The sequence below is a fragment of the Streptomyces sp. NPDC030798 genome (assembly GCF_055572275.1).
Window position 1 is genome coordinate 369,575 of sequence record NZ_JBVIDR010000005.1, and the last position, 57,071, is coordinate 426,645.

52 protein-coding genes and 1 tRNA gene (1 of these 53 cut by a window edge) are annotated in these 57,071 nt (G+C 70.7%); 39 read left to right on the forward strand and 14 right to left on the reverse strand.

Features of this window, described 5'->3' with window-relative positions:
* Window positions 1–252: 252 nt before the first annotated feature.
* Together ACZ404_RS14705 and ACZ404_RS14710 are read left to right on the forward strand one after the other, a co-directional pair.
* Entirely contained in the window at window positions 253–423 is a 171-nt protein-coding gene (locus tag ACZ404_RS14705; RefSeq protein WP_468439848.1) for a helix-turn-helix transcriptional regulator, read from the forward strand.
* Entirely contained in the window at window positions 420–1,877 is a 1,458-nt protein-coding gene (locus tag ACZ404_RS14710; RefSeq protein WP_468439625.1) for a tyrosine-type recombinase/integrase, read from the forward strand. The genes ACZ404_RS14705 and ACZ404_RS14710 overlap by 4 nt, the downstream gene beginning before the upstream one ends.
* A gap of 163 nt (window positions 1,878–2,040) precedes the next feature.
* Here ACZ404_RS14710 and ACZ404_RS14715 read toward each other — a convergent pair whose 3' ends face one another.
* Both ACZ404_RS14715 and ACZ404_RS14720 read right to left on the reverse strand, forming a co-directional pair.
* Window positions 2,041–2,676 (reverse strand): hypothetical protein, encoded by a 636-nt coding sequence (locus ACZ404_RS14715; protein ID WP_468439627.1) that lies wholly within the window; start codon window positions 2,674–2,676, stop codon window positions 2,041–2,043.
* 232 nt (window positions 2,677–2,908) lie between these two features.
* Window positions 2,909–2,980 (reverse strand) — tRNA-Arg (locus tag ACZ404_RS14720).
* Window positions 2,981–3,271: 291 nt separating this feature from the next.
* Here ACZ404_RS14720 and ACZ404_RS14725 point away from each other — a divergent pair.
* The 26 genes from ACZ404_RS14725 (at window position 3,272) to ACZ404_RS14850 (ending at window position 31,478) form a co-directional block, all read left to right on the forward strand.
* On the forward strand, window positions 3,272–3,859 hold the full coding sequence (locus ACZ404_RS14725) for a response regulator (RefSeq protein WP_468439629.1): 588 nt from the start codon (window positions 3,272–3,274) through the stop codon (window positions 3,857–3,859).
* A gap of 306 nt (window positions 3,860–4,165) precedes the next feature.
* Complete coding sequence (gene nrtL / locus ACZ404_RS14730) at window positions 4,166–5,143, forward strand: ArgS-related anticodon-binding protein NrtL (RefSeq protein ID WP_468439631.1); 978 nt, start codon at window positions 4,166–4,168, stop codon at window positions 5,141–5,143.
* A 54-nt stretch (window positions 5,144–5,197) separates the two neighbouring features.
* Entirely contained in the window at window positions 5,198–6,589 is a 1,392-nt protein-coding gene (lysA, locus tag ACZ404_RS14735; RefSeq protein WP_468439633.1) for a diaminopimelate decarboxylase, read from the forward strand.
* Between the two features lie 170 nt (window positions 6,590–6,759).
* Window positions 6,760–8,049, forward strand: coding sequence for a homoserine dehydrogenase (locus ACZ404_RS14740; RefSeq protein ID WP_468439850.1), 1,290 nt, complete (start codon window positions 6,760–6,762; stop codon window positions 8,047–8,049).
* A 6-nt stretch (window positions 8,050–8,055) separates the two neighbouring features.
* Window positions 8,056–9,114 (forward strand): threonine synthase, encoded by a 1,059-nt coding sequence (gene thrC / locus ACZ404_RS14745; protein WP_468439635.1) that lies wholly within the window; start codon window positions 8,056–8,058, stop codon window positions 9,112–9,114.
* Between the two features lie 310 nt (window positions 9,115–9,424).
* Window positions 9,425–10,342 (forward strand): homoserine kinase, encoded by a 918-nt coding sequence (thrB, locus tag ACZ404_RS14750; RefSeq protein WP_468439638.1) that lies wholly within the window; start codon window positions 9,425–9,427, stop codon window positions 10,340–10,342.
* Between the two features lie 398 nt (window positions 10,343–10,740).
* Window positions 10,741–12,729 carry a transcription termination factor Rho gene (gene rho, locus ACZ404_RS14755; RefSeq protein WP_468439640.1) on the forward strand — a complete coding sequence of 663 codons (1,989 nt, stop codon included), beginning with the start codon at window positions 10,741–10,743 and terminating at the stop codon, window positions 12,727–12,729.
* 116 nt (window positions 12,730–12,845) lie between these two features.
* The gene (locus tag ACZ404_RS14760; RefSeq protein ID WP_468439642.1) at window positions 12,846–14,729 is read left to right on the forward strand and encodes a trypsin-like serine protease; all 1,884 of its coding nucleotides are present in this window, start codon (window positions 12,846–12,848) and stop codon (window positions 14,727–14,729) included.
* A 196-nt stretch (window positions 14,730–14,925) separates the two neighbouring features.
* Window positions 14,926–16,056, forward strand: coding sequence for an LCP family protein (locus tag ACZ404_RS14765; protein ID WP_468439644.1), 1,131 nt, complete (start codon window positions 14,926–14,928; stop codon window positions 16,054–16,056).
* A 182-nt stretch (window positions 16,057–16,238) separates the two neighbouring features.
* Window positions 16,239–16,463 (forward strand): 50S ribosomal protein L31, encoded by a 225-nt coding sequence (rpmE, locus tag ACZ404_RS14770; RefSeq protein WP_014675000.1) that lies wholly within the window; start codon window positions 16,239–16,241, stop codon window positions 16,461–16,463.
* A 105-nt stretch (window positions 16,464–16,568) separates the two neighbouring features.
* On the forward strand, window positions 16,569–17,636 hold the full coding sequence (gene prfA / locus ACZ404_RS14775; protein ID WP_468439646.1) for a peptide chain release factor 1: 1,068 nt from the start codon (window positions 16,569–16,571) through the stop codon (window positions 17,634–17,636).
* A 55-nt stretch (window positions 17,637–17,691) separates the two neighbouring features.
* Window positions 17,692–18,537, forward strand: coding sequence for a peptide chain release factor N(5)-glutamine methyltransferase (gene prmC / locus ACZ404_RS14780; RefSeq protein WP_468439648.1), 846 nt, complete (start codon window positions 17,692–17,694; stop codon window positions 18,535–18,537).
* A gap of 58 nt (window positions 18,538–18,595) precedes the next feature.
* Window positions 18,596–19,243, forward strand: a complete 648-nt coding sequence (locus ACZ404_RS14785; protein WP_468439650.1) for an L-threonylcarbamoyladenylate synthase — start codon at window positions 18,596–18,598, stop codon at window positions 19,241–19,243.
* Window positions 19,240–19,917 carry an arsenate reductase/protein-tyrosine-phosphatase family protein gene (locus ACZ404_RS14790; RefSeq protein ID WP_468439652.1) on the forward strand — a complete coding sequence of 226 codons (678 nt, stop codon included), beginning with the start codon at window positions 19,240–19,242 and terminating at the stop codon, window positions 19,915–19,917. The genes ACZ404_RS14785 and ACZ404_RS14790 overlap by 4 nt, the downstream gene beginning before the upstream one ends.
* Window positions 19,918–20,042: 125 nt before the next feature.
* Window positions 20,043–21,281: a serine hydroxymethyltransferase gene (locus ACZ404_RS14795; RefSeq protein ID WP_468439654.1), complete on the forward strand. Its 1,239-nt coding sequence runs from the start codon at window positions 20,043–20,045 to the stop codon at window positions 21,279–21,281.
* A 162-nt stretch (window positions 21,282–21,443) separates the two neighbouring features.
* Window positions 21,444–22,790, forward strand: a complete 1,347-nt coding sequence (locus ACZ404_RS14800; RefSeq protein ID WP_468439656.1) for an MraY family glycosyltransferase — start codon at window positions 21,444–21,446, stop codon at window positions 22,788–22,790.
* Window positions 22,791–23,070: 280 nt separating this feature from the next.
* Complete coding sequence (locus ACZ404_RS14805; RefSeq protein WP_468439658.1) at window positions 23,071–23,508, forward strand: hypothetical protein; 438 nt, start codon at window positions 23,071–23,073, stop codon at window positions 23,506–23,508.
* A gap of 225 nt (window positions 23,509–23,733) precedes the next feature.
* Entirely contained in the window at window positions 23,734–24,552 is an 819-nt protein-coding gene (atpB, locus tag ACZ404_RS14810) for a F0F1 ATP synthase subunit A (RefSeq protein ID WP_468439660.1), read from the forward strand.
* 80 nt (window positions 24,553–24,632) lie between these two features.
* Window positions 24,633–24,872, forward strand: coding sequence for an ATP synthase F0 subunit C (atpE, locus tag ACZ404_RS14815; protein WP_018571456.1), 240 nt, complete (start codon window positions 24,633–24,635; stop codon window positions 24,870–24,872).
* 47 nt (window positions 24,873–24,919) lie between these two features.
* Window positions 24,920–25,468, forward strand: coding sequence for a F0F1 ATP synthase subunit B (locus ACZ404_RS14820; protein ID WP_468439852.1), 549 nt, complete (start codon window positions 24,920–24,922; stop codon window positions 25,466–25,468).
* Window positions 25,465–26,280 (forward strand): F0F1 ATP synthase subunit delta, encoded by an 816-nt coding sequence (locus ACZ404_RS14825; RefSeq protein WP_468439662.1) that lies wholly within the window; start codon window positions 25,465–25,467, stop codon window positions 26,278–26,280. Before ACZ404_RS14820 ends, ACZ404_RS14825 begins: the two co-directional genes overlap by 4 nt.
* A gap of 127 nt (window positions 26,281–26,407) precedes the next feature.
* Window positions 26,408–28,000: a F0F1 ATP synthase subunit alpha gene (gene atpA, locus ACZ404_RS14830; RefSeq protein WP_468439664.1), complete on the forward strand. Its 1,593-nt coding sequence runs from the start codon at window positions 26,408–26,410 to the stop codon at window positions 27,998–28,000.
* A gap of 21 nt (window positions 28,001–28,021) precedes the next feature.
* The gene (locus tag ACZ404_RS14835) at window positions 28,022–28,939 is read left to right on the forward strand and encodes a F0F1 ATP synthase subunit gamma (protein ID WP_468439666.1); all 918 of its coding nucleotides are present in this window, start codon (window positions 28,022–28,024) and stop codon (window positions 28,937–28,939) included.
* Entirely contained in the window at window positions 28,939–30,375 is a 1,437-nt protein-coding gene (gene atpD / locus ACZ404_RS14840) for a F0F1 ATP synthase subunit beta (RefSeq protein WP_468439668.1), read from the forward strand. The genes ACZ404_RS14835 and atpD overlap by 1 nt, the downstream gene beginning before the upstream one ends.
* 113 nt (window positions 30,376–30,488) lie before the next feature.
* Window positions 30,489–30,866 (forward strand): F0F1 ATP synthase subunit epsilon, encoded by a 378-nt coding sequence (locus tag ACZ404_RS14845; RefSeq protein ID WP_468439670.1) that lies wholly within the window; start codon window positions 30,489–30,491, stop codon window positions 30,864–30,866.
* Window positions 30,867–31,031: 165 nt separating this feature from the next.
* On the forward strand, window positions 31,032–31,478 hold the full coding sequence (locus ACZ404_RS14850) for a DUF2550 domain-containing protein (protein ID WP_468439672.1): 447 nt from the start codon (window positions 31,032–31,034) through the stop codon (window positions 31,476–31,478).
* Between the two features lie 92 nt (window positions 31,479–31,570).
* Here the strand turns inward: ACZ404_RS14850 and ACZ404_RS14855 are convergent, their stop codons facing one another.
* Window positions 31,571–33,394, reverse strand: coding sequence for a glycosyl hydrolase family 18 protein (locus ACZ404_RS14855; protein WP_468439674.1), 1,824 nt, complete (start codon window positions 33,392–33,394; stop codon window positions 31,571–31,573).
* Between the two features lie 355 nt (window positions 33,395–33,749).
* On the opposite strand from ACZ404_RS14855, the gene ACZ404_RS14860 reads away from it, so the two are divergent.
* The 4 genes from ACZ404_RS14860 to ACZ404_RS14875 are packed head-to-tail and all read left to right on the forward strand — an operon-like array spanning window position 33,750 to window position 36,641.
* Window positions 33,750–34,457 carry a response regulator transcription factor gene (locus tag ACZ404_RS14860; RefSeq protein ID WP_468439676.1) on the forward strand — a complete coding sequence of 236 codons (708 nt, stop codon included), beginning with the start codon at window positions 33,750–33,752 and terminating at the stop codon, window positions 34,455–34,457.
* On the forward strand, window positions 34,454–35,917 hold the full coding sequence (locus ACZ404_RS14865) for an ATP-binding protein (RefSeq protein ID WP_468439678.1): 1,464 nt from the start codon (window positions 34,454–34,456) through the stop codon (window positions 35,915–35,917). The genes ACZ404_RS14860 and ACZ404_RS14865 overlap by 4 nt, the downstream gene beginning before the upstream one ends.
* 56 nt (window positions 35,918–35,973) lie before the next feature.
* On the forward strand, window positions 35,974–36,438 hold the full coding sequence (locus tag ACZ404_RS14870; RefSeq protein ID WP_468439680.1) for a hypothetical protein: 465 nt from the start codon (window positions 35,974–35,976) through the stop codon (window positions 36,436–36,438).
* Entirely contained in the window at window positions 36,438–36,641 is a 204-nt protein-coding gene (locus tag ACZ404_RS14875; RefSeq protein ID WP_468439682.1) for a hypothetical protein, read from the forward strand. The genes ACZ404_RS14870 and ACZ404_RS14875 overlap by 1 nt, the downstream gene beginning before the upstream one ends.
* 26 nt (window positions 36,642–36,667) lie before the next feature.
* Here ACZ404_RS14875 and ACZ404_RS14880 read toward each other — a convergent pair whose 3' ends face one another.
* Window positions 36,668–37,240, reverse strand: a complete 573-nt coding sequence (locus tag ACZ404_RS14880; RefSeq protein WP_468439684.1) for a cob(I)yrinic acid a,c-diamide adenosyltransferase — start codon at window positions 37,238–37,240, stop codon at window positions 36,668–36,670.
* 457 nt (window positions 37,241–37,697) lie between these two features.
* Here ACZ404_RS14880 and ACZ404_RS14885 point away from each other — a divergent pair, with 457 nt between their 5' ends.
* The 3 genes from ACZ404_RS14885 to ACZ404_RS14895 all read left to right on the forward strand — a co-directional run bounded on the left by ACZ404_RS14885 (window position 37,698) and on the right by ACZ404_RS14895 (window position 41,830).
* A complete protein-coding gene (locus ACZ404_RS14885; protein ID WP_468439686.1) occupies window positions 37,698–38,546 on the forward strand; it encodes a 3-hydroxyacyl-CoA dehydrogenase family protein in 849 nt (282 codons plus the stop codon).
* Window positions 38,547–38,751: 205 nt separating this feature from the next.
* Entirely contained in the window at window positions 38,752–39,075 is a 324-nt protein-coding gene (locus ACZ404_RS14890) for an STAS domain-containing protein (RefSeq protein WP_031171888.1), read from the forward strand.
* Window positions 39,076–39,346: 271 nt separating this feature from the next.
* Window positions 39,347–41,830: an ATP-binding protein gene (locus ACZ404_RS14895; RefSeq protein WP_468439688.1), complete on the forward strand. Its 2,484-nt coding sequence runs from the start codon at window positions 39,347–39,349 to the stop codon at window positions 41,828–41,830.
* Window positions 41,831–42,043: 213 nt separating this feature from the next.
* Here ACZ404_RS14895 and nucS read toward each other — a convergent pair whose 3' ends face one another.
* Window positions 42,044–42,715 carry an endonuclease NucS gene (gene nucS, locus ACZ404_RS14900; protein ID WP_468439690.1) on the reverse strand — a complete coding sequence of 224 codons (672 nt, stop codon included), beginning with the start codon at window positions 42,713–42,715 and terminating at the stop codon, window positions 42,044–42,046.
* A 298-nt stretch (window positions 42,716–43,013) separates the two neighbouring features.
* On the opposite strand from nucS, the gene ACZ404_RS14905 reads away from it, so the two are divergent.
* Window positions 43,014–43,406, forward strand: coding sequence for an SCO5389 family protein (locus ACZ404_RS14905; protein WP_468439692.1), 393 nt, complete (start codon window positions 43,014–43,016; stop codon window positions 43,404–43,406).
* Between the two features lie 126 nt (window positions 43,407–43,532).
* On the opposite strand, the gene ACZ404_RS14910 is transcribed toward ACZ404_RS14905, so the two are convergent.
* Window positions 43,533–44,561, reverse strand: coding sequence for an LLM class flavin-dependent oxidoreductase (locus ACZ404_RS14910; protein ID WP_468439694.1), 1,029 nt, complete (start codon window positions 44,559–44,561; stop codon window positions 43,533–43,535).
* 220 nt (window positions 44,562–44,781) lie between these two features.
* On the opposite strand from ACZ404_RS14910, the gene ACZ404_RS14915 reads away from it, so the two are divergent.
* Window positions 44,782–45,114 carry an ATP/GTP-binding protein gene (locus tag ACZ404_RS14915; RefSeq protein ID WP_468439696.1) on the forward strand — a complete coding sequence of 111 codons (333 nt, stop codon included), beginning with the start codon at window positions 44,782–44,784 and terminating at the stop codon, window positions 45,112–45,114.
* A gap of 22 nt (window positions 45,115–45,136) precedes the next feature.
* Here ACZ404_RS14915 and ACZ404_RS14920 read toward each other — a convergent pair whose 3' ends face one another.
* From ACZ404_RS14920 to mce, 5 genes are all read right to left on the reverse strand, one after another.
* Complete coding sequence (locus tag ACZ404_RS14920) at window positions 45,137–46,003, reverse strand: ABC transporter permease (RefSeq protein ID WP_468439698.1); 867 nt, start codon at window positions 46,001–46,003, stop codon at window positions 45,137–45,139.
* On the reverse strand, window positions 46,000–47,268 hold the full coding sequence (locus ACZ404_RS14925) for an ABC transporter ATP-binding protein (protein ID WP_468439700.1): 1,269 nt from the start codon (window positions 47,266–47,268) through the stop codon (window positions 46,000–46,002). Before ACZ404_RS14925 ends, ACZ404_RS14920 begins: the two co-directional genes overlap by 4 nt.
* A gap of 251 nt (window positions 47,269–47,519) precedes the next feature.
* Window positions 47,520–48,455 (reverse strand): cellulose-binding protein, encoded by a 936-nt coding sequence (locus ACZ404_RS14930; protein ID WP_468439702.1) that lies wholly within the window; start codon window positions 48,453–48,455, stop codon window positions 47,520–47,522.
* A gap of 184 nt (window positions 48,456–48,639) precedes the next feature.
* The gene (gene scy / locus ACZ404_RS14935) at window positions 48,640–52,488 is read right to left on the reverse strand and encodes a polarized growth protein Scy (RefSeq protein ID WP_468439704.1); all 3,849 of its coding nucleotides are present in this window, start codon (window positions 52,486–52,488) and stop codon (window positions 48,640–48,642) included.
* Between the two features lie 206 nt (window positions 52,489–52,694).
* On the reverse strand, window positions 52,695–53,135 hold the full coding sequence (mce, locus tag ACZ404_RS14940) for a methylmalonyl-CoA epimerase (RefSeq protein ID WP_468439706.1): 441 nt from the start codon (window positions 53,133–53,135) through the stop codon (window positions 52,695–52,697).
* A 150-nt stretch (window positions 53,136–53,285) separates the two neighbouring features.
* On the opposite strand from mce, the gene ACZ404_RS14945 reads away from it, so the two are divergent.
* Together ACZ404_RS14945 and meaB are read left to right on the forward strand one after the other, a co-directional pair.
* Window positions 53,286–54,485: an acetyl-CoA C-acetyltransferase gene (locus ACZ404_RS14945; RefSeq protein WP_468439708.1), complete on the forward strand. Its 1,200-nt coding sequence runs from the start codon at window positions 53,286–53,288 to the stop codon at window positions 54,483–54,485.
* 31 nt (window positions 54,486–54,516) lie between these two features.
* Window positions 54,517–55,473 (forward strand): methylmalonyl Co-A mutase-associated GTPase MeaB, encoded by a 957-nt coding sequence (gene meaB, locus ACZ404_RS14950; protein WP_468439854.1) that lies wholly within the window; start codon window positions 54,517–54,519, stop codon window positions 55,471–55,473.
* A gap of 123 nt (window positions 55,474–55,596) precedes the next feature.
* Here meaB and ACZ404_RS14955 read toward each other — a convergent pair whose 3' ends face one another.
* From ACZ404_RS14955 to ACZ404_RS14965, 3 genes are all read right to left on the reverse strand, one after another.
* The gene (locus tag ACZ404_RS14955) at window positions 55,597–56,073 is read right to left on the reverse strand and encodes a MarR family winged helix-turn-helix transcriptional regulator (RefSeq protein ID WP_468439710.1); all 477 of its coding nucleotides are present in this window, start codon (window positions 56,071–56,073) and stop codon (window positions 55,597–55,599) included.
* Between the two features lie 92 nt (window positions 56,074–56,165).
* Entirely contained in the window at window positions 56,166–56,972 is an 807-nt protein-coding gene (locus ACZ404_RS14960; RefSeq protein WP_468439712.1) for an AIM24 family protein, read from the reverse strand.
* Window positions 56,969–57,071 carry the 3' end of an AIM24 family protein gene (locus ACZ404_RS14965; RefSeq protein WP_468439714.1) on the reverse strand. It continues 548 nt past the right edge of the window, so 103 of the gene's 651 nt are visible here — the last part of the coding sequence; its start codon lies beyond the right edge, outside the window; the stop codon is at window positions 56,969–56,971. The genes ACZ404_RS14960 and ACZ404_RS14965 overlap by 4 nt, the downstream gene beginning before the upstream one ends.

The window sequence follows — 57,071 nt, forward strand, 5'->3', positions numbered from 1 at the left end:
CACCCCCCCCCCCCCCCCCCCCCCCCCCCCCCCCCCCCCCCCCCCCCCCCCCTCCTTCCCCCCCCCCCCCCCCCCACCCCCCCCCCCCCCCCCCCTCCCTCCCCCCCCCCCCACGACTCAGAGCAATGTGACTCCAACTCAGACAGCCCTTCGCACGGCCGGCGCCCATCGGCCTACATCGAAGGGCGCCGGCCGGACTCCACCTCTTTCCCCTTGACCCTGCAAGGAGGAGTCGTGGCACCCCGCGACGAAATGTTGACCATTCCCGAAGTGATCGAAGAGATCGGTGTACCGCGAGCGACGTTCTATCGCTGGCGCTCCTGCAAGAAGGGTCCGAAGGCTCTGAAGCTCCCGAATGGCGCTGTGCGCATCCGTCGGTCCGAGCTGAATCGCTGGCTCGCGTCGCTGGAGGAAAGCGCGTGACGAATGACACCGCCTCCGGGGCCGACTCGGTCCCGGAGGGTTTCTCTTTCGACGTGCGCCTTTGGAATGTGAGCAAGGCGCAGAGCAAGACCCGGCCGCACCAACTTCGCTGGAAGGTGGGTGGAAAGGTCAGCAGTGCCACGTTCGCCACCCTCCCCCTCGCGCAGGGCCGACGCTCTGAACTCTGGCAGGCGATGCGGAGAGGAGAAGCCTTTCGTATCCATGACGGGCTGCCTGAGTCGGAAGTCCGGCGGGCGGAAGCTGCGGCGCTCGCGGCTGCTGAGGAAAAGACAGATCCCACCTGGTGGGAGTTCTCGCGAGAATTCATGAAGCGGCGTTGGCGCACTGCTGCGGCGAAGACGCGCGAAGGATTCGCGGACAGCCTTGCGTCGGCCACACTCGGCATGATGGGGGAGAGCGCTGACGCGCCCGATCTTCGCACCGCGCGGTTGGCCGTGAGATGCGCCATCGTGCCCGCTCACGCGGACGAGGAGCCACCGCCAGAGCTGGAGAAGACCTGCGCTTGGTTGGCGGAGAACTCCCTCCCGATGTCCTCTCTGAGGAAGCCCAGTGTTGCAGAAGACGTCCACTACCGACTTGCCTACAAACTGGACGGCAAGTTGGCCGCAAAGGAGACGTATAAGCGTCGTCGGCGCTGCTTCAACGCGGCCATGGCGTACGCGATCCAGAGCGGATACCTAGACGGAAACCCGATCGCTGGTTTGGAGAGGCCCGCGACTGCGCGACGTGGGGCGATCGACCCGCGCATCCTCATGAACCCGACGCAGGCACGTGACTTCCTCACTGCCGTGTCCTATGTGGGATCAGTCCATCGGAACCGCGGCAGACGCCTGGTTGCCTTCTTCGGCTGCATTCTGTACGCCGCTATGCGTCCGGCCGAAGTAGTGGGCCTGCGAATGAAGGACTGTCATTTGCCGGAGACCGGGTGGGGAGTGCTCACCCTCCGTGAAACGCGTCCCGTGTCGGGCAAGAAATGGACTGATACGGGGGAGAGGCACGACAGGCGCGGACTGAAGATGCGGGACCCTGAGGCAGACCGTCCGGTCCCCGTTCCGCCTGAGCTGGTGGCCATGCTCCGGGCGCACTTGAAGGAGTTCGGCACGGCACCGGACGGTCGGGTCTTCCACAACGAGCGGGGCGGTCTCGTGGGCTCGACGTCCTACTACAGGGTCTGGGTGGAGGCGCGGCCGTATGCCTTCCCGCCGTCCAAGGCCGATTCGCCTTTGGCGGAGAAGCCGTATGCCGGTCGGGCCTTCTGTATCACCCAATGGCTCAAGGCGGGTCTCGCGATCGCCGAGGTGGCGCGTCGGGCCGGCACGTCTCCGGAGGTGATCGACCGGCACTACGCGGGCCTGATCGACAACAGTGAGGAGGACGACAACAAGAAGATCGAGAAAGCGATGGGGTGGGAAAGAGGCGGCGCCGAGGCTTAGCGAGAGCCTTCCTTTTGGATCCATGGCTTCTCCAGCTTGCTACGGCGAAGAAACTGGTTATTTCGCCGACGAGCTGCGCATCTAGTCGCCGATTTGCCGCGCGCAGCGGCAGCCCGGCCAGCCCTCGGCCGCGTCGCCCTACGGGTGAGTCGTCCGCTGGCCGCTACTCGCCATTTCCGTCTTTTTCCTCCCCGTCTTCGGGGATTTCTTCTACCTCGATCCCACCGCTGGTCAGTTCGTGCAGTCTGCTAAGAGCCACGGTGAGCGTCGTCAATGTGTCCTCGGCCATACGCTCTGCGAGCTCGCTGTAATAGCGCATCGCGCGTGCCTCGGCCGCTGCCGACTTGCGTAGCCTGTCCGCCTCAGCACGCTGCGCCTCCGCCTTGGCGCGCTTGGCGTTCTCCTCGGCGCGCAAGCGCTCCTCTTTGGCTTGGAGACGCCGAATCCTGGATGGCGTCGTAGCCACCCTCTCAGTACCCTTCAGCGCTGCAGCGAGCACGGCGAGTGCGGACCCGGCTTGCGCCCACGAGTTGTCTTTCAACAATTCGAGCAACAGGGAGCCGCCCTCAAGCCGTTTCACCAGCGGGCGGGGAACGCTGGACATGTCGTCGAGCGATTCGAGCAACCTCAGTTGATGCGGGTAATCGGCTGCCGTCGGCATGCGGATGAGGGTCGCCAGCTTGACGCAGTCCTCGTAAACGCCATCGAGTAGGACGAAGAACCGGCTTAGCTCTTGCAGGTCGTCTGGTGTGCGCGGAACGGTCAGACGGATGGCGCCGACCTCGCCGAAGTCATCCATGGATCACCAGCCCTTCGACTGGAACCTATCGCCCGCATATCCGCTTCGCAGTGCCAGCCGTATCGGACTGCGACGTTCGGGGGAGGGAGCGCTCTAGCGCAGGTCTATCGCAGGTCTATCGCGAACAGCGCGAAGCGATGACTAAGAGCGGGACCCAGTGAGACTGGATCCCGCTCTTTGCTGTCGGCTCCCGCCCTGGTCAGACCGCGTTTCTGGGTATCTGACCGGCGAGTGCCCCCGGCAGGATTCGAACCTGCGCACACGGCTCCGGAGGCCGTTGCTCTATCCCCTGAGCTACGGGGGCGTGTCGGCGGGGAGCTGCTCGCTCCCGGCGACGAGTAGAACACTAGCAGGTCCTGCGGGGTGATCAGGAACGGGTTTCCCGGGGTGGGGCGGCGGGTGGCCGGGCCGGCGTGCAGCGTCGGTGTCCTGGCCGGTCCAGGGTCGGTGGCCTGCCCGGCGTCCAGGGTCGGTGGCCTCGCCCCTGTCGAGTCGGTGGCCTCGTCCCTGTCGAAGGGGCCCTGGTGTCGGGGCGTGCAAGCGGCCGCCGGGAGCCGAGTGTGGCCCCGCCGGGTCGTGTCGTCCCCCGGACGGGGTGGAAGTGGGGAAAACCCGGACGCGGTGGCCGGTGCCGACCTACTCTCGAGTTGTGCCAGGCGCGTCGGGCCGGGTGCTTGTTGTGGACGACAACAAGGTCATCCGGCAGCTGATCAGGGTCAACCTCGAGCTTGAGGGGCTTGAGGTCGTGACCGCGGCCGATGGTGCCGAGTGTCTGGATGTGGTGCATCAGGTGCGGCCCGATGTCGTGACCCTCGACGTCGTCATGCCCCGGCTCGATGGACTGCGCACCGTTGCCCGGCTTCGTGCCGATCCCCGTACCCATGATCTTCCCGTCGCGATCATCAGCGCTTGTACGCAGAACGAGGTGGAGACCGGGCTCGACGTGGGTGTCGACGCCTTTCTCGCCAAGCCCTTCGAGCCCGCCGAGCTCGTTCGGCTCGTCAAGCAGCTCCTCGGTCGGCGGCCCGAGGGCAACAGCAACGGCACGACTGGGGGAGAACGAGCGCGAGAAGGGGAAGAGGGGGGCGGTGGTGGCAACGGGAGTGATGGGGACAGTGAGGGTGACGGGGGAAGCGATGGAGTCGCCGACGAGGTGTCCGACGGTGTCCCCTCCGGTACCTGAGGCGGCCTCCGGGGCCTGACGGTACTGCGTCGGGTGCCCTGACATCCGGTGGGCGACCGAGTCCCCTCCGATGCGTGGCGGAAGTGAGCCCGGGACGTGCGTCCGGGTGCCCAACAATCTCCTCCCACCCCACAGAAATTCCTCCCGCGCCAACCCCCACTCGGCGAAGTTCCTCCGGTGCCGATCACGTCTGCCCGGAGCCCCAACGCCCGCCCCCCGCCGCCCACCCACCCGGACCAGGTCCACCCCGTCCCACAACGCAAAACCCCCCGCACCCCCACCCCCCACCTCCCCTACCCTTGTCCCGTGACCCCCGTCGAGCTCTCGCGCACCGTTCTGTACGCGGTGCGGCGTGCTGTTGACGAGGGGGAGCTGAGGGTGACCGTGCCTGAGCGGGTGGTGGTGACCGAGCCGGGGCCCGGGGGGTGTGGGCACTACGCCACGAGCATCGCGCTGCAGCTCGCGCGGCCGGCCGGGGAGTCCGCCCGGCGGGTGGCCGAAATTCTGCGGCCGCATCTCATCACGACCGAGGGTATTGAGGACGTCGTCGTCACCGGGCCGGGGTTCTTGAACATCTGCCTCGCCGATGACGGGGAGGATCTCGCCAGCGCCCTCGTGACGGAGATACGCGGCGCCGGCCCCCGGTACGGGCACGGTCAGGCCCTCGCCGGGCAGGTGGTCGTGTTGCGGGTGCCCTACGAGGCGCGGGCCGAAGCCGTCGCCGATGCCGTCGTACGAATCATCGGGACTCAGGGCGGACGGGGTGAGGTCGAGCACGGGGAGCCGATCACGTTGCGGCCCGTGCCCGCGCCGGAGGATCCCGCGCCGCTCGGGGCCGATGCCGCCCAGTGGGCCCTGCTGTACCCCGCCGCGCACGACCGGCCGCGGATCACCGCCGACCATCTGGTGCAGCGGGAGAGCAATCCGCTGTTCCGGGTGCGCTACGCCCATGCCCGCGTCCGGTCCCTCGGCCGCAACGCCGTGCGTCTGGGGTTCGAGGCCGAACCCGGGCCCGTGGCCGGGGAGCAGCGACTGGTGAGCGCCCTCGCCGACCACCCCCGTGTCCTCACCGCCGCCGCGACCCGTCGCGCCCCGGACCGGCTCGCCCGGCATCTCGTCACCGTCGCCGATGCCGTCCTGCCCTTCGTGCCCGGCGTGCTGCCGCACGGCGAGGAGAAACCCTCGGCCGCCCACCGCGCCCGGCTCGCCCTCGCCGAAGCCGCCGGGACGGTGCTGGCCGGCGGCCTGTCCCTGCTCGGCATCGACGCACCCGAACACCTCTGAGGGCCCGAGAGCAGATGCGCCCCGGAGAGAGACAGAGAGTCTGAGAGCCACGTCATGAGCCGTTCCGCCCATCCCGCCGGGCCCCGTCACGCCGACGTCCTTCCCGAGGGCCACTACTCGGCGCCGCCCACCGACCTCAACCTCCTGGACCAGAAGGTCTGGGCGCAGACCGTCGGCCGCAACGACGACGGGGTCGTCACCGTCGGCGGCATCGACGTCAAGCAGCTCGCCGAGGAGTACGGCACCCCCGCCTACATCCTCGACGAGGCCGACTTCCGGGCCCGGGCCCGCGCCTGGCGTGCCGCCTTCGGTGCCGACGCCGACGTGTTCTACGCCGGGAAGGCGTTCCTGTCCCGGGCCGTCGTGCGGTGGCTGGCCGAGGAGGGGCTGAATCTCGACGTGTGCTCCGGGGGCGAGCTGGCCACCGCCCTGTCCGCCGGGATGCCCGCCGAGCGCATCGCCTTCCACGGGAACAACAAGTCCGTCGACGAGATCACTCGGGCCGTCGAGGCCGGGGTCGGGCGGATCGTGCTCGACTCCTTCCAGGAGATCGTGCGGGTCGCGCACATCGCGCAGTCGCTGGGCACTCGGCAGAAGGTGCAGATCCGGATCACCGTCGGCGTCGAGGCGCACACGCACGAGTTCATCGCCACCGCTCACGAGGACCAGAAGTTCGGGATTCCGCTCGCCGGCGGGCAGGCCGCCGAGGCCGTGCGGCGGGCGCTGATGCTCGACGGCCTGGAGCTGATCGGCATCCACTCGCACATCGGGTCGCAGATCTTCGACATGTCCGGTTTCGAGGTGGCCGCCCATCGGGTGGTCGGGCTGCTCAAGGACATCCGCGACGAGCACGGGGTCGAACTGCCGGAGATCGATCTCGGGGGCGGGCTCGGGATCGCGTACACCGGTGACGACGACCCGCGCGAGCCGCACGAGATCGCCAAGGCGCTGACCGAGATCGTCAGCCGCGAGTGCGACGCCGCCAGGCTGCGCACGCCCCGGATCTCCGTCGAGCCCGGGCGGGCCATCGTCGGCCCGACGGCGTTCACGCTGTACGAGGTCGGCACCGTCAAGCCGCTCGACGGGCTGCGCACGTACGTCTCCGTCGACGGCGGGATGTCCGACAACATCCGGACCGCGCTGTACGACGCCGAGTACAGCGTCGCCCTCGTCTCGCGCACGAGCGACGCCGAGCCCATGCTGGCCAGGGTCGTCGGCAAGCACTGCGAGAGCGGGGACATCGTGGTCAAGGACGCGTTCCTGCCGGCCGACCTGGCACCCGGTGACCTGCTCGCCGTGCCCGCCACCGGCGCCTACTGCCGGTCCATGGCCAGCAACTACAACCACGTGCTGCGGCCGCCGGTCGTCGCCGTGAAGGACGGCGAGGCCCGCGTCATCGTCCGCCGGGAGACGGAGGAGGACCTCCTGCGTCTCGACGTCGGCTGACACCGCCCGGGCGCCCTTGGAGGCCGCACGCCACGGAACGGAAGATCTACGGTCTTCCGCCCCCGTACAAATGAAATAGATGTCTCACGATCCGGACGAAGGGTAGAAACTCCCGTCCGGTGAGTGAGACTGGTCCAACCGTAGACGGTATGAGGAAACGAGGTCGGATGATGCGTACGCGTCCGCTGAAGGTGGCGCTGCTGGGCTGTGGAGTGGTCGGCTCAGAGGTGGCGCGCATCATGACGACGCACGCCGACGACCTCGCCGCCAGGATCGGCGCCCCGGTGGAGCTCGCGGGGGTCGCCGTACGGCGGCCCGGCAAGGTGCGCGAGGGCATCGACCCGGGACTCGTGACCACCGACGCCACCGCCCTCGTCAAACGCGGGGACATCGACGTCGTGGTCGAGGTCATCGGCGGCATCGAGCCCGCCCGGACCCTCATCACCGCCGCCTTCGAGCACGGCGCCTCGGTCGTCTCCGCCAACAAGGCGCTGCTCGCCCAGGACGGGGCCGCCCTGCACGCGGCGGCGGAGGAGCACGGCAATGACCTCTACTACGAGGCCGCCGTCGCCGGTGCCATCCCGCTGATCCGGCCGCTGCGCGAGTCCCTCGCCGGTGACAAGGTCAACCGGGTGCTGGGGATCGTCAACGGCACCACCAACTTCATCCTCGACAAGATGGACTCCACGGGCGCCGGCTACCAGGAGGCGCTGGACGAGGCCACCGCGCTCGGGTACGCCGAGGCCGATCCGACCGCCGACGTCGAGGGCTTCGACGCCGCCGCCAAGGCCGCCATCCTGGCCGGGATCGCCTTCCACACGCGCGTGCGCCTCGACGACGTCTACCGCGAGGGGATGACCGAGGTCACCGCCGCCGACTTCCGCTCGGCCAAGGAGATGGGCTGCACCATCAAGCTGCTCGCCATCTGCGAGCGGGCGGCGGACGGCGGCTCCGTCACCGCGCGCGTGCATCCCGCGATGATTCCGCTGACCCACCCGCTCGCCTCCGTGCGCGGCGCGTACAACGCCGTCTTCGTGGAGAGCGACGCCGCCGGGCAGCTGATGTTCTACGGCCCCGGCGCCGGCGGTTCGCCCACCGCCTCCGCCGTGCTCGGCGACCTCGTCGCCGTGTGCCGCAACCGGCTCAACGGCGCAACGGGGCCCGGTGAGTCGGCGTACGCAGCCCTGCCGGTCTCGCCCATGGGCGACGTCGTCACGCGCTACCACATCAGCCTCGACGTCGCGGACAAACCGGGTGTTCTCGCCCAGGTCGCCACCGTGTTCGCCGAGCACGGCGTGTCGATCGATACGGTTCGCCAGCAGGGCAACAACGGCGAGGCCTCCCTCGTCGTCGTCACCCACCGGGCCTCGGACGCCTCCCTGAGCGGGACCGTCGAGGCGCTGCGCAAGCTCGACACCGTGCGGGGTGTCGCCAGCATCATGCGGGTTGAAGGAGAGTAACCAGCAATGACCCACCAGTGGCGCGGAATCATCGAGGAGTACCGGGACAGGCTGCCGGTATCCGACACCACGCCGGTCGTGACGCTCCGCGAGGGCGGCACGCCCCTCGTGCCCGCGCAGGTGCTCTCCGAGCGCACGGGCTGCGAGGTCCACCTGAAGGTGGAGGGCGCCAACCCCACCGGCTCCTTCAAGGACCGGGGCATGACCATGGCCATCTCCAAGGCCAAGGAGGAGGGTGCCAAGGCGGTCATCTGCGCCTCCACCGGCAACACCTCCGCCTCCGCCGCCGCGTACGCCGTGCGGGCCGGCATGGTCTCCGCCGTGCTCGTGCCGCAGGGCAAGATCGCGCTCGGCAAGATGGGCCAGGCCCTGGTGCACGGCGCGAAGATCCTCCAGGTCGACGGCAACTTCGACGACTGCCTCACCCTCGCCCGCAGCCTGAGCGAGAACTACCCGGTGGCGCTGGTCAATTCGGTCAACCCGGTGCGCATCGAGGGCCAGAAGACGGCCTCCTTCGAGATCGTGGACATGCTCGGCGACGCACCCGACATCCACGTCCTCCCGGTCGGCAACGCGGGCAACATCACCGCCTACTGGAAGGGCTACAAGGAGTACGCCGCCGACGGCATCTCCACGAAGACCCCCCGCATGTGGGGCTTCCAGGCGTCCGGCAGCGCTCCGATCGTGCGCGGCGAGGTCGTCAAGGACCCGTCCACCATCGCCACCGCCATCCGCATCGGCAACCCGGCCTCCTGGAGTTACGCACTGCAGGCCCGGGACGAGTCCGGCGGGGCCATCGACGAGGTGACGGACCGTGAAATCCTGCGTGCCTACCGCCTGTTGGCCGCGCAGGAGGGCGTCTTCGTGGAGCCCGCCTCCGCCGCGTCCGTGGCCGGTCTGCTCAAGGCCGCCGAGCAGGGCAGGGTCGACCCCGGCCAGCGCATCGTGTGCACCGTCACCGGCAACGGCCTGAAGGACCCCGACTGGGCCGTCGCCGGCGCCCCCCAGCCGGTCACCGTCCCCGTCGACGCGGCCACCGCGGCCGAGCGGCTGGGCCTCGCCTGAGCCCTGTCCTCACCCCGGACAGGCCCCTGGGCAGGGACAACCCGTGGCAGGGTGCACGGGAGGCATACGACACGCATCGTGCGCCTCCTGTGCGCCCTATGTCGCCGCAGAACCTTCCTTCGATAGGCTGTACTGAACCCGCCTACCGCATATGCCCCCGCGTGTGGGCGCGGGGCCGCGCCGTCTCCGCGCCCCGACGGGTCTTCGTACGTCATCGAATATCCATCGAATGTCCATCGAGCCTCTCGAACGGCATTCGACCCATCGAGTGTCTTCGACAGTCACGCAGCTCAAGGAGTGTCTTCGAGCGATGGCCGGTCCAGCCTTCCGCGCCGCCGCCGTCCGGGTGCGCGTTCCCGCCACCAGCGCCAATCTCGGGCCGGGCTTCGACGCCCTCGGCCTCGCGCTGGGTCTCTACGACGACGTCGTCGTCCGGGTGGCCGACTCCGGGCTGCACATCGACATCGCGGGGGAGGGCAGCGAGACCCTCCCGCGGGACGAGAGTCATCTTCTGGTCCGCTCTCTGCGCACCGCCTTCGATCTGCTGGGCGGACAGCCCCGCGGCCTGGAGATCGTCTGCGCCAACCGCATCCCGCACGGCCGGGGCCTCGGCTCCTCCTCCGCCGCCATCTGCGCCGGCATCGTCGCCGCCCGCGCGGTGACCATAGGCGGCGACACCCGGCTCGACGACGCCGCGCTGCTGGAACTGGCCACGGAGATCGAGGGCCATCCGGACAACGTGGCGGCCTGTCTGCTCGGCGGCTTCACCCTCTCCTGGATGGAGGCCGGCGCCGCCCGGGCGATCAGGATGGACCCCAGCGATTCCATCGTTCCGGTGGTTTTCGTGCCCGGAAAGCCGGTCCTGACCGAGACCGCGCGCGGCCTGCTCCCGCGCACCGTGCCGCACGTCGACGCCGCCGCCAACGCGGGCCGCGCCGCCCTGCTCGTCGAGGCCCTGACCAGGCGCCCCGAGCTGCTGCTGCCCGCCACCGAGGACCGCCTCCACCAGGAGTACCGCGCCCCGGCCATGCCGGAGAGCGCCGCGCTGGTGGAGCGCCTGCGCGCCGACGGCGTCCCGGCCGTCATCTCCGGTGCCGGACCCACCGTCATGGCGCTGGTCGACGCCGACAGCGCCGACAAGGTGTCCCACCTCGCGGGCGAGGGCTGGGCCGCCAACCGGCTGGACCTCGACGTACAGGGAGCGAGCGTGCTGCCGCTTGCGACCTGAGACACGGTTGCCGGATTTGGAGAGGGGGAATGTTTGTTGGATCCGGTAGTGTTAACCTCAAGTCTGCACCCGACCCCACCATGGCGAGGTGCTTCGTGTCCCCGTCCGGGACAGACATTCTTCCGGGAGCCTCCCAAGCCACTCCGTGTTCCGTGCGCCGTACCTGGGCAGTACGTCGCATGCGGGCACTGAGCGAGCCGCCGGGCACGCTCCGGAATCGGTGCTACCACGCCACGTGACACTGGGTGCCACGCGGAAGCGCCATCACCAGCAAATCTCTTCCGCCGCTTTGGCGGACCACCGCCCCGGCACGGTTCACCGAAGAAGGACCGTAGCCGGACAGCACAACCGGTCGCCGAGCCAGACAGGCCGACGTCCGCTCCAGGGAAGGACCCTTCGTGAGCGACACCACCGATCTGATGGGCGCACGTGTCGAGGAGACCGCTGCCGCGCCCGCCACGGACGCCTCCGCGCCTGCCACCGGTGCCGGCTCCCGGCGGCGCCGCGGTACCGGCCTCGAGGGCATGGTGCTGGCCGAGCTGCAGCAGGTCGCCTCGGGCCTCGGCATCAGGGGCACCGCGCGGATGCGCAAGAGCCAGCTGATCGAGGTCATCAAGGAGGCCCAGGCCGCCGGGGGCGCCGCCCCCAAGGCCGACGCCGCCGCTGAGGCCAAGCCCAAGCGCCGGGCCACCTCGCGGGCCCGTACGGGCGAGGAAGCCGCCGAGAAGAAGGCGGACAAGGCCGCGCAGGCCCCCGCCGAGAAGGCCGTGGCCCAGCAGCAGATCGAGATCCCCGGCCAGCCGGCCTCCGACGACGCCCCGACCGAGCGCCGTCGCCGCCGCGCCACCGCCGAGGCGGGCAGCCCCGCCCAGAGCAGCGCCGAGACCGTCGCCGCCGAGGCCAAGAGCGAGCCCAAGGCCGAGACGCCCGCGCCGCAGCAGGCCCAGCAGGGCGAGGCCAAGGGCGACGCCGGTGACGGCGAGGGCCGCGGCCGCCGCGACCGCCGTGAGCGTGGGCGCGACCGTGACCGGGACCGCGACCGCGACCGGGACCGCCGTAGCAAGGGCGACGACCAGCAGGGCGGCCAGCGTCAGCAGCAGGGCCAGCAGCAGGGCGGCGGCCGCCAGGACCGGCAGCAGGACGACGACGACTTCGAGGGCGGCCGCCGGGGCCGTCGCGGCCGCTACCGCGACCGCCGTGGCCGCCGTGGCCGCGACGACATCGCGGAGCCGCAGGTCGCCGAGGACGACGTCCTGATCCCCGTCGCGGGCATCCTGGACATCCTCGACAACTACGCCTTCATCCGGACCTCCGGCTACCTGCCCGGCCCGAACGACGTGTACGTCTCGCTCGCCCAGGTCCGCAAGAACGGCCTGCGCAAGGGTGACCACATCACCGGTGCCGTGCGCCAGCCCAAGGAAGGCGAGCGCCGCGAGAAGTTCAACGCGCTGGTCCGCCTCGACTCCGTCAACGGCATGGCGCCCGAACACGGCCGCGGTCGCCCGGAGTTCAACAAGCTCACCCCGCTCTACCCGCAGGACCGCCTGCGCCTGGAGACGGACCCCGGTGTCCTCACCACCCGCATCATCGACCTGGTGTCGCCGATCGGTAAGGGCCAGCGCGGTCTGATCGTGGCCCCGCCGAAGACCGGCAAGACCATGATCATGCAGGCGATCGCCAACGCGATCACGCACAACAACCCCGAGTGCCACCTGATGGTCGTCCTCGTCGACGAGCGTCCGGAAGAGGTCACCGACATGCAGCGGTCGGTCAAGGGAGAGGTCATCTCCTCGACCTTCGACCGCCCGGCCGAGGACCACACCACGGTCGCCGAGCTCGCCATCGAGCGTGCCAAGCGTCTGGTGGAGCTGGGCCACGACGTGGTCGTGCTGCTCGACTCGATCACGCGTCTGGGCCGTGCGTACAACCTGGCGGCTCCGGCTTCCGGCCGCATCCTGTCCGGTGGTGTCGACTCGACCGCGCTGTACCCGCCGAAGCGGTTCTTCGGTGCGGCGCGCAACATCGAGGACGGCGGTTCGCTGACCATCCTGGCCACGGCTCTCGTGGACACCGGGTCCCGCATGGACGAGGTGATCTTCGAGGAGTTCAAGGGCACGGGCAACATGGAGCTGAAGCTCGACCGCAAGCTCGCGGACAAGCGGATCTTCCCGGCCGTGGACGTGGACGCCTCCGGTACCCGTAAGGAAGAGATCCTGCTCGGCAACGAGGAGCTGTCCATCGTCTGGAAGCTCCGCCGGGTCCTGCACGCACTGGACCAGCAGCAGGCGATCGAGCTGCTGCTGGACAAGATGAAGCAGACCAAGTCGAACGTCGAGTTCCTGATGCAGATTCAGAAGACGACGCCGGCTCCCGGGAACGGGGACTAGTCGGTAGAGACTGGGTAAGAAAGTGGGCCGCCCCCCGTCGATCGGTGACGGGGGGCGGCCCTTTGGCGCTGAGAGGTACGGGTGCGCACCACGCGCCCCTTCTGACTCATCGCTCCATGGGGGGACTCTTGTCCACGCCTCTGCCCCGCAACGGTCGGCACAGACGTCGCATACGCCTCGGCCTGCCCGTCGCCGCGGCCGGTGTCGCCGCAGCCGTCGCCGCTGCACTGCTGACGACCTCCGCGGGTGCCACGACGCCCTCGGCCTCGCCGACCGTCAAGCCCACCGCCGGGTCGGCGTCGCTCACCGAGCTGACGGATCGCGTCGCGGGCGCGCTCGCCACCGACAAGGACTTCAAGAGGGCCTCGAAGACCAAGGACACAAGCGGCGGAACGGCGAGTTCCGGCGCCACGTCCTCCCCGTCCTCCGGCTCCGCGACCTCGTCCGGGTCGTCGTCCACCTCCACCGTCAGCCCCATGATCATCGGTGGTACCAGCACGAGCATCACCACGGCACCATGGATGGCCCAGCTCTGGTACTACGACGACAAGCGCACCACCGACACCGGCGACGACGTCGGCTTCTTCTGCGGCGGTGCGGTGGTCGCGCCGACGAAGATCCTCACCGCCGCGCACTGCGTCAAGGGCTACGACTGGCACGCCAACGGCGCCATCGTCACCGGCACCGACCAGCTCCCCACCACCGACACCTCCGGCAACACCGACCTGCACGGCGGCACGGTCTCCGGCGTCTGGCGGCAGTGGCGCCACTCGTCCTACAACGCGACGACGGTCGACAACGACATCGCCGTACTGACCCTGCCGAGCCCGATCAAGGCCACCCCGATCCGCATGACGACGTCGACCGACACGTCGTCCTACGTGGCCGGCACAAGCGCCAAGGTCTACGGCTGGGGCCGCACCAGCTCCACCAGTGACTCCATCTCGCAGACGCTGAAGACGGCGACGCTGCCCATCCAGTCCGACACCACGTGCGCCGGCTACTACGGCAGCGACTTCGTCAAGGGCCACATGGTCTGCGCGGGCAAGCCGGCGACCGGCAGCGACTCCGGCACCACGTCCGCCTGCAACGGAGACTCCGGCGGCCCGCTGATCGTGAACAACCGCATCGTCGGCATCGTCTCCTGGGGCGTGCAGAACTGCGTGGCCAAGGGCGCGTACAGCGTCTTCACGAAGGTGCGGGCGTACGTCGGGGCCGCGTACCCGCGCATCGACGACACCAACCTCAACGGCGACCACAAGGCCGACCTCTTCGTGCGCAGCCACTCCACGTACACCGGCTACGAGAAGGACTCCAAGGGGACCTCGTTCGCGACCCGCATCTCCTGGGGCAGCTTCAAGGGCTACAACACCGTCCTTCAGACGGACCTCGACCGGGACGGCTACCAGGACCTGATCCTGCGCCGCAGCAGCGACGGGGCTGTCTTCTGGCTGCACTACGTCCCGGCCACCGAGAGCTGGAGCAAGAAGGAGATCTTCAGCAACTGGTCCACGCGCAAATTCACCGTCGCCCCCGGTGACGTGACCGGCGACTACCTGCCCGACCTGCTGTCGGTCGATTCCTCGGGCATCCTGTGGATCTACCCGGGCAAGGGCAACGGCTCCTTCGCCTCCCGGATCGAGGTCGGCTCCGGGTGGGGTCAGTACAACTCCCTGCGCGGCCACGGCGACTTCAACGGCGACGGCAAGGCCGACCTGATCGCCCGCTCCAAGAGCAACGGCTACGTCTACCTGTACCGCGGAACCGGCAAGACCGGTTCCGGGGCCTTCTCGAGCCGGATCCACGTGCGCACCTGGACCGGCTACAACGCCTTCGACGCCGTCGGCGACGTGAGCGGCGACGGCAAGGCCGACTTCCTGGCCCGCACGCCGGGCGGCACGCTCTACCTGTACAAGGGCACCGGCAAGGCCAGTAGCGAGATCTTTGCCACAAGGGTCTCGGTTGGTACCGGTTTCCAGCAGTACGACCTCTGGGGCTGAAATCGCAGGTGAGCGCGGCTCACCCTGCGTAACCCGATGACACGGAGTGCCCACCGCACCACGCGGTGGGCACTCTGCGTTGTGCCACGCTGTCCCGAGTTTCTCCGCCCGACCGGGCAGAGCGACGATGGAGCGGTGACGACCGCGCCTCACCCTGAGCACAGGGGGTACCCGACCGACGAGACCTAGGAGAGACGTGTCCGCCGAGAACACGCCGCACCCCGGCATACCGGAGCCGGTCACCACCGGCCCGCGCCGCGGCAAGGGCCGCCGCCGCAGGACCAGCAGCACGCGCCGCAAGGCGCTGCTCGTCACGGCCTGGACGGCCGCGGGCGTGGTCGTGCTGGGCGGTACCGGCCTCGGATACGTCTACTTCAAGCTCAACGGCAACCTCAGAAGCGTCGACATCAACCAGGCCCTCGGCGGCGACCGGCCCGCCAAGGCCGCCAACGGCTCCGAGAACATCCTGGTCCTGGGCTCGGACACCCGTTCCGGCTCCAACAGGAAGCTCGGCGGCGGCACCGACGACGGCAGCGCCCGCTCCGACACGGCGATGATCGTCCACGTCTACGAGGGCCACCGCAGGGCCAGCGTGGTCTCCATGCCCCGTGACACCCTCATCGACCGCCCGACCTGCACCGACACCAAGGGCGTGACCCACCCGGCGGCGCACGGGGTGATGTTCAACGAGGCGTACTCCACCGGCGGCGCCGCCTGCACGGTCAAGACCGTCGAGTCCCTCACCGGCCTGCGCATGGACCACTACCTGGAGGTCGACTTCGCCGGCTTCCAGAGGCTGATCGACGACCTCGGCGGGGTCCCGGTCACCACGACGAAGAACATCGACGACCCGCAGAGCCACCTGACCCTCAGGGCCGGCACCCACACCCTGAGCGGCCGCCAGGCCCTCGGCCTGGTCCGCACCCGGCACGGCGTCGGCGACGGCTCCGACCTGGGCCGCATCCAGCTGCAGCAGGCCTTTGTGAAGGCCCTGCTCGGCCAGGTCAAGCACGTCGGCGTGTTCTCCGACCCGAAGAAGCTCTACGACCTCGCCGACACCGCCACCAAGGCCGTCACCACCGACTCCGACATCGGCTCGGTCAACGCCGTCATCGACTTCGCGGACGGTCTCAAGGGCATCGACGCGAAGAACATGCGCATGATCACCATGCCGGTCCGGTACGACCCGGCGGATCCCAACCGCGTGATCATGGAGAAGGCGAAGGCCCGGCAGGTCTGGAGCGCCCTGAAGAACGACAGGCCGATCCCGAGGTCGGCCACCAAGGACACGGCGACCGGAGAGGCCAAGGGCGTGGTGACGGGCTAGGAGTTCCCCGGGGTCCACCCGGGTTCCCGCCCCGTCCCGCCCGCCCGGGCCGGAATAGAAAGCCCCCACCCCCGGTTTTGGGAGATGGCCCCAGTCCTGGCAGACTGGACCGTCGGCCCCGGTTCACGCTCCCGCACCCCGCGGCGGCGACCCGGCGCCCTCCCGGAACACTAGGAGACACCTTGAAGCGCGACATCCACCCCGCGTACGTCGAGACGCAGGTCAGCTGCACCTGCGGCGCGTCGTTCACCACCCGCAGCACCATCGAGTCCGGCACCATCCGGGCCGAGGTCTGCTCCGAGTGCCACCCGTTCTACACGGGCAAGCAGAAGATCCTCGACACCGGTGGCCGTGTGGCCCGCTTCGAGGCCCGCTTCGGCAAGGCTGCCGCCGGCTCCAAGAAGTAGCGAGCCCCATTTCGCCGGTCCACGGCCGCACCCCGCCCGGGTGTGCCCGGGACCGGCGTTTTTGGTCGCCCGCCCTTCCCTTCACCGCAGTACAGGAGCCGAAAGATGTTCGAGGCCGTCGAGGAGCTCGTCGCCGAGCACGCCGACCTGGAGAAGAAGCTCGCCGACCCGTCGGTCCACTCCGACCAGGCCAACGCGCGCAGGCTGAACAAGCGCTACGCCGAGCTGACCCCGATCGTCGCCACGTACCGCTCCTGGAAGCAGACCGGCGACGACGTCGACACCGCACGTGAACTGGCCGCCGACGACCCCGACTTCGCCGCCGAGGTCAAGGATCTGGAGAGGCAGCGCGAGGAGCTGACCGAGAAGCTCCGCTTCCTGCTGGTCCCGCGCGACCCCAGCGACGACAAGGACGTGATCCTCGAGATCAAGGCGGGCGCGGGCGGCGACGAGTCGGCCCTGTTCGCCGGCGACCTGCTGCGCATGTACCTGCGCTATGCGGAGCGCGTCGGCTGGAAGACCGAGATCATCGACGCCACCGAGTCCGAGCTGGGCGGCTACAAGGACGTCCAGGTCGCCGTGAAGGCCCGCGGGCAGACCGAGCCCGGCCAGGGCGTGTGGGCCCGGCTGAAGTACGAGGGCGGGGTGCACCGCGTGCAGCGGGTGCCCGCGACCGAGTCCCAGGGCCGTATTCACACCTCCGCGGCCGGTGTCCTCGTCACCCCCGAGGCCGAGGAGGTGGACGTCGAGATCAACCCGAACGACCTGCGCATCGACGTCTACCGGTCCTCCGGCCCCGGCGGCCAGTCCGTGAACACCACCGACTCCGCCGTGCGCATCACCCACCTGCCGACCGGTGTCGTCGCCTCCTGCCAGAACGAGAAGAGCCAGCTGCAGAACAAGGAGCAGGCGCTGCGTATCCTGCGCTCCAGGCTGCTCGCCATGGCGCAGGAGGAGGCCGAGCGGGAGGCCGCCGACGCCCGCCGCAGCCAGGTCCGCACGGTTGACCGCTCCGAGAAGATCCGCACCTACAACTTCCCGGAGAACCGTATCTCGGACCACCGCGTCGGCTTCAAGGCGTACAACCTGGACCAGGTCCTGGACGGCGACCTCGACGCGGTGATCCAGGCCTGTGTCGACGCCGACTCCGCGGCGAAGCTGGCGGCCGCGTGAGCGGGCGGCGGCAGACGGCGTAAAGAGGGACGTACGAGTTACCCGGAGGACTTGCGTGAACCTGCTGCTCGCGGAGGTGGCCCAGGCCACCCAGCGGCTGGCCGACGCCGGCGTGCCCTCGCCGCGCAACGACGCGGAGGAGCTCGCCGCGTTCGTGCACGGCGTGAAGCGGGGCGAGCTGCACTCCGTGAAGGACTCCGACTTCGACGCCCGGTACTGGGAGGTCATCGCCCGGCGCGAGCAGCGTGAACCGCTGCAGCACATCACCGGGCGGGCCTACTTCCGGTACCTGGAGCTCCAGGTCGGGCCGGGGGTGTTCGTGCCCCGGCCGGAGACCGAGTCCGTGGTCGGCTGGGCCATAGACGCCGTGCGCGCCATGGACGTGGTCGAGCCGTGCATCGTCGACCTGTGCACCGGCTCCGGCGCCATCGCGCTCGCCCTCGCCCAGGAGGTGCCGCGCTCGCGCGTGCACGCCGTGGAGCTGTCCGAGGACGCCCTGGTGTGGACGCGGAAGAACATGGCCGGCTCGCGCGTCGACCTGCGCCAGGGCGACGCCCTCGGCGCCTTCCCGGACCTCGACGGCCAGGTCGACCTGGTCATCTCCAACCCGCCGTACATCCCGCTCACCGAATGGGAGTACGTCGCCCCGGAGGCCCGCGACTACGACCCGGAGCTGGCGCTGTTCTCCGGTGAGGACGGGCTGGACCTGATCCGCGGGATCGAGCGCACCGCGCACCGGCTGCTGCGCCCCGGCGGGGTCGTCGTCATCGAACACGCCGACACCCAGGGCGGCCAGGTCCCGTGGATCTTCACCGAGGAGCGGGGCTGGGCCGACGCGGCCGACCACCCGGACCTCAACAACCGCCCCCGCTTCGCGACCGCGCGCAAGGCGCTGCCGTGAGCAGCCCGCTGACAGTCTTTCCCGCCCCGCATGACGTGTACGAGGAGGCCCGCTAGACATGGCACGGCGATACGACACCAATGACGCGACCGACCGCGTGACCGGTCTGCGCGAGGCCGCGTCCGCCGTCCGCCGGGGCGAGCTGGTGGTGCTCCCTACCGACACGGTGTACGGCATCGGCGCCGACGCGTTCTCCTCCGAGGCCGTCGCCGACCTGCTCGCCGCCAAGGGCCGGGGCCGCACCATGCCCACCCCTGTCCTCATCGGCTCTCCGAACACGCTGCACGGCCTCGTCACGGACTTCTCCGAGCTGGCCTGGGAACTGGTCGACGCGTTCTGGCCGGGCGCCCTCACGCTGGTCGCCCGGCACCAGCCGTCGCTGCAGTGGGACCTCGGCGACACCCGGGGCACGGTTGCCGTGCGCATGCCGCTGCACCCGGTCGCCATCGAGCTGCTCACCGAGGTCGGCCCGATGGCGGTGTCCTCGGCGAACCTCACCGGGCACCCCGCGCCGGAGAACTGCGACGCCGCCCAGGACATGCTCGGCGACTCCGTCTCCGTCTACCTCGACGGCGGCCCCACCCCCGGCAACGTGCCGTCCTCCATCGTGGACGTCTCCCGCGAGGTGCCGGTGCTGCTGCGCGAGGGCGCCATCTCGCCCGACGAGCTGCGGAAGGTCGTACCCGACCTCGAGGTGGCGAATTGACGGCCCCTGAGGCGGGGCGTGGCATAGGCAACGGGGAACGTGCGGCGGAACAGACCACCACCTTCGGGCTTCCGCGCGACACCTTCCGCATCCTCCATGTCAGCACCGGCAACGTGTGCCGCTCGCCCATCACCGAGCGGCTGACCCGCCATTTCGTGGCGGAGCGGCTCGGCGTGCTCGGCGGCGGGCTGATCGTGGAGAGCGCGGGCACCTGGGGCCACGAGGGCGCGCCCATGGAGGCCAACGCGGAGGCCGTGCTCGCCGAGTTCGGCGCGGACGCCTCCGGCTTCACCGGCCGGGAACTGCTCGATGAGCACGTGATCCGGGCCGACCTGGTCCTGACGGCCACCCGCGACCACCGCGCGCAGGTCATCTCCATGGGCCATTCGGCGGGCCTGCGCACCTTCACGCTGAAGGAGTTCACCCGGCTGGTGCGCGCCATAGACCCGACGACGCTGCCCCCGCTGGAGGACGGCGTGGTCCTCAGGGCGCGCGCCCTGGTGCGTGCGGCGGCCGCTCTACGCGGGTGGCTCCTGGCGCCCACGGCGGAGGCGGACGAGGTCTACGACCCGTACGGCGCGCCGCTGCCGTTCTTCCGCTCCATCGGTGACGAGATACACGAGGCACTGGACCCGGTGGTGACGGCACTGACGGGGGTCCCGGCGCGGGCCTGAGCGCGCCCCGCACGCGGCCGCGGGGCCGCAGCGAGGTGCTCTCGTGCGGCCGCACCGTCGGGCGCCCCGCACCTCCCCGGCCTACATTGGGGATACGTCACCGTCGACCGCTCCGGGAGCCCGCCATGTCGGTCACCCCTACCCTCGCGACCGATGCCCTGCGGCGGCAGGACCCGGCGATGGCCGAGCTCCTGCTCGGCGAGCTCACCCGGCAGTCGACCACGCTGCAGCTGATCGCCGCCGAGAACTTCACCTCCCCGGCCGTGCTCGCCGCCCTCGGCTCCCCGCTCGCCAACAAGTACGCCGAGGGCTACCCCGGCGCCCGGCACCACGGCGGCTGTGAGATCGTCGACGTCGCCGAACGCGCCGCCATCGACCGCGCCAAGGCCCTGTTCGGCGCCGAGCACGCCAACGTCCAGTCCCACTCGGGCTCTTCGGCCGTCCTGGCCGCCTACGCCGCCCTGCTGCGCCCCGGTGACACCGTCCTGGCCCTGGGGCTGTCCTACGGCGGCCACCTCACCCACGGCTCGCCCGCGAACTTCTCCGGCCGCTGGTTCGACTTCGTCGGCTACGGCGTCGACGCGGAGACCGGGCTCATCGACCACGACCAGGTCCGCCACCTGGCCCGCAACCACCGGCCGAAGGCGATCGTGTGCGGCTCCATCGCCTACCCCCGGCACCTGGACTACGCCTTCTTCCGCGAGGTCGCCGACGAGGTCGGGGCCTATCTGATCGCGGACGCGGCGCACCCGATCGGCCTGGTCGCCGGGGGAGCGGCGCCCAGCCCGGTGCCGTACGCGGACATCGTGTGCGCCACCACCCACAAGGTGCTGCGCGGCCCGCGCGGCGGGATGATCCTGTGCGGCGCCGAGCTGGCCGAGCGCGTGGACCGGGCCGTGTTCCCCTTCACCCAGAGCGGCGCGCAGATGCACACCATCGCCGCCAAGGCCGTCGCGTTCGGCGAGGCGGCGACCGAGGCGTTCTCGGCGTACGCCCATCAGGTGGTCGCCAACGCCCGGGTGCTGGCCGGTCACCTGGCCGCCGAGGGGCTGGTCGTCATCACCGGCGGCACGGACACCCATCTGATCACCGCCGACACCGCCCCGCTCGGCGTGGACGGCCGCACCGCGCGCGGGCGGCTCGCGGCGGCCGGCATCGTCCTGGACTGCTGCGCGCTGCCGCACGGCGACGGCCGGGGCCTGCGCCTCGGTACGGCGGCGGTGACCACGCAGGGCATGGGGGAGCCGGAGATGGTCCGGATCGCCGCGCTTCTGGCCGGTGTCCTGCGGGGCGGCACGGAACCGGTGAAGGCGCGGGAGGAGGTACGCGAACTGGCCGGCCGATTTCCGCCGTATCCGGGCTGAACCGGGGTAGGCGAGGGATCCGTACATCCTCGTACAGCCGGATCCAGCCTGTGCCGCACAGCCGCCCGTGCAACCATCGTCGCTACCCGGAAGTCCTCATCCATATGCATCCGTCGCTAGGGTGTGGGGCTGTGATGGCCAGCGAGACCTGTGGGGAAGCCCGTGCGTGAATACCTGCTGACGCTCTGCATCACGGCCGCGGTGACGTATCTGCTGACAGGGCCGGTACGGAAGTTCGCGATCGTGGCCGGAGCCATGCCGGAGATCCGGGCACGTGACGTGCACCGGGAGCCCACTCCGCGCCTCGGCGGGATCGCCATGTTCTTCGGCCTGTGCGCGGGCCTGCTGGTCGCGGACCATCTCACCAACCTCAACGAAGTGTTCGCCAAGTCGAACGAACCACGGGCGCTGCTCTCCGGCGCCGCGCTCATCTGGCTGATCGGCGTCCTGGACGACAAGTTCGAGATCGACGCGCTGATCAAGCTGGGCGGCCAGATGATCGCCGCGGGCGTCATGGTCATGCAGGGTCTGACGATCCTGTGGCTGCCCATCCCGGGCGTCGGCAACGTGGCGCTGACCCAGTGGCAGGGCACGCTGCTGACGGTGGCGCTGGTGGTCATCACGATCAACGCGGTCAACTTCGTGGACGGCCTGGACGGCCTCGCGGCCGGCATGGTCTGCATCGCGGCGGCCGCGTTCTTCCTGTACGCCTACCGCGTCTGGGTGTCGTACGGCATCGAGGCCGCGGCCCCGGGCACCCTGTTCGCGGCGATCCTGATGGGCATGTGCCTGGGCTTCCTGCCGCACAACATGCATCCCGCGCGGATCTTCATGGGCGACTCCGGCTCCATGCTCATCGGCCTGGTGCTGGCGGCCGGCGCGATCTCGATCACCGGCCAGCTCGACCCGGACGCCCTCGCGCTCTTCACGGGGTCCGAGAAGGCCGCGGTGCACCAGACGGTGCCGGTCTACATCCCGCTGCTGCTGCCGCTGACGATCATCGCCGTGCCGACGGCGGACCTGGTCCTGGCGATCGTCCGCCGCACCTGGCGCGGCCAGTCCCCGTTCGCCGCCGACCGCGGCCATCTGCACCACCGTCTGCTGGAGATCGGCCACTCGCACAGCCGGGCCGTGCTGATCATGTACTTCTGGTCCGCCCTGATCGCCTTCGGCACGCTGGCCTACTCGGTCAACTCGGCGTCGATGTGGATCGTGCTGGGCGTGGTGTTCCTCAGCGCGGTGGGCCTGGTCCTGCTGCTGCTCCCGCGCTTCACGCCGCGCGTCCCGATGTGGGCCCAGGCGGTCGTGCCGCCGCGCTACCGCAGGCGCCGGGCCACCGGGGCGGACGCGGAGGCCGTGGAGGCCGGGGAGGCCTCTCCGGCTGCTGCGCAGGAGCCGGAGCCCGCGGGTGACCGGACGCCTGTGACGGCCGGTACGACAGGGGTCAACGGAGCGACAGCGGTCGGCCCCCGTTCGCGTATCGGTAAGGGCCGTAAGGTAAGAATCTGACTAGAGCATTGCCAACTCGTGGGGGAACGAACTCCCCTAATACCAGGCAAAAGGGCGCGCTTTTTGCACAGACGCGCACTGTCACTCTCATGTGTGACAGCAAGCACACCCAGTGAGTAAAGACCTCATCAAATAGTTTGTGATACCGTTCACGAGAACCCGGGGTAGAGCCGAAGGACCGTAGTGCGACGGTCCATTGGTGAGAGGTCTCCACTCCTCGGCCCGGGACTACGCTCGTCCATGACGACACCCTGCCCCCTGTGAAAGCGGAGTTGCCGCCATGCCGTCCAATGACGCCCGGAACCTTCTGCAGACCGCTGTGCCCACAGCGGCCGCCGGCGTGATCGCCGTCGCCGTGAGCGGGGCGGTCGCGGGCGGCAAGGGTGCCATCGGCGCGGCCGTCGGTGTGCTGCTCGCCCTTCTGTACATGGGGATCGGTCTGTACGTGCTGCAGTGGACGGCAAAAACGCTCCCGCAGCTGTTCCAGGCCATGGGCCTCATGCTCTATGTCGCCCAACTCCTGCTGCTCATGATCTTCCTGGCCCTCTTCAAGGGCACCTCTCTCTTCAACGCGCGAGCGTTCGCGTTCTCGTTGATCGTCTCGACCGTCGTGTGGATGGCCGCCCAGGCCCGTGCGCACATGAAGGCCCGGATCTTCTACGTCGATCCCGACTCCTCGAAGAGCGACCAGCCCCAGAAGACGGGCCACTCGTCGTGACGGGTAGGGCCGGGATAAAGAGACCTGAGATCTCCTGCTATCGTCCGGTGCCAACTGCGGCATCGCGGGCGCGGGCACTTGAGCTGACGCCTGCACAATCGCGAGGCTCGATGCCCCCCAGCCGCCCCCACATCCGTACCACCAGTCCGGTGCCGACCCGCGGCTGCCCGCCGCGCCGACACAACGAGGTTGCCGTAACCATGCGTCACGCCGAAGGAGCCCGCGGTGAGTGCTGACCAGACCACGCTCGCCTTCGACTGGAGTTGCCGCGTCTTCGCCGACAACGGCTGCGGCTTTCCGTCGCCGGGCCTCAACTCCTTCATCTTCAAGCCGATGTTCACGGTCGGCGGCATCGACTTCGACAAGCCGATGCTGCTCGCCCTGGTGACCACCGTCGCGGTGGTCGGCTTCTTCTGGGCGGCGTTCAGCAAGGCCAAGGTGGTCCCGGGCAAGCTCCAGATGGTCGGCGAGGCCGGCTACGACTTCGTGCGCCGCGGCATCGTCTACGAGACGCTGGGCAAGCGGGACGGCGAGAAGTACGTCCCGCTCATGGTCTCCATCTTCTTCTTCGTGTGGATCATGAACCTCTGGTCGATCATCCCGGTCGCCCAGTTCCCGGTGACGTCGATCATCGCCTACCCGGCCGCCCTGGCCGCGGTCGTGTACGTGACCTGGATGGTCCTGACGTTCAAGAAGCACGGCTTCGTCGGCGGCTTCAAGAACCTCACCGGCTACGACAAGTCGCTCGGTGCGGTGCTGCCGCTGGTCGTGACCATCGAGTTCTTCTCGAACGTGCTCGTGCGACCCTTCACGCACGCGGTCCGACTCTTCGCCAACATGTTCGCCGGCCACCTGCTCCTCGTGATGTTCACCGTCGCGAGCTGGTACCTGATGAACAGCTGGCTGATCGCCGCCGGAGCCGTCTCGTTCGTCATGGCCATGGTCATGATCCTCTTCGAGCTCTTCGTCCAGGCCGTCCAGGCGTACGTCTTCGTCCTCCTGGCCTGCTCCTACGTTCAGGGCGCTCTCGCCGAGCACCACTGAGCCACTCCGCCCGAACCGCCCGTCATCAGTCGTCCGGTGGCCAACCCCCACCGGTCCGTGAAAGAGAAGGAAGAATCAGCATGGCTGCCACTGAGACCCTTGCCGCCGTCACCGGCTCCATCGCCTCCGTCGGCTACGGCCTCGCCGCCATCGGCCCCGGCATCGGCATCGGCATCATCTTCGGTAACGGCACCCAGGCCCTCGCGCGTCAGCCCGAGGCCGCCGGCCTGATCCGCGCCAACCAGATCCTGGGCTTCGCCTTCTGTGAGGCGCTCGCCCTCATCGGCATCGTCATGCCGTTCGTTTACACCTACAAGTAAACCGCGGCTGACGACACCCTTCAGGGAAAGGCACTGATGACATGCAGCTGACTCAACAGCTGGTGCAGCTGGCGGCGGAGGAGCAGCAGAATCCCCTCATCCCGCCGGGCCCCGAGCTGGTCATCGGCCTCGTCACCTTCGCCATCGTCTTCTTCTTCCTCGGGAAGAAGCTGCTTCCGAACATCAACAAGGTTCTGGAGGAGCGCCGCGCGGCGATCGAAGGCGGAATCGAAGAGGCCGAGGCCATGAAGGTCGAGGCCCAGAGCGTCCTTGAGCAGTACAAGGCCCAGCTCGCCGAGGCCCGGCACGAAGCCGCGCGCCTGCGCCAGGAGGCGCAGGAGCAGGGCGCCGCGCTCATCGCCGAGATGCGGGCCGAGGGCCAGCGGCAGCGCGAGGAGATCGTCGCCGCCGGTCACTCCCAGATCGAGGCCGACCGCAAGGCCGCCGCGGGCGCACTCCGCCAGGACGTCGGCAAGCTCGCCACCGACCTGGCCGGCAAGCTCGTGGGTGAGTCCCTCGAGGACCACGCCCGCCAGAGCCGTGTGATCGACCGCTTCCTCGACGAGCTCGAGGAGAAGGCCGAGGCCACGCGATGAACGGAGCGAGCCGCGAGGCCCTGGCAGCCGCACGCGAGCGTCTCGACGCGCTGACGGACTCCACGTCCGTGGACGCGACCGCGCTCGCCGACGAGCTGGCCGCCGTCACCGCGCTGCTCGACCGCGAGGCCGGCCTGCGCCGGGTTCTGACCGACCCGGCGCAGCCCGGAGAGGCCAAGGCGGAACTCGTCCAGCGCCTGATCGGCGGACAGGTCAGCGGCACCACCGCCGACCTGGTGTCCGGACTCGTCCGTTCCCGCTGGTCGCAGTCGCGCGACCTGGTCGACGCGCTGGAGGAGCTGGCGAACATCGCCGACCTCACCGCCGCGGAGAAGCGGGGCACCCTGGACGACGTCGAGGACGAGCTGTTCCGGTTCGGCCGGATCGTCTCCTCCAACACCGAGCTGCGCGCCGCGCTGACCGACCGTGCCGCGGGCACCTCGGCCAAGGTCGAGCTGCTGCACCGCCTCCTCGGCGGCCGGGCCAAGCCCGCCACCGAGCGCCTGGTGGTCCGCCTGGTGACCGCGCCGCGGGGACGTAGCCTGGAAGCGGGACTGGAGTCCCTGTCCAAGCTCGCCGCCGACCGCCGGGACCGGCTGGTGGCCACCGTCACCTCCGCGGTGCCGCTGAGCGACCCGCAGAAGCAGCGCCTGGGCGACGCCCTGGCGAAGCTCTACGGCCGCCGGATGCACCTCAACCTGGACGTGGACCCCGACGTGATCGGCGGGATCCGGGTGCAGGTCGGTGACGAGGTGATCAACGGCTCCATCGCGGACCGGCTGGACGACGCCGCCCGCCGCATGGCGAGCTAGCAACTCAACAAGAAGTACGTACTTACGGCCCTGGTTGGGCCGTGCAGAGGATTCACCTCTTACAGGGGGGAGTCCCCATCCCCCCCAAGTGAAACTTCGGGCCCAACAAGGAGAGCAGGGAACCCAGATGGCGGAGCTCACGATCCGGCCGGAGGAGATCCGGGACGCGCTGGAGAACTTCGTCCAGTCGTACAAGCCGGACGCGGCCTCGCGCGAGGAGGTCGGTACGGTCACCCTTGCCGGCGACGGCATCGCGAAGGTCGAGGGCCTGCCCTCGGCCATGGCCAACGAACTGCTGAAGTTCGAGGACGGCACCCTCGGCCTCGCCCTCAACCTCGAGGAGCGCGAGATCGGTGCCATCGTCCTCGGTGAGTTCAGCGGCATCGAGGAGGGTCAGCCGGTCACGCGCACCGGCGAGGTGCTCTCCGTCGCGGTCGGCGAGGGCTACCTCGGCCGTGTCGTCGACCCGCTCGGCAACCCGATCGACGGCCTCGGCGAGATCGAGACGTCCGGCCGGCGTGCGCTGGAGCTGCAGGCCCCCACGGTCATGCAGCGCAAGTCGGTGCACGAGCCGATGGAGACCGGCTACAAGGCCGTCGACGCGATGACCCCGATCGGCCGTGGTCAGCGTCAGCTGATCATCGGCGACCGCCAGACCGGCAAGACCGCCCTGGCCGTCGACACGATCATCAACCAGCGCGACAACTGGCGCTCGGGCGACCCGAAGAAGCAGGTCCGCTGCATCTACGTCGCCATCGGCCAGAAGGGCTCCACCATCGCCGGCGTCCGCCGCGCGCTGGAGGAGAACGGCGCCCTGGAGTACACGACCATCGTCGCCGCCCCGGCGTCCGACCCGGCCGGCTTCAAGTACCTGGCGCCGTACACCGGTTCGGCCATCGGTCAGCAGTGGATGTACGAGGGCAAGCACGTCCTGATCATCTTCGACGACCTGTCCAAGCAGGCCGACGCCTACCGCGCCGTGTCCCTGCTGCTGCGCCGCCCGCCGGGCCGTGAGGCCTACCCGGGTGACGTCTTCTACCTGCACTCCCGGCTGCTGGAGCGCTGCGCCAAGCTCTCCGACGACATGGGCGCCGGTTCGATGACCGGTCTGCCGATCGTCGAGACCAAGGCCAACGACGTCTCGGCGTTCATCCCGACCAACGTCATCTCCATCACCGACGGCCAGTGCTTCCTGGAGTCCGACCTGTTCAACGCCGGCCAGCGTCCGGCCCTGAACGTCGGTATCTCGGTCTCCCGCGTCGGTGGCTCCGCCCAGCACAAGGCGATGCGCCAGGTCTCCGGCCGCCTCCGTGTGGACCTCGCCCAGTTCCGTGAGCTCGAGGCGTTCGCCGCCTTCGGTTCCGACCTGGACGCGGCCTCCAAGGCCCAGCTGGAGCGCGGTCAGCGGATGGTCGAGCTGCTCAAGCAGGACCAGTACCAGCCGATGTCCACCGAGGACCAGGTCGTCTCCGTCTGGGCCGGCACCAACGGCCGCATGGACGACGTGCCGGTCGTCGACATCCGCCGCTTCGAGCGCGAGCTGCTGGACTACCTGCACCGCAAGGAGTCGGGCCTGCTCACCTCCATCCGCGAAGGCGCCAAGATGTCCGACGACACGATCCAGGCGATCGACGACGCGGTGGCGGAGTTCAAGAAGCAGTTCGAGACCTCGGACGGCAAGCTGCTCGGCGAGGACACTCCGGCCGCTGCCGCCAAGTGACGTAAGGAAGGGACCTGACTCATGGGAGCCCAGCTCCGGGTCTACAAGCGTCGCATCCGATCCGTCACCGCGACCAAGAAGATCACCAAGGCGATGGAGATGATCGCCGCCTCGCGCGTCGTCAAGGCGCAGCGCAAGGTGGCGGCCTCCACGCCGTACGCGCAGGAACTGACCCGCGCGGTCACGGCGGTCGGTACCGGGTCGAACACCAAGCACCCGCTCACCACGGAGGCCGAGAACCCGACCCGTGCCGCGGTCCTGCTCCTCACGAGCGACCGCGGTCTGGCCGGCGCCTTCAACTCCAACGCCATCAAGGCGGCGGAGCAGCTCACCGAGCGCCTGGAGCGCGAGGGCAAGCAGGTCGACACGTACATCGTCGGCCGGCGCGGTGTCGCCCACTACAACTTCCGTGAGCGCACGATCACGGAGTCGTGGAGCGGCTTCACCGACGAGCCGACGTACGCGGACGCCAAGAAGGTCGCGGCGCCCCTGATCGAGGCCATCGAGAAGGACACGGCCGACGGTGGTGTGGACGAACTCCACATCGTCTTCACCGAGTTCGTCTCGATGATGACGCAGACCGCGCTCGACGCACGGCTGCTGCCGCTGCGCCTCGAAGAGGTCGCCGAGGAGGCTCTGCCCAAGGGCGAGATCCTCCCGCTGTACGACTTCGAGCCCTCGGCGGAGGACGTCCTCGACGCCCTGCTGCCGCGCTACGTGGAGAGCCGTATCTACAACGCGCTGCTCCAGTCGGCCGCTTCGAAGCACGCCGCCACGCGGCGCGCGATGAAGTCGGCCACCGACAACGCGGGTGAGCTGATCAACACGCTCTCCCGTCTTGCCAACGCGGCCCGCCAGGCCGAAATCACCCAGGAAATCAGCGAGATCGTCGGTGGCGCGAGCGCCCTGGCCGACGCGACCGCGGGGAGTGACCGCTAATGACCACCACTGTTGAGACCGCGACGGCTACGGGCCGCGTCGCCCGGGTCATCGGCCCGGTCGTCGACGTGGAGTTCCCCGTCGACGCGATGCCGGACATCTACAACGCCCTGCACGTCGAGGTCGCCGACCCGGCGAACGAGGGCCAGAAGAAGACGCTGACCCTGGAGGTCGCCCAGCACCTGGGTGACGGCCTGGTCCGCACCATCTCGATGCAGCCCACCGACGGTCTGGTCCGCCAGGCCCCGGTGACGGACACCGGCTCCGCCATCTCCGTCCCGGTCGGCGACTTCACCAAGGGCAAGGTGTTCAACACCCTCGGTGAGGTGCTGAACGTCGACGAGCAGTACGACGGCGAGCGCTGGCCGATCCACCGCAAGGCTCCGAACTTCGACGAGCTCGAGTCGAAGACCGAGATGTTCGAGACCGGCGTCAAGGTCATCGACCTGCTGACCCCGTACGTCAAGGGCGGCAAGATCGGTCTGTTCGGCGGCGCCGGCGTCGGCAAGACGGTGCTCATCCAGGAGATGATCTACCGCGTCGCCAACAACCACGACGGTGTCTCCGTGTTCGCCGGTGTCGGTGAGCGCACCCGTGAGGGCAACGACCTCATCGAGGAAATGTCCGACTCGGGCGTCATCGACAAGACCGCGCTGGTCTTCGGTCAGATGGACGAGCCCCCGGGCACCCGTCTGCGCGTCGCGCTGGCCGGCCTGACCATGGCCGAGTACTTCCGTGACGTCCAGAAGCAGGACGTGCTGTTCTTCATCGACAACATCTTCCGCTTCACGCAGGCCGGTTCCGAGGTCTCCACGCTGCTCGGCCGCATGCCGTCCGCGGTGGGTTACCAGCCGAACCTGGCCGACGAGATGGGCCTCCTGCAGGAGCGCATCACCTCGACCCGCGGTCACTCGATCACCTCGATGCAGGCGATCTACGTCCCCGCCGACGACCTGACCGACCCGGCCCCGGCCACCACCTTCGCCCACCTCGACGCGACGACGGTTCTGTCCCGTCCGATCTCGGAGAAGGGCATCTACCCGGCCGTGGACCCGCTGGACTCCACGTCCCGGATCCTGGACCCGCGCTACATCTCGGCGGATCACTACAACGCGGCCATGCGCGTGAAGACGATCCTGCAGAAGTACAAGGACCTCCAGGACATCATCGCGATCCTCGGTATCGACGAGCTCGGCGAGGAGGACAAGCTCGTCGTCCACCGTGCCCGTCGCGTGGAGCGCTTCCTGTCCCAGAACACCCACGTGGCCAAGCAGTTCACCGGTGTGGACGGCTCGGACGTGCCGCTCGACGAGTCGATCGCCGCGTTCAACGCGATCTGCGACGGCGAGTACGACCACTTCCCCGAGCAGGCGTTCTTCATGTGCGGTGGTCTCGAGGACCTGAAGAACAACGCGAAGGAGCTGGGCGTCTCCTGAACTCGGTCCGAGTTCGGCTGAGGGGGCGGGCGCGTCCCGCCCCCTCTCCCACGCCCACTAGAATCAACCCCACACCCGGCACAACCGCCGGGTGGTGACCCGAGGAGCCACCCTTGGCTGCTGAGCTGCACGTCGAGCTGGTCGCCGCCGACCGCCAGGTCTGGTCCGGTGAGGCCACCCTGGTCGTCGCGCGCACCACCTCCGGCGACATCGGCGTCATGCCCGGTCACCAGCCGCTGCTCGGTGTGCTGGAGTCGGGCCCGGTGACCATCCGTACGAGTGAAGGTGGAACGGTCGTCGCCGCGGTGCACGGCGGTTTCATCTCGTTCGCGGACAACAAGCTGTCGCTGCTGGCCGAGATCGCCGAGCTGTCGGACGAGATCGACGTCCAGCGCACCGAGCGCGAGCTCGAGCGCGCGAAGGCGGAGGACGACGCGGAGGCGGAACGCCGCGCCGACGTCCGTCTGCGGGCGGCGACGGCGGCGCGTTGATCCAGCGCGCCGTGTGAGGACGTCACTCAGCCGCGGTCGGCCCGGAGCAATCCGGTGCCGGTCGCGGCTGAGGCAGATGTGGGTGTCTTTTCCGTTCCATTACCTTGTTCGAGTATCTGACTCGGGCGTAGTTCCACTACCTGGGAGACGAGGAGGTCGGTGCCGATGGTCCTCGCTCTGACTGTGTGCGGAGTCGTGATCGCGCTCGTGGTGGTGGGACTGTTCCTGTTCGGGCTGCGGCGCCGGCTGATCCAGCGCTCCGGCGGCACCTTCGACTGCTCGCTGCGCTGGGACCTGCCCGAGAAGCCGGACACCAGCGGCAAGGGCTGGAGCTACGGTGTCGCCCGCTACAACGGCGACCGCATCGAGTGGTACCGCGTCTTCTCCTACGCCCCCCGCCCGCGCCGCGTCCTGGAGCGCGCGGCCATCGAGGTGGCCGGTCGCCGGCTGCCCGAGGGCGAGGAGGAGCTGGCGCTGCTCTCCGACGCGGTGGTCCTCGCCTGTACGCACCGGGGCACGCGCCTGGAACTCGCGATGAGCGAAGACGCGCTGACCGGTTTCCTCGCGTGGCTGGAGGCAGCCCCGCCCGGGCAACGAGTGAACGTGGCGTAGCCACGTCCACTCGTTGGGTGGGGGTCCCCCCGGACGAAGTCTGGGGGAGCGTCAATGTCGCGTAGTGCTCTATCGAGTGGTTCCCGGCCTGTCTACGACAGGCCGCTGTTGATCGCGCTCACCAGCTCGCCGTTGCTGGTGTCACCGCTGAACTCCCAGAAGAAGGCTCCGCCGAGCCCCTGGGACTTGGCCCAGCTCATTTTCCCGGCGATCGTCGACGGGGTGTCGTACGACCACCAGTTGCTGCCGCAGTGCGCGTACGCCGTGCCGGCGACGGTGCCGGTGGCCGGGCAGGACGACTTGAGCACCTTGTAGTCCTCGATGCCCTGCTCGTAGGTGCCGGCCGCCGGGCCGGTGGCCGTGCCGCCCGGGGCGTCCTGGGTGACGCCGGTCCAGCCGCGGCCGTAGAAGCCGATGCCGATGAGCAGCTTGGACGCGGGGACGCCGACCGCCTTGTACTTGGCCATCGCGTCGGCGGTGGTGAAGCCGGCCTTCGGGATGCCGGAGTACGAGGTGAGCGGGGAGTGCGGGGCGGTCGGGCCCTGTGCGTCCCAGGCGCCGAAGAAGTCGTACGTCATCACGTTGTACCAGTCGACGTACTGGCTCGCGCCCGCGTAGTCGGCGGCCTCGATCTTGCCGCCGGAGGAGCCGTCGGCGGTGACCGCGGCGGTGACCAGGGCCTTGGAGCCGAACTTGGCGCGCAGCGCGGCCATGACGTTCTTGAAGGCCGCCGCCCCGCTGGTGTCGCAGCTCAGCCCGCAGGCGTTGGGGTACTCCCAGTCGATGTCGATGCCGTCGAAGACGTCGGCCCAGCGCGGGTCCTCGACCAGCTTGTAGCAGGAGTCGGCGAACGCGCTGGGGTTGGCCGCGGCCTGGGCGAAGCCGCCGGACCAGGTCCAGCCGCCGAAGGACCACAGGATCTTGAGGTTCGGGTACTTCGCCTTCAGCTCGCGCAGCTGGTTGAAGTTGCCGCGCAGCGGCTGGTCCCAGGTGTCGGCGACGCCGCTGACCGACTGGTCGGCGGTGAACGCCTTGTCGTAGTCGGCGTAGGAGTCGCCGATCGCGCACTGGCCGTTCGTGACGTTGCCGAACGCGTAGTTGATGTGCGTGATCTTGGCGGCCGAGCCGGACGTCACCAGGTTCTTGACGTTGTAGTTGCGGCCGTAGATGCCCCACTCGGTGAAGTAGCCGAGCTTGACCTTGTCACCGGTGGTCGGCGGAGTGGTGGTGCCGCCGGTGGTGTGCACCTTGACGGCGCCGCTGACCGGACCGGTCTGGTCAGCGGTGTCGCGGGCCTGCACGGTGTAGGAGTAGTCGGTGCCGGAGCTGAGCCCGGAGTCCGTGTACGAGGTGCCCGTCACGGTGCCCACGACCTTGCCGTCGCGCAGGACGTCGTAGTTCTTGATGCCCTTGTCGTCGGTGGCCGCGCTCCAGCTGAGCTTCACCGAGGTGTCGCCGACGTTCGAGGCGGTCGGGGTGCCGGGGGCGGAGGGTGCCGCGTCGCCCGGGGTCGTCGTGCCGTCGCAGCTGTCGCCGTTGAGCGTGCAGTGGGAGGGGGAACCGGGACCGGCGCCGTTGAAGCCGAAGGAGACCGAGGCGCCGGGGGCGATGGTGCCGTTGTAGGACTTGTTCTTCGCGGTCCAGTGGGTTCCGGAGTTCGTCACGTCCGCGTCCCAGGCGGAGGTCACGGACGTACCGGAGGGGAAGTCCCACTCGACGGTCCAGGAGCTGATGCTGGAGCTGCCGGTGTTCTTGATGGTCCACTGACCGCCGAAGCCGGTGCCCCAGTCGCTGGTCTTGGTGAAGCTCGCCGTCGCGTTCGTCGCGGCCTGGGCGGGGCTCGCGAGACCGACCAGGCCGGCCAGGGGGAGCAACAGGGTCGCGAACCCTGCCGCGGCTCTGTGTCTGAAGCGCATGCTGCGCCTCCCTCGTCATTGGGGTTCAGGGGCATGACTGAGCCTTCACGCCCACGGTGCTGCGAGAGTAGAAAGGTCTGGACCACAGGTCAATAGGTCTGGACCACTCGCGCAGTTTCCCCGAGCGGAGCCCCAACTCACGGGCCACGACGGCCGCTTGCACCCGGCTGCGCGGCCCCAGCTCGGCCGGCGGACGGCCGACGTGCGTCTTCACGGTGCCCTCCGCCGTCCGCAGCCGCTCGGCGATGCCGGTGTCGGACAGAGCCTCGCCGATGCACGCGGTCCGCACGAGCACACCCCGAGGAGGGTCGTACCCTGGCCGGGCGATGACGCCGGGGCGGGCCGAGGAGGGTGCATGGGTGGGGACACGGCAGCGACCGGGGCCGTCCTGGTCGTCGACGACGACGCGGCGATACGCCGCTCCCTCGAGCGCGGCCTCAGGCTGAACGGCTTCGCGGTGCGCACCGCCGCCGACGGGCCCGAGGCGCTCACCGCGATCGCGCAGGCGCCGCCGGACGTCCTGGTGCTCGACGTGTCGATGCCCGGCATGAGCGGCATCCAGGTCTGCACCCGGCTGCGCGCCGAGGGCCAGGACCTGCCGGTGCTCATGCTCTCCGCGCTCGACGAGACCGCCGACCGGATCGCCGGGCTCCAGGCGGGCGGCGACGACTACCTGGTCAAACCGTTCGCCCTGCAGGAACTGGTGCTGCGGCTGCACGCGCTGCTGCGCCGCCGGCCCCCCGCCGACCGGACCGTGCTGCGGGCGGCGGACCTGGTCGTCGACCCGTCGGCCCGGACCGCCGAACGCGGCGGCCGCGCACTGGAACTGACTCGCCGTGAGTTCGAACTCCTCGTCGTCCTCGCCCGCAACGCCGGGCTCGTCCTCACCCGCGACCAGCTCCTGGAACGCGTCTGGGGCTACGACTTCGACGTGCGCACCGACGCCGTCGACACCTTCGTCAGCTATCTGCGGCGCAAGCTGGAGGCGGACGGCGGCTCGCGGCTGATCCACACCGTGCGCGGCGTCGGCTTCGTACTCAGGGAGAGCCGGGACACGCCGTGAGACTCTCCACCCGTATCGGACTCGCCGTCGGCTGCACCGTCCCGCTGCTGGTGCTGGCCTGCGGCTGGCTGCTGCTGCACCTGGTCGCCCGCGATCTGCACCGCGCCGAGGACCAGCACCTGCGGCAGCGGGCCGCCGCCGTCGCGCCCGACGCCCGCGCGCTGCTGCGGGCCTCGGCGAACGGCCGCCCCAAGGCCGCCGACACCAGGGAACGCGCCCTGTACAGCGCGGCGCTCGACGTCGGGGTACGCGTCGTGGGACCGGACGCCACCTTCAGCGGCGGCCCGCAGCCCGGCCCCTCGGTGACGCTGCCCGCGCGGACCGCCGGCCCGGTCACCGTCCGCGAGGGCGCCCGCGGCTGGCGGGCGCTGGCCCGCCCGGTGCGCGGCGGCGGCGCCTCCGGCACCCTGTGGGTCTTCGCGCCCGACACCGCGGACCGCGCCCAACTCCGCCTGGTCCGGCGTCGCGTGGTCCTCACCGCGCTGCTCGCCGCACCCCTGTCCGGGCTGCTCGCCTGGGGCCTGGCGGCCGGCGCGAGCGCGCCGCTGCGCCGGCTCACCCGCCGTACCGCCGGCCTCGACCCGCGCACGAGCAGCGCCCGGCCGGACCACCGGCCGACCGGGGTGAGAGAGGTCGACGACCTGGCCGCCACCGTCCGCACCGTCCTCGCCCGCTACGACGAACAGGCCGCCCGCACCGCCGAGGCCCTGGACACCGCCCGCTCCTTCTCCTCGGCCGCCGCGCACGAACTGCGCACCCCGCTGATGAGCATGGGCACCAACCTCGACATCCTCGCCGGCCACCCCGACCTCCCCGAACCCGACCGCACGGAGGTCCTCGCCGATCTGCGGCGCGAGCACGCGCGGCTGCTGGGCCTGCTGATGATGCTGCGCGAGCTGGGGCGCGGGGACCTGGTGGAGGCGGAGGCGCTGCGGACCGTCGACCTCGCCGACGTCGCCGACGCGGCCGTCGCCGAGGCCCGCCGCCGGGCCCCGGACGCCGACCTCACCCTCGACGCCGCGCCCGGACTGACGGTGCACGGCTGGGAGCCGGGCCTGCGGCTGCTGCTGGACAACCTGCTCGGCAACGCCCTCGCCCACGGCCGTGACGCCGAGGGCCGTGCCCGGGTGCGGGTCGGCGTGCGCGGCGGCGCCGGTCAGGTGCTGATCACGGTGGACGACCACGGGCCCGGTGTACCGGCCGAGGCCCGCTCCCGCGTCTTCGAGCGCTTCCAACGGGGCCCGGACAGCGCGGGCTCCGGACTCGGCCTCACCCTCGTCGCCCAGCAGGCGGCGCTGCACCGGGGGAGCGTCACGGTGACGGACGGTCCGGACGGCACCGGCGCCCGCTTCGAGGTACGGCTGCCGCTGGACGGCGGTGCCCTGCCCGGCCGGCGGGACTGGCTGATCGGCACGGCCGGGGCGAACCGGTCACAGAGTTTCCCCAAAGACGGTCCCTAGCCTCGCGGCACGACGGACGGACCACGGGGCCGTCCGGGAAGCGAACGGAGAGGCGGATGGACGCACGACGCGTACGACGACGGACGCGCACGCTGCTCGCGGGGCTCGCCGTGACAGCCGTGCTGGCGGGTACGACGGGGGCGGCGGCCGCGGCGGACGACGCGCCCGCGCACCGGCCGGCCGGCGACGGGGCGCACGCGCTGTGCAAGCGGGTGCCGAGGATCGACCGGCGGATCGAGCGGGCCCTGAAGCGGCTCGACGCCGGCGCCGGCACCCGCGGCTCGGTCAACCGGCTGCAGCAGCGCGTCGACAACGCCAAGAAGGCCGGCCACACCGAGATCGCCACCTACCTCCAGGACCGCCTGGACTTCCGCACGTCGCTGCGGACCGACCTGGAGCAGCGTCAGAAGGACCTGGCCTCGGTCAAGACCTGGTGCCAGACCAACGACAAGAGCGGCAAGAGCGGCAAGAGCGGCAAGAGCGACGAGAGCGGCAGCGGCGGCGGCAAGGCGGCGGGCTGATGCGGGGCGCAGGACCGGCGCTCGCGCTGCCGGCCGCCGCACTGCTCGTCGCCCTCACCGCGGGCTGCGCCCCGCACGACGGCGGGTCCGCGAAGGTCACCCCCACCCCCTCGGGCTACGCCGAGATGCTGAAGAAGGTCGACGCGGCCGAGTCCGCGGCCGCCGCGGCCGATCGCGACGCCGCGAGCGGCGCCGACCGCTGATCGGGGCACGGGCCGGGGAGCGCCGCTCAGCGCTCCCCGCCCGGGACCCACAGCACGTCCCCGGTCTCCTGGTTCGCCACGCGCGCCAGGATGAACAGCAGGTCGGAGAGCCGGTTGAGGTAGGTGGCCGTGAGCGGGTTCATCGTCTCGCCGTGCGCCTCCAGGGCCGCCCAGGTGGACCGCTCGGCCCGCCGTACGACCGTGCAGGCCTGGTGCAGCAGCGCCGCACCCGGTGTGCCGCCCGGCAGGATGAAGGAGCGCAGCTTCTCCAGCCGCTCGTTGAAGCGGTCGCAGTCCGCCTCCAGCCGGTCGACGTAGAACTGCTCGACCCTGAGCGGCGGGAACTCCGGCTTCTCCACCACCGGCGTCGACAGGTCCGCACCCACGTCGAACAGGTCGTTCTGCACGCGGGTGAGCACCGCGACGACGTCCTCCTCCAGCCCGCCCAGGGCGATCGCCGTGCCGATCACCGCGTTGGCCTCGTTGGCGTCCGCGTACGCGGAGATCCTGAGGTCGGTCTTGGCGACCCGGCTCATGTCACCGAGGTTGGTGGTGCCCCGGTCGCCGGTCCGGGTGTAGATGCGCGTCAGATTGACCATGTGACCAGCCTAGTTACGCCCCGGCCGAGCGGAACACGCGTGTGCCCACTGTCACGGCGGGTTCCGCGGAGACGACCGCCGCGAGAACGCCGCGCTCGGGGCCATGACGCCGGGGCGTGTGCCGACCGACTGCCCGGTATGGCGGACCTCTGCCCCGGTTCGTCCGGGCGCCGACGGGCGTGACGAGGCTGCCGACGTCCTGTCAACTGCCCCCGCGCCGGGGACGTGACCGGCATCTCACTCGGTGAGACGTGAAACGCGTTACTAACTCCGCCGCTGCGCCCCTCACGAGCGCTAGTGTCCGCCCGAGAGAAGTAGGCCCCGGCGTGACCTTCCCGCCTGCCCGGTGGCGTCCAGGTGAGCAGGTGATCCCAGGACGCCGGGCACCACCCTCCGAGCGGACGAGGGGAAGAGGACGCCGGGGCCTGACGACAGCGCGTATCAGGGGAGTCGCACAGTGGCACGGAAGCTTGCCGTCATCGGGGCCGGGCTCATGGGGTCCGGGATCGCCCAGGTCGCCGCGCAGGCGGGCTGGGACGTCGTGCTGCGCGACGTCACCGACGAGGCGCTCAGGCGTGGCACCGACGGCATCAAGGCCTCGTACGACAAGTTCGTCGGCAAGGGCAAGCTGGAGGCGCACGACGCCGACGCCGCCCTGGCGCGCATCACCGCGACCACCGACCTGGACGCGGCCGCCGACGCCGACGTCGTGGTGGAGGCCGTCTTCGAGAAGCTGGAGGTCAAGCACGAGATCTTCCGCGCGCTCGACAAGCTCGTGCGCGAGGACACCGTGCTCGCCTCCAACACCTCCGCCATCCCGATCACCAAGATCGCGGCGGTCACCGAGCGCCCCGAGCGCGTGGTGGGGGTGCACTTCTTCTCGCCGGTGCCGATGATGCAGCTCGTCGAGCTCGTCCGCGGCTACAAGACCAGCGACCAAGCCCTCGCCACCGCGCGGGAGTTCGCCGAGTCCGTCGGCAAGACCTGCATCGTCGTCAACCGGGACGTCGCCGGGTTCGTCACCACCCGGCTCATCTCGGCCCTCGTCGTCGAGGCGACCAAGCTCTACGAGTCCGGTGTCGCCACGGCCGAGGACATCGACCTGGCCTGCAAGCTGGGCTTCGGCCACGCCATGGGTCCGCTGGCCACCGCGGACCTGACCGGCGTGGACATCCTGCTGCACGCCACCAGCAACATCTACACCGAGTCGCAGGACGAGAAGTTCGCCCCGCCGGAGCTGATGCGCCGGATGGTGGACGCCGGTGACATCGGCCGCAAGAGCGGGCAGGGCTTCTACACGTACTGAAAGAAGTACAGGCAGAAGTACTGACACACGTACTGACAGAAGTACGGACAGATTCGGACGATCTCCGGGGGTGAATCACCCCCAGGGGTGAATTCGGTATCGGTTCGCTTACAAGTAGCAACCGCTCTGCCACTCAAGCAGTCAGAGGTTGCACAGCACGAGCACCGTCATGGAGTACGCCACTCGCACTCAACGGGGAGCGCATATGTACATCAGGGGCGACCACGCCGAGCTGGTCGTCGGGGGCCGCCTCGACGTCCGCAGCGCGGCGGACGCCCGTACGGCCCTGCACTCGGCCGTCGACGACGGAGTCGGCGACCTGGTGCTCGACCTGTCCGAACTGGACTCCTGGGACGCCACCGGACTCGGCGTGATCATGGGAGCCCATCGGAGGGCCGGCCGCTGCGGTCGCCGCCTGGTGCTGCGTGGCGTCCCGCCGCAGATGCAGCGTCTGCTGGTGGCGACCCGGCTGCACCGCATCCTCGCCATCGAGGGCGGCATCGGCGTGGAGTCGCTGCCCCGGGTGTGACGCATCCGATGGGTGTGAACCGGGCGACGGGGGAGACTCGGGCGCAGCCGCCTTACCGCACCTGGAGCGCAATCCTCACCGGACTGTGACGTCTCGGGCCGCGCGGCACCCCGCCCTGTCGGAGATACTGTGCGAAGGTTTAGGGTTCGGTCGCCCGCTGACTGAAAAGAACCCTCGTGCGGGCCCGGACCAGAAGCGACAGCGCGGTGTGCGGCAGGCCGGGAGGGGCCGGTATTTCAGGGCACACGACGCTTTTGGGGGGCTTGAACCTATGGACCCGATCACTCCGGGACCCGAGGAGCACGGCCAGGCTCTCAGCCGCCGCACGCCCCGGGAATCCCTCACCTCCGACTTCGGCCCCAGCGCGCCCGCTCGTACGGCGCAGCTGGTCTCCGGCGACTTCCTCGTGACCGTCAACCCCGTGGACGGCAGCGAGATCGAACCCTGCCCGCCCGGGGGCACCTCCCGGTCGGGCGAAGCCGGGAGTGAGGGGGACAGGCCCGGCCGGGCCCGCAGGCGCACGGCCGGCGAGCGGGCCGAGGCCGAGCGTGCCGTCCGGCCCGCCGTGCCGCCGGGACCGGCACAGCCCGCGCTGCCCCTGCTGGAGCGCCAGGACGAACGCGAGCGCCTGGTCAGGCTGCTGGCCCGCGGCCGTTCCGTGCGCCTCACCGGCCCGGGCGGCTCCGGCCGCACCGCCCTGCTCGACCTCGTCGCCGAGGACTGCCTGGACCTCGCGCCCGACGGCGTGGTCCGCCTCAGCGGCTTCCACCGCACCGCCACCGAGCTGCTGCACGACCTCTTCCACGCCGTTCACGACGCCCCGCGCCACCGCCCGGAACGGGACGAACTGCTCGAACTCGTCCGGGAGATCGGCGCGGTCGTCGTCGTGGACGACCTGGAGTTCGGCGGTGCCGCCCTCGACGAACTGCTAGACGCGACACCCGAGTGCGCCTTCCTGCTCGGCGCCACCCCGGACGTACCGGCGCCCTCCGCCGCCTCCGAGGTCGAGGAGGTCTTCCTCACCGGCCTGGACCGGGCGGCCGGCGTGGAGATCCTGGAGCGGGCCGTCGGCCGGGTGCTCACCGAGGAGGAGGCCAACTGGGCGGGCGATCTGTGGTTCGAGTCCGAAGGGCTGCCCCTGCGGTTCGTGCAGGCCGGCGCCCTGCTCCGACAGCGCGACGAACTGAGCGCGAGCGCCGGCGCGGTGGACGAGTACGGCGTCTTCCAGGACGTACGGCCGCCCGTCGACGAGCCCTTGGACACCGAGCAGGCGGTCCCGCTGCCCTCGCTCGGCGAGGCCGCGGCGCCCGCCCCGCTGCTGGCCTCCCGGCTCAGCGCCTCCGCCCGCGCCACGCTCCGCTTCGCCGTCGCGCTCGGCGGGGAAGTGCCGCACCAGGCGCACCTGCCCGCGCTGGTCGGTGACACCCACGCGGACGCCGCGCTCGGCGAACTCGCGGGCTGCGGACTGGTCTCCCCGGTCGGCTCCCGCTACCGCCTCGCGGCCGGTGTGCTGACCCAGCTCGAGGCCGCCGGCTACGACACCGACGCCACCGCCCGGGCCCGCACCGCCGCCGAGCACTACGCCTGGTGGGCCGGCCACCCCTCGGTCACCCCGGAGCGGGTGTGCGCGGAGGCCGAGGCGGTGCTGGCCGCGCTCGCGGTCGTGGTGCCGGGGACGGTGCCGCCGGTCGAGGGCGAGGAGAGCCTCGCGGTACGGCTCGCCCGCACGGCGGCGCCCGCCTTCGCGGCCGGGCTGCACTGGGGCGCCTGGGAACGCGCGCTGCGCTCCGGCGCGGAGGCCTCCCGGCTGTCCGGCGAGGTGGCCGAACAGGCCTATTTCCACCACGAGCTGGGCATCCTCGCGCTCTGCGGCGGCCGGCTCGACCGGGCCCGTGCAGAGCTGGAGACCTCCTCGGGCCTGCGCGGGGCGCTCGCCGACAAGCGCGGCGCCGTCGCCGGGCGCCGTGCGCTGGCACTGGTGGCCGACCTCTCCGGTGAGGTGCCGGGGGTGGCGGCGACGGCCGGCGAGGAGGTGCCGGACGCGCGTCACGAGGAGTCCGTCTCGCCCCCGGGCGGTGTCGCCGCCGCCTACCCGCCGCTGTACGGCGCCGCCGTGGACGCGGTGGTCACCCGGCAGCCCGATGCCACGAAGCCGCCGGGCGGGATCCGCCGGCTGGCCCGCCGCAACCTGGTCGCGGCCGGCTCCGGCGCGCTGCTGGCCGCCGTCCTCGGCACGGTGGTCACGCTCGGTATGACGTCCCACCAGAACGCCGACAAGAACCCGGCCGGCACGGTGGAGGTCGACCCGTCCGCGAGCCAGGACACGGACGACGGGAGCCTCGGGGCGGACCCGAAGCAGGACACCGGCGGCCACGCGGCGCCCGGCCGTCCCTCCAGCTCCCCGACGAACCCGGGCCCCGACGGCACCTACGGCACGACGGACGACCCGACCCCGTCCGCGACCATCCCGTCCTCCCACCCGACCGGCACGAAGGGGACGGGCGGCGGGGGCACGACACCGAAGCCGTCCAAGTCCCCGACGAAGAAGCCGAGCGGATCTCCGTCACCGAGCAAGTCGAGCCCGTCCAGTTCGCCCTCCAGTAGCTCGCCGGCGCCGTCGAACTCCTCGTCCCCGTCGTCAGGCACGTCCTCCTCCCCGGCCACCTCCACCTCGGCCAGCGGTCCGGCCTCCGCCGCCCCGGCGGCATCGAGCAGCGAGGCAACCGCCCCGGAGAGCGACGAGGGGATCCTCTAGCGGCCCCGGGCAACGGCACGCGGCGGTGCCCGACGGCGTCAGGCCGGTCCGGCACCGGGACACCGCCGTAGCGGATGGGCGCCCGCGGCGGCGGGAACGAGATCGCCGATCGGTGCAAGGGCCGCGGGTCCGGGCGGGCCCGAGAACGGCGGCCGGCGTCCGCGGGAAGGGAGCCCGGCCGTCCTGAGGCGTCCGCCTGCGGGACCCGCCCGATCAGAACAGGCGGAGTTTGTCGTCCTCGATGCCGCGCAGGGCGTTGTAGTCCAGGATCTGGCAGTTGATGCCGCGGTCGGTGGCCAGGACGCGGGCCTGGGGCTTGATCTCCTGGGCCGCGAACACGCCGCGGACCGGAGCGAGATGGGGGTCGCGGTTCAGCAGCTCGAGGTAGCGGGTGAGCTGTTCGACGCCGTCGATCTCGCCGCGCCGCTTGATCTCGACGGCGACCGTCTGCCCGTCCGCGTCCCGGCAGAGGATGTCCACCGGCCCGATCGCCGTCATGTACTCGCGCCGGATCAGCGTGTAGCCGTCGCCCAGCGTCTCGATGCGGTCGGCGAGCAGTTCCTGCAGATGCGCTTCCACGCCGTCCTTGATCAGCCCGGGGTCCACCCCGAGTTCGTGGGAGGAGTCGTGCAGGATCTCCTCCATCGTGATGATCAGTTTCTCGCCCGCCTTGTTGACGACGGTCCACACCCCCTCGTCCTCGCCCGTGCCCTCCTTCAGCGTGCAGGGCGGCGACATCCAGTTGAGGGGCTTGTAGGCCCGGTCGTCCGCGTGGATGGAGACGCTGCCGTCCGCCTTGACCAGGATCAGTCGCGGAGCCGAGGGCAGGTGGGCGGTGAGCCGGCCGGCGTAGTCGACCGAGCAGCGGGCAATGACGAGACGCATGGTCGGCAACGCTACTCGACACCCACGGGTGGACGCGATTCGCCCTCCTCGCGCCCCGCACCACCGTCCCGTCCGGACCCGGTGGGCCACCCTTTTGTCCCTGGAAACTCCTGTTCATCTCTGGCCGATTGTGGGCCCAAAGGGACCGTTCCATATACGCGTTCTGCTGGTGTGGTCACCGACGGTTGCCTACCGTAGAAGCGGGAGGTCGCGGTCTGTGTACTGAGTGTGTTCGGTATCGCGAACTCCCTTGTCTGTCCGGCAACCCCTGCTCGACGGGGGTGCGAGAGGAGAACCCATGTCGCTCGACGTCTCACCGGCCCTACTCGAACAGGCCGAGCGAGGCGAGGTCGACGAAGCAGCATTCGTCGACTGCGTCCGGACCTCCCTGCCCTATGCGTGGGAGATGATCAGCTCTCTGGTGGCTCAGCTGAAGGTCGACGGCGGCCCCTTCGCCGACAACCAGACGCCCCCGCCGGACGAGCAGGCACGCGGTCAGCTGCTGCGCGCGCTCGCGAGTGACGCCATACGCGGCGCGCTGCAGCGGCACTTCGGTGTGCGGCTGGCCTTCCAGAACTGCCACCGGGTGGCGGTGTTCCCGCTGGACGCCTCGGCCGACGAGACGTTGACCCGCTTCACCTCGGTGCGCAGCCAGTTGCTGAACCAGTCGCCGGAGCTCCGGGACTGCTGACGCGCCGCCCGGCCGCTGACACAGTGAGCCGCTCGCTTGCCGCTCCACCCGCGGGAGGTGCATACCTACTGGGGCGGCAAGCCCCCCACGGCTCAGCGGACTTGGCACGGGGGCACGGCCCGCCGGTCAGCGCAGCTGGGGCAGTACCTCGGCGCCCAGCCGCCGCAGGTTCTCCTCCGTCGCCGCCAGGTCGCCCGAGCCCTCCACGAGCAGGGCGAAGCGGGAGATGCCGGTGCGCTCCGACGTGGCCGCGAGCCGGTCCGCGGCGAGCCGCGGGGTGCCCACCGGGTGCAGCCCGCAGAGCAGTTCGGTGTAGGCGTGCGGGTCGCGCATCCTGCGCTCCCGGCCGTCGACCGTCACATGGGCCTCGAGGCCCTGTTTCAGCCAGCCCGGCATCGCCTTCAGCAGTGTCTCCACCGCGTCGGTGCGCCGATCGGCGATCTGGCACACGCCGGCCGAGACATGGGCCGCGTCCGCGATCTCCTCGCCCGGCCGCCCCGCGGCCCGCGCGCACCGCCGCCACAGGGCGACCATCTCGGCCTTCTCCTCGTCGCCCACGTGCATTCCGAGCAGCATCGGCAGGCCGCGCTCGGCTGCCAGCCGCACGCTCGCCGGCGAGGTGCAGGCGACGACGACCTCCGGTCCGGGTGTCTCCGTCAGCGCCTCCGACGGGCGTGGCACGACGGGGACTTCGCGGAAGGAGAACCGTTCACCCGACGCCGCGACCGACGGTTCGCGCAGCCAGCGCATCAGCAGATCGAGTGATTCCGGGAACCCCTGCTCGTACGCCTGGAGACCCGCGCCGAACACCTCGAGATCCACCCACGGCCCGCCGCGCCCCACGCCCAGCGTGAACCGGCCGCCGCTCGTCAGGTGCAGCAGCGCGGCCTGTTCGCCGAGGGCCACCGGGTGCGCGGTGGGCAGTACGCTGACCGCCGTACCCACGCGGACCCGGCGGGTGCGGCCGAGCAGTATCGCCGCCAGGGTGACGGCGGACGGACACGTGCCGTACGGCACGAAGTGGTGCTCGGCCAGCCATACCGCGTCCAGACCGGCCTCCTCGGAGACCTCCGCGGAGCGGACCGCCCGGTGCAGCGCCTCGCCGTGCCCCTGGCCCGGGAACTGGGCCGCCAGCACAAAACTTCCTACGTGCATCGCATTTCCTGCTTCCTTGGCTCCGACCCGGAGCTCCCCCACCCGGCATAACCGTCTGACACGTGCCGAGGACACGGCCTGGCGGAGTAATTTGCGGATTGTCTGCAGAATCGGACGCCGTGGAGGGTGACTTGTGTGGGTTGGCGCCCTACGCGTACCCCTCTCGGTGCCGCGTAGGCTGGATGCGGTCCCTGTTCTGTATAGCCCCGAGAGGTGTCCCGTGTCCCCGCGTCACAACCGACCGAAGGCAGCCGGATCGTCCGGCCGCAGCGCCGAGGACGACCGGGCCGGCCGGTACGGCGGCTGGCAGTCCACGGAGAGCTGGCAGGGCGAGGACTGGAGCGTGCGCCATGTCGCGGGTGCGAGCGCGGAGGGCAAGACGTACCGCTGCCCCGGCTGCGACCAGCTGATCCCCTCCGGCGTCCCGCACGTGGTGGCCTGGCCGGAGCACGCGGGCGTGGACGACCGCCGCCACTGGCACAAGGCGTGCTGGAACGCGAAGGACCGCCGCACCACGCGGGTGCAGCGGTCCCGTAACGCGCCCAGGTTCTAGACCCGGGCCTCGTGCACGTGTCTCACACGTCCCTGCTCTGCAGCAGCGCGTAGGCACCCGCGTACGCCGCCGCCGTCACTCCCAGGATGATCCACAGCGGGTCCAGGCCCGACGGGCCGGACTGCGTGAGGGAGTTGTCGTAGAAGACGCTCAACTGGCTCGGGATCGAGTACTCGAGCAGCCACTGCTGCACGTCGTGCAGCGAGGAGGCGGCCATGAACAGCGCGATCACCAGCGGGGCGAGGACCAGGCCGATCATGATGGTGATGGCGCCCGCCGAGTGCCGGATGATCGAGCCGATGACCAGGGACAGCAGCCCGAGCAGCGCGGTGTAGAGGCTCACCCCGACCGTGGCCTTGAGCCAGGTCCCGCCGGACGGCTTGTCCGCCGCGGTGCCGCTGAGCATGGAGGCGTGCACCATGGCCACGAAGGAGACCGCGGCCAGAGTGACGACGAAGGCGACGACGAAGAACACGATCGCCTTGGCCGCGAGCACCCGGCCCCGGCTCGGGCACGCCGTCATCGTCGTACGGACCATGCCGGTGCCGTACTCGGACGCCGTGGTCAGAACGCCGAGGGTGATGATGCAGATGCTGCCGAGGAGCACCCCGAAGAAGCCGAACGACAGCGGGTTCTCACCGGCCAGGTCCGAGGAGCCCGAGTTGGCCTTGACCGCGACACCCGTGAGCAGGCCGATGCCGATCACCAGGAGCACGAAGACCCCCAGCGTCCACATCGTCGACCGCACCGACTTGATCTTCGTCCACTCGGAGGCCAGCGCGTGCCCCAGGTGGGTGCGCACGACGGGGATCGGCGAGCTGTAACCGGCGTACGACCCGCCGGGCGCGGCGGCGGGGGCCTGCGGCATCGGGGGCTGGTGGGTGCTCATCGGGCGTCCTCGGGCTGGGTCTTGTCGGCAGGGGCGGAGGCGGGAGCGACGGCCGGCGGCTGCTCCGGGGGAGCCTGCGGGGCCGGTACCGCCGGAGCGGCCTGTGCGGGCGCGGGGGCCTGTGCGGCCGGTGCGGCGTACAGGTTGGGCGCCGCGGCGCCGGGAGCACCGTAGGGGCCCGCGGGAGCCCCGCCGTAGGGCCCGGAGGGCGGCACCGGCATCGTGAAGGGCTGGCCGCCCTGCTGGGGCGGCGGCGGGGCGTACCAACCCGGCTGGCCCTGGCCCGGCACCGGCATGGGCGGCTGGGCACCCGGCGGCAGCGGCTGCTGCAGGCCCGCCTTCTGGTCGATGGTCGAGCGGTAGTCCACGGCGCCCTGCGTCATCCGCATGTACGCCTCCTCCAGCGAGGCCTGGTGCGGCGACAGCTCCCACAGCCGGACGTCCGCCTCGTACGCGAGGTCGCTGATGCGGGGCAGCGGCAGCCCGGTCACCCGCAGCGCCCCGTCCTGCTCGGGCAGCACATGGCCGCCGGCCTCGGTGAGCGCGGCGGACAGCTTCTCGCGCAGCTGGGGCTCGGTGTCCGGGGTGCGCACGCGCGCGAAGTCGGCGGAGTTCGCCGAGATGAAGTCCTTCACGCTCATGTCGGCGAGCAGCTGGCCGCGCCCGATCACGATGAGGTGGTCGGCGGTCAGCGCCATCTCGCTCATCAGGTGCGAGGAGACGAAGACCGTACGGCCCTCGGCGGCCAGCGCCTTCATCAGGTTGCGCACCCACAGGATGCCCTCGGGGTCGAGGCCGTTGACCGGCTCGTCGAAGAGCAGCACCTGGGGGTCGCCGAGCAGCGCGGCGGCGATGCCGAGGCGCTGGCCCATGCCGAGCGAGAAGCCCTTGGAGCGCTTCTTCGCCACCTCCTGCAGGCCCACCACCCCGAGCACCTCGTCCACGCGCCGGGCCGGGATGCCGGACAGCTGCGCGAGGCTGAGCAGGTGGTTGCGGGCGGACCGGCCGCCGTGCACCGCCTTGGCGTCGAGCAGCGCACCCACCTGGCGGGGCGCGTTGGGCAGCTTGCGGTACGGATAGCCGCCGATGGTCACCGCGCCGGACGTCGGGTTGTCCAGCCCGAGGATCATCCGCATGGTGGTCGACTTGCCCGAGCCGTTGGGCCCGAGGAAGCCGGTCACCGCTCCCGGCCGCACCTGGAAGGAAAGGTTGTACACGGCGGTCTTGTCGCCGTAGCGCTTGGTCAGGCCTACAGCCTCGATCATGCTCCGCACCCATCGAAAGGTTCAGGACAGCGGGGCACACGCCCCCGTAAGGGTTAGGAGGATATCCGGGCGCTGACGGTTCCGCTCAAGAGAGAGTAAAGGTGTGCGCTCCGCTTGCCGGCGGTGACGGCCGGGTGAGCACCGCCGTACCGCCCGGGCGCGCAGCATGCCAGGAGACGCGAAAAGCCCCCGCCGCCCGGAGCGGCAAGGGGCTTTGCGCTGTGCGGCCTTCGGCGAACCGGCGCCCGTGGTTACCGGGTCTGCTGGGCCGGGACCCCGCGGGAGATCGGCTCGTCCTCGGTGGGGGAGCCGGCGGCGGCCACGGCGGCACCGGTCAGCGTGGCGAGCATCTCGCGGACGTTCGTCAGCTGGGCGTTGATGGAGTCGCGGCGGTTGGTGAGGGCCGCGAGCTCGCGCTCGGATTCCGAGCGGATGCGGTCGGCCTTGGCGTTGGCGTCGGCCACGATGTCCTCGGCCTGGCGCTGGGCCGTCTCCACCGTCTGGCGGGCGCGGCGCTCGGCGTCGGTGCGCAGCTTCTCCGCCTCGAGGCGCAGCTGCTCGGCGCGGTGCTCGATCTCGGCGAGCCGCTTCTCGGCCTTCTGCTGACGCGAGGCCAGGTCGCGCTCGGACTGCTCGCGGCGCTTGGCCAGGTTGGTCTCGAAGTCGGCGGCGGCCTGCGCGGCCTTGGCGCGGGTCTCCTCGAAGAGGGCGTCCGCCTCCTCCCGCTTGGACTGCGCGTCCTTCTGCGCCTCGGAACGCAGCTGCGCGGCGTCGCTCTTGGCCTTCTCGACGATCCGGACGCCCTCGTCCTCGGCCTTGGCCTTGCGCTCCGCGGCGAACGACTCGGCGTCGTTGCGGACCTGCTGGGCCGCCGACTCGGCGAGTTCGCGGTGCTGCTCGGCGGCGCGCCGGGCCTCCTCCCGCAGGTCCTTCGCCTCTTCCTCGGCGAGGCGCAGGATCTTCTCGACCCGCGCACCGAGACCCGCGTACGACGGCTCGGCGTCGGTGATCTGGGCCTGGGCGTTCTGGGTCTCGAGGTGGAGCTCCTCGATGCGCTTCTCCAGAGCGGTGATGCGGGCGAGAGCGCTGTCACGGTCGGAGACGAGCTTGGAGATACGTTCGTCCACCTGAGCGCGGTCGTACCCACGCCGCACAAGCTCGAAGCCGTAGGGGGAAGTGTCGCTCATGGGGTTCCTGTCGAATGAGACCGGTGAGGTGATAAGGGGAATCCTAGGGGCCGAAGCGGTGTGTCATCGAGCGGATACGGGTTTGATCTGGAGAATGACACCTCTTTTGTGTGGCTGACGCCCGGACGGCTTGCCAAGGAGTGGGGCAAAGCCCCCCAGAAGACACCGGAACCCCGCTCCCGCGCTACCCGTCCGAGGACTTGCCACCCGATCGGGGGGCGCCCACCGTGGCACCCGCCTTGACCGCACCGTCCTTGCCCGCCGCCGGGGCCTCGAACGACTCCAGCGCCTCGAGCACGTCCTGGACCCGGGAGATCTCGGCGTTGATGTCCTCCCGCCGACGCACCAGGATCTCCAGTTCGCGCTTTCCCTCCTCGACCGTGCGCCGGGCCTCGCGGATCGCCTCGGCCTTGAGCTCCTCGGCCTCCTTGACCAGGGTGGCCTTCTTCTGCTCGGCCTCCTTCAGCAGGCCCTCGGCCTTCTTGACGGCGGCGATGCGCACCTTGCCCGCCTCCGAGTTGGCGTCCGAGACCAGCTCCTTCGCCTTCGCCTGGGCCTTGGCCAGCTGCTCCTCGGCGGCCTTGATCAGCGCGTCGCAGCGGTCGCCGGTGGACTTCATGGTCTCGGCGGCCTCGCGGCGGGCCCGCTCGTGCAGCTCCTCGATCTCCGCCGTGATCCGCTCGCGCAGCTCCTCCGCGCGCTCCCGGATGGCGGTCGCGTCCCGGCGGGCGCCGACCAGCAGCTCGTCGGCGTCCGTACGGGCCTTCTCCACCAGCGAGTTGCCCTCGACCGTCGCCTCGGACACGATCCGGTCGGCCTCGCTGCGGGCCGCGCCGACCATCGTGTCGGCCTGCGACTCGGCGTCCGCCGTGGTCTTCAGCGCCTGCGCCTGTGCCTCGGTGAGCAGCTTGTCGGCCTCGGCCGTGGTCTCCGTGATGAGCGTGTCGACCTGCTCGGCCGCCTCCGAGCGCCGCTTGTTGGCGTCCTTGCGGGCCTCGTCCAGGGTCCGCTCGGCCTCCTCGCGCGCCGAGCCCACGAGCCGTTCGGCCTCCGCCTCGGCGTCCGCCCGCACCCGCTCGGCCTCCGTACGCAGCCGCTCGGCGTGCGCCTGGGCCGTGCCGACCGTCTCGGCGGCCTCGGCGCGCAGCCGCTCGGCGTCGCCGGTGGCGTCCGCGAGGAGCCGCTCGGCGCCCGCGACGGCCTCGGCGTGGATCCGGTCCGCCTCCGCGATCGTCTCGTTCTGCAGCCGCTCCGCCTCGCTGCGGGCCTCGGTGATGAGGGTGTCCGCCTGGGTCGCCGCGTCCGAGCGGATGCGGTTGGCGTCCTCACGGGCGTCGGCCCGGGTGCGGGCGGCGGCCTGGTCGGCCTCCGCGAGCGCGTCCGACGCCTCGGTGCGCACCCGCTGCGCGTAGTCGCCGGCCTCGGCGCGCAGCCGCTCGGACTCCGCGATCGCCTCCGCGACCGTACGCTCCGCCAGCGCCTTGGCGGCCTCCGACTCCTCGTTCGCCTCCCGGCGCAGCCGCGAGGCGTCCTCGCCCGCCCGCTCCCGCTCGGCGTAGGCGTCGGCGCGGACCCGGTCCGCCTCCTCCTCGGCCTCCCGGCGGGCACGGTCCGCCGCGTGCTCGGCGGCCGAGCGCAGCCCGGTGATCTCCTCCTGCGCCTGCTCGTGCAGCCCGGCGACGGAGTCCCGCACCTGCTGGGCGTGCTGTTCGGCGGCGGACACCATCTCGGTGGCGCGCCGGTCGGCCTCCTCCACCAGCCGGACCGCCTCGGCCTGCGCGTCCTCCACGCGCCGGCGCGCCGAGGCCAGCAGCTCCTCGCTCTGCTCGCGGGCCCGCTCGCGCTCCTGGTCGGCCTCCGCGCGGGCGGCGCCGAGCAGTTCCTCGGCCTCCCGGCGGCGCCGGGCGGCCTCCTCCTGGGCGGCGGCCAGCGTCTCGGACGCCTCGGTGCCCAGCCGCTCGGCGGCGGCCTGCGCCTCCGCGCGCACCCGGTCGGCGGTGTCCTGCGCCTCGGCCTTGAGCCGTTCGGCCTCCGCGGCGGCCTCCGAACGCAGCCGCACGGCGATGGCCTCGCCCTCGGCGCGGGAGGCGGACGCGTCGGACGCGGCCTCGTCGCGCAGCCGCTCGGCCTCCGCCTCGGCCTGCTGCTGCAGCGCACGGATCCGCTCGGCGGCCTCGGTGCGCAGCCGGTCGCCCTCCTCGGCGGCCTCCCGGCGGATCCGGGCGGCCTCCTCGCGGGCGTCGGCGAGCGCCTGCTCGGCAGCCGCCAGCCGCTCCTGGGCCTCGGTCTGCAGCCGGGTCAGCTCCTCGGCGGCCTCGGCCCGCCGCGCCTCGATCGCACGGTCGGTCTCCTCGCGCAGCTCGCGCGCGGCCTGCTCGGCGTTCGAGGTGATGGTCTCGGCGAGCTCCACCGCCTCCTCGCGGGAGCGCTCGGCCTCGGCGCGGGTGCGCTCCAGGACCTCCTCGGCCTGCCGGCGCAGCGTCGTGGCGCGCTCGATGGCCTCGGTGCGGACCTTCTCGCTGTCCGTGGTCGCCTTCTGGCGCAGCTCGTCCGCGTCGGCCTTCGCCTTGGACAGCAGCTCCTCGGCGGACCTGGCGGCCTCCTCGATCTGCACCACGGCTTCGCGGCGGGCCTCGGCGCGGATCGACTCACCCTCGGCGACCGCGTCGGCGCGCAGCTGCTCGGCCTCGCCGCGCAGCCGGCGGGCCTCCTCCTGCAGCTCGACCGTCTTGGCGCGGTACTCCTTGGTGTCGTCCTTCGCCGCGCCCTTGAGCTGCTCGGCGATGTCGTGCGCCTCGGCGCGCAGCCGGTCCGCCTCGGCCTCGGCCTCCCGGCGGATCCGCTCGGCCTCCTCGGCCGCGGCCCTGGTGGTCTTCTTGGCGTCCTCCGACGCCTTGTTCAGCACGTCCTCGGCGGTCTTGGCCGCCTTGGACAGCTGGGTGGCGCTCTCCTCGGCGGTGATGCTGCGGGCCTTCTCGGCGGCCTCGGCGACGATCTTCTCGGCCTCGGCGCGCGCGTCGGCGACCAGCTGCTCGGCGTCCGACCGGGTGGTCTCGGCCTCCTTGGTGGCCTCCTCGACCAGCCGGGCGACCTGCTCCTTGGCCGTCCGGGTGCGCGTCTCGTTGGCGGCCTCGGCGCTCGCCAGGGCCTTGGCGGCGGCCTCCTTGGCCTCCGTGACCAGCTTCTCCGCCTCGGACTGCGCCTTGCGCAGCGCCTCGTCGGCCTGCGCCATCCGCTCCTCGGCGGCCCGGGTCAGCTCGGCGGACTGGCGGCGGGCGGCGTCCGACTCGGTGACCGTGGAGGTGCGCAGCTGCTCGGCGTGGTCGGTGGCCTCCTGGGCCTGGGTGGAGGCGGCGTTCAGCAGCCGCTCGGCGTCCGTGCGGGCGCGGCGCAGGATCTGCTCGGCCTCCGCGCGGGCCGTCTCGGCCTCGCTCTGCAGCCGCTCCCGGGCCTCCCGGGTCAGCCGCTCGGCCTCCGCGCGGGCGGCGGCCATGGCCTGCTCGGCCTCGGCACGGGACTCGTCGAGCAGCCGACGGGCCTGCTGCTCGGTGCGGGCGCGCAGCTGCTCGGCCCATGCCACGTTCTCGTTGACGTGCGACTCGACGGTCTGCCGGCGCTCGGCCAGCTCCTGGTCGAGCTGCTGGCGGCGGGCGACCGCCTCCTGGTGCAGCTCGGCCTGCAGCCGGGCGGCCTGCTCGGCGTGCTCCTGCAGGATGCGCTGGGTCTGCGCCCGGGCCTGGCTCAGCTCCCGCTCGGCGTCCTGGCGCAGCTGGTCGGCCTGGATCTGGGCATTGCGGAGCAACTGCTCGGCCTGATAGCCGATGTCGCCGCCGTCGTAGGCGGGCCGGGTCATCAGGGTGCGGCGCGCCTCGTGCAGCTTGGCGCGCAGCACCTCGACCTGGTAGCCGAGGTCCTCGGCGTGCTGGATCGCCTTCTCCCGCTCGGTCCTCAGCCGTTTCATCTCGGCCTCGAACCGTGAGAGGTGGTCGACGTCAGCCGCCGGCTCTCGCTCCTGGCTCTCGTAGCCCCGCACTGCGCGGTCCCATCCGTCCCCTGGTCAGCTTCTCCAACGAGCTCCGTCCATCCGCCGAACGGGGCCCCCGGGGAATGGTGTCAGATCAACGGCGGAGCACGGGCTGCTGCCCCGACGCTCGTCCCCCGAAACCCGGACCCCGGCACGGTCGTCCCCGCGTTTCAGGGACGACCGCCCCCAACCCTACCGGCCCTTATGTACGGGGGTCAGTGCTCGGGCGACTCAACAGGGGCCGAAGTGACGAGTTCGGTCAGGACACCGTGGCAGTCCTTGGGGTGCAGGAAGGTGATCCGCGACCCCATGGAGCCGCGTCGTGGCTCGTCGTACAGAACGCGTACGCCCTTGCCGCGGATGTCCTCGGCGTCGCCGTCCACATCCGCCGTACCGAAGGCGATGTGGTGGACGCCCTCCCCGTTCTTCGCGAGCCACTTGCCGACCGCGGAGTCCTCCCGGGTCGGTTCCAGCAGCTGCAGGTAGGACGCCCCTCCGTCGGACGTCTCGTTGATCTTGAGCATGGCCTCACGCACGCCCTGCTCCTCGTTGACCTCGGTGTGGAACACCTCGAAGCCGTACGTCGCCCGGTAGAACTCGACGGTCGCGTCGAGGTCGTGGCAGGCGATCCCGATGTGGTCGATTCGCGTCAGCATGGATTCAGTGCAGCGCTACGGCGATGGTTACGCAACGTGCGCGCGATCACACCGACGGGCCGATGACGGCACGGAGTGCCACTCAGTACATTCGAAGTAAACCCTCGTTCACTCCTCGGCCTGGGCAGGCCGGTAAGGGGATCGCAGCTCATGCCTTCTGGAACGAACAGCTCGGTGATCGTCGCGGGCGCGCGCACGCCCATGGGACGACTGCTGGGCTCCCTCAAGTCCTTCTCCGGAGCCGACCTCGGCGGCTTCGCGATCAAGGCCGCCCTCGACCGTGCGGGGATCGGTGGCGACCAGGTGCAGTACGTGATCATGGGGCAGGTGCTCCAGGCGGGTGCCGGTCAGATCCCGGCCCGCCAGGCCGCGGTCAAGGCCGGCATCCCGATGAACGTCCCGGCGCTCACCATCAACAAGGTGTGTCTGTCCGGCCTCGACGCCATCGCGCTGGCGGACCAGCTGATCCGCGCCGGCGAGTTCGACATCGTCGTGGCCGGCGGCCAGGAGTCCATGACCAACGCCCCGCACCTGCTGCCGAAGTCCCGCGAGGGCTTCAAGTACGGCGCGGTCGAGATGCTCGACGCGATGGCGTACGACGGCCTCACCGACTCCTTCGAGGGCATCGCCATGGGCGCGTCCACGGAGAAGCACAACACCCGCCTCGGCATCCAGCGCCCCGAGCAGGACGAGATCGCCGCCCTGTCGCACCAGCGGGCCGCCGCCGCGCAGAAGAACGGCATCTTCGAGGCCGAGATCACCCCGGTGGAGATCCCGCAGCGCAAGGGCGAGCCGGTCCTGTTCAGCAAGGACGAGGGCATCCGCGGCGACACCACCGCCGAGTCCCTCGGCAAGCTGCGCCCGGCCTTCGCCAAGGACGGCACGATCACCGCCGGCTCCTCCTCGCAGATCTCGGACGGTGCGGCGGCCGTGGTCGTGATGAGCAGGGCCAAGGCCGAGGAGCTGGGTCTGTCCTGGCTCGCCGAGATCGGCGCGCACGGCAATGTGGCGGGCCCGGACAACAGCCTGCAGTCGCAGCCGTCCAACGCCATCCGGCACGCCCTGAAGAAGGAGGGCCTGGAGGTCTCCGACCTCGACCTGATCGAGATCAACGAGGCCTTCGCCGCGGTCGCCGTGCAGTCAATGAAGGACCTCGGCGTGTCCACGGAAAAGGTGAACGTCAACGGCGGCGCGATCGCCCTCGGCCACCCGATCGGCATGTCCGGCGCCCGTCTCGTGCTCCACTTGGCCCTGGAGCTCAAGCGGCGCGGCGGCGGGGTCGGCGCGGCCGCGCTGTGCGGTGGCGGCGGCCAGGGCGACGCCCTGATCGTCCGGGTACCGAAGGCCTGAGCCCTACTTTTCACGAGTGAACGGAGCTGTGATGCAGGACGTCTCCTCTCTGGTGGACCAGGCCAGGGAAGGCCGGCCACGGGCCGTGGCCCGGCTGATCTCCCTGGTGGAGGGGGCGTCCCCGCAGCTCAGGGAGGTCATGGCGGCGCTCGCGCCGCTGACCGGCAACGCGTATGTGGTGGGCCTCACCGGCTCGCCCGGCGTCGGCAAGTCGACGTCGACGTCGGCGCTGGTGACGGCCTACCGCAAACAGGGCAAGCGGGTCGGCGTCCTGGCCGTCGACCCGTCCTCCCCCTTCTCCGGCGGGGCCCTGCTCGGTGACCGGGTCCGCATGTCGGAGCACGCCTCGGACCCGGGCGTCTACATCCGCTCCATGGCCACCCGGGGCCACCTCGGCGGCCTCGCCTGGGCGGCGCCCCAGGCCATCCGCGTCCTCGACGCGGCCGGCTGCGACGTGATCCTGGTCGAGACGGTCGGCGTGGGCCAGTCGGAGGTCGAGATCGCCTCCCAGGCCGACACCTCCGTCGTCCTGCTGGCCCCCGGCATGGGCGACGGCATCCAGGCGGCCAAGGCGGGCATCCTCGAGATCGGCGACGTCTACGTCGTCAACAAGGCCGACCGCGACGGCGCCGACGCCACCGCCCGCGAGCTGAACCACATGCTGGGCCTCGGCGAGGCCCGCGGCCCCGGTGACTGGCGGCCCCCGATCGTCAAGACGGTCGCGGCCCGCGCCCAGGGCGTCGACGAGGTCGTGGAGGCCCTGGAGAAGCACCGGGCGTGGATGGAGGAGCGCGGCGTCCTCGCCGAGCGCCGCCGCGCCCGCGCGGCCCGCGAGGTCGAGACGATCGCCGTCACGGCCCTCCGCGAGCGCATCGGCGACCTGCACGGCGACCGCCGCCTCAGCGCCCTGGCGGAACGCATCGTGACGGGCGAACTGGACCCGTACCGCGCGGCGGACGAGCTGGTCGAGGGCCTGACGCAGGGCTGAGCACCGGCGCCCGTCGGACGCGGGCCGACCGAAACGGGCGGCGGAGGCAGCCCGTCCGGGAACCCCCACGGGCCGCAGCCCCCAGGGCCGGGCATCCCGGCGCCCTGGAGGCTCGGCCGATGCTCAGGGGCGCCCCCGCTGCCCCCGCAAGTGCTCCGCGATCGGCTTCAGCGCCTTGTCGAGTTCTATGAGTGCCTCCCCCGACAGCAGGTCGATGAAGTGCCTGCGCACCGACGCCACGTGATGCGGCGCGACCTTCTTCATCGTCTCCATGCCGTGCTCCGTCAGCACGGCGTACAGCCCCCGGCGGTCGGACTCGCAGTTCTCGCGCCGCACCAGGTTCGCGTTCTCCATCCGCGTGATCTGGTGCGAGAGCCGGCTCTTGGACTGCAGGGTGGCGGACGCGAGGTCGCTCATCCGCATCCGCACGTCGTCGGACTCGGACAGATTGACGAGGATCTCGTAGTCGTTCATCGTCAGGCCGAACGGCTGCAGATCCTTCTCGAGCTGGTACGTCAACAGCCTGTTGACCTCCAGGTGGGTGCGCCAGGCGCACTGCTCCGCATCGGTCAGCCAGCGCGTGGCCGTCTCGGTCTCCATGAATGAAGTCTACCTAAGAAGTTGAATGACGAACTACTTCGGGTGGTGTGACTGTGCGCACGCGTTCGACGTCACACTCCGCAGACTACCGCTCACAGCCCGAAGCGACGCTGGAGGTCCCCCAGCTGTCCGGGAAGGCGCGGTACACCCGACGCTTGCGGACCGTGTCCACCCGGTGCCGCTCCGCCACCACCGGGCACCCCCGGCTCGGGCGGAACAGCCCCCGTCGGCTGCTCCGCCATGAGTACCTCGCTCGACTGCAGCAGGACCGTCCCGGTGCCCACGAACTCGAACTGGTGCTCCTCGCCGGAAGCCCCGCCGAGACCCGTCATCGCACGTAGACCGCCCATGAGGCCCGTCAGGTACCCATGGTCGTAGTGGTGGCACGGGGACGGGCAGTCGGCCCACCCGACCAGTGCCTGGGGGTCCACCCGGAGGGGAGGTTCCATGAACACCACCGGACCGTTAGATGCGGCGACAAACTTGCCGGTTCCGATAAGGGTCAGAAAACCCGGCACGATCGACTGCTTGAGTGCCAGACTTGGCTGAAAAGCGAGCAGATTGCCCGCGCGAATGGTCAAGTTCCCGTCGTCCAGGTCGTACGAATTGACGTCGAAGGCCCGGTCGGCGAGCAGCATCTTGCCCGAACCCTCCGCCACGACCCAGTCGCTCGCGTGCAGTGGCGAATGGAAGGACGTACGGACAAGCCGGTCAAGTCGCCCGTGCCCGATGCCGTTGAACTCGATCGCCCCGTAGTAGGCGATCATCTTCCCCTTCTGCAGGAACCACTGGCTCCCCTTGAGCTCCACGCAGAAGGTGTACTTGTTGACGTTGTCGTCGGCCGGCAGCGTCAGCGGGTCGTGCACCACGGGGCCGCCGGGGGTTCCGTACGCGCTCACAGCTTCTCCTCCGAGGCCTGGACGTACACCGTGCCGCTGCCGCTCAGCTCCAGCTGGAACGCCTCGCCGGAGCCCCGGCCCACCATGTCGCGCCAGCCG

Coding starts and splice junctions, on each gene's coding strand:
- ACZ404_RS14705 (WP_468439848.1), top strand. CDS start 253: ATGTTGACCATTCCCGAAGTGATCGAAGAGATCGGTGTACCGCGAGCG.
- ACZ404_RS14715 (WP_468439627.1), bottom strand. CDS start 2,676: ATGGATGACTTCGGCGAGGTCGGCGCCATCCGTCTGACCGTTCCGCGC.
- lysA (WP_468439633.1), top strand. CDS start 5,198: ATGAGCCGTTCCGCCCATCCCGCCGGGCCCCGTCACGCCGACGTCCTT.
- ACZ404_RS14740 (WP_468439850.1), top strand. CDS start 6,760: ATGCGTACGCGTCCGCTGAAGGTGGCGCTGCTGGGCTGTGGAGTGGTC.
- thrC (WP_468439635.1), top strand. CDS start 8,056: ATGACCCACCAGTGGCGCGGAATCATCGAGGAGTACCGGGACAGGCTG.
- thrB (WP_468439638.1), top strand. CDS start 9,425: ATGGCCGGTCCAGCCTTCCGCGCCGCCGCCGTCCGGGTGCGCGTTCCC.
- ACZ404_RS14760 (WP_468439642.1), top strand. CDS start 12,846: ATGGGGGGACTCTTGTCCACGCCTCTGCCCCGCAACGGTCGGCACAGA.
- prfA (WP_468439646.1), top strand. CDS start 16,569: ATGTTCGAGGCCGTCGAGGAGCTCGTCGCCGAGCACGCCGACCTGGAG.
- ACZ404_RS14785 (WP_468439650.1), top strand. CDS start 18,596: ATGGCACGGCGATACGACACCAATGACGCGACCGACCGCGTGACCGGT.
- ACZ404_RS14795 (WP_468439654.1), top strand. CDS start 20,043: ATGTCGGTCACCCCTACCCTCGCGACCGATGCCCTGCGGCGGCAGGAC.
- ACZ404_RS14805 (WP_468439658.1), top strand. CDS start 23,071: ATGCCGTCCAATGACGCCCGGAACCTTCTGCAGACCGCTGTGCCCACA.
- atpE (WP_018571456.1), top strand. CDS start 24,633: ATGGCTGCCACTGAGACCCTTGCCGCCGTCACCGGCTCCATCGCCTCC.
- ACZ404_RS14825 (WP_468439662.1), top strand. CDS start 25,465: ATGAACGGAGCGAGCCGCGAGGCCCTGGCAGCCGCACGCGAGCGTCTC.
- atpA (WP_468439664.1), top strand. CDS start 26,408: ATGGCGGAGCTCACGATCCGGCCGGAGGAGATCCGGGACGCGCTGGAG.
- ACZ404_RS14835 (WP_468439666.1), top strand. CDS start 28,022: ATGGGAGCCCAGCTCCGGGTCTACAAGCGTCGCATCCGATCCGTCACC.
- atpD (WP_468439668.1), top strand. CDS start 28,939: ATGACCACCACTGTTGAGACCGCGACGGCTACGGGCCGCGTCGCCCGG.
- ACZ404_RS14850 (WP_468439672.1), top strand. CDS start 31,032: ATGGTCCTCGCTCTGACTGTGTGCGGAGTCGTGATCGCGCTCGTGGTG.
- ACZ404_RS14855 (WP_468439674.1), bottom strand. CDS start 33,394: ATGCGCTTCAGACACAGAGCCGCGGCAGGGTTCGCGACCCTGTTGCTC.
- ACZ404_RS14860 (WP_468439676.1), top strand. CDS start 33,750: ATGGGTGGGGACACGGCAGCGACCGGGGCCGTCCTGGTCGTCGACGAC.
- ACZ404_RS14870 (WP_468439680.1), top strand. CDS start 35,974: ATGGACGCACGACGCGTACGACGACGGACGCGCACGCTGCTCGCGGGG.
- ACZ404_RS14875 (WP_468439682.1), top strand. CDS start 36,438: ATGCGGGGCGCAGGACCGGCGCTCGCGCTGCCGGCCGCCGCACTGCTC.
- ACZ404_RS14880 (WP_468439684.1), bottom strand. CDS start 37,240: ATGGTCAATCTGACGCGCATCTACACCCGGACCGGCGACCGGGGCACC.
- ACZ404_RS14890 (WP_031171888.1), top strand. CDS start 38,752: ATGTACATCAGGGGCGACCACGCCGAGCTGGTCGTCGGGGGCCGCCTC.
- ACZ404_RS14895 (WP_468439688.1), top strand. CDS start 39,347: ATGGACCCGATCACTCCGGGACCCGAGGAGCACGGCCAGGCTCTCAGC.
- nucS (WP_468439690.1), bottom strand. CDS start 42,715: ATGCGTCTCGTCATTGCCCGCTGCTCGGTCGACTACGCCGGCCGGCTC.
- ACZ404_RS14905 (WP_468439692.1), top strand. CDS start 43,014: ATGTCGCTCGACGTCTCACCGGCCCTACTCGAACAGGCCGAGCGAGGC.
- ACZ404_RS14910 (WP_468439694.1), bottom strand. CDS start 44,561: ATGCACGTAGGAAGTTTTGTGCTGGCGGCCCAGTTCCCGGGCCAGGGG.
- ACZ404_RS14920 (WP_468439698.1), bottom strand. CDS start 46,003: ATGAGCACCCACCAGCCCCCGATGCCGCAGGCCCCCGCCGCCGCGCCC.
- ACZ404_RS14925 (WP_468439700.1), bottom strand. CDS start 47,268: ATGATCGAGGCTGTAGGCCTGACCAAGCGCTACGGCGACAAGACCGCC.
- ACZ404_RS14930 (WP_468439702.1), bottom strand. CDS start 48,455: ATGAGCGACACTTCCCCCTACGGCTTCGAGCTTGTGCGGCGTGGGTAC.
- mce (WP_468439706.1), bottom strand. CDS start 53,135: ATGCTGACGCGAATCGACCACATCGGGATCGCCTGCCACGACCTCGAC.
- ACZ404_RS14945 (WP_468439708.1), top strand. CDS start 53,286: ATGCCTTCTGGAACGAACAGCTCGGTGATCGTCGCGGGCGCGCGCACG.
- meaB (WP_468439854.1), top strand. CDS start 54,517: ATGCAGGACGTCTCCTCTCTGGTGGACCAGGCCAGGGAAGGCCGGCCA.
- ACZ404_RS14955 (WP_468439710.1), bottom strand. CDS start 56,073: ATGGAGACCGAGACGGCCACGCGCTGGCTGACCGATGCGGAGCAGTGC.